This is a genomic window from Xanthomonas sp. NCPPB 3570 (assembly GCF_056725115.1).
Genome location: NZ_CM161513.1, coordinates 2,614,234 through 2,670,340 on the forward strand (window position 1 = coordinate 2,614,234; position 56,107 = coordinate 2,670,340).

The 56,107-nt window shown below is 69.9% G+C and carries 52 protein-coding genes (1 of these 52 cut by a window edge); 23 read left to right on the plus strand and 29 right to left on the minus strand.

The annotated features are described in order from the left end of the window. Window positions 1-179 precede the first annotated feature (179 nt). Window positions 180-899, minus strand: coding sequence for a DUF8198 family protein (locus AC1PLR_RS11410; protein WP_371181896.1), 720 nt, complete (start codon window positions 897-899; stop codon window positions 180-182). Window positions 900-986: 87 nt separating this feature from the next. Between AC1PLR_RS11410 and AC1PLR_RS11415 the strand changes: the two genes are divergently transcribed. From AC1PLR_RS11415 to AC1PLR_RS11425, 3 genes are all read left to right on the plus strand, one after another. After that, a complete protein-coding gene (locus tag AC1PLR_RS11415; RefSeq protein ID WP_010342559.1) occupies window positions 987-2,252 on the plus strand; it encodes a patatin-like phospholipase family protein in 1,266 nt (421 codons plus the stop codon). A gap of 125 nt (window positions 2,253-2,377) precedes the next feature. Further along, a complete protein-coding gene (locus AC1PLR_RS11420; RefSeq protein WP_481101053.1) occupies window positions 2,378-3,028 on the plus strand; it encodes a phasin family protein in 651 nt (216 codons plus the stop codon). 226 nt (window positions 3,029-3,254) lie between these two features. Continuing rightward, window positions 3,255-4,229 (plus strand): restriction endonuclease, encoded by a 975-nt coding sequence (locus tag AC1PLR_RS11425; RefSeq protein WP_481101054.1) that lies wholly within the window; start codon window positions 3,255-3,257, stop codon window positions 4,227-4,229. Between the two features lie 104 nt (window positions 4,230-4,333). On the opposite strand, the gene AC1PLR_RS11430 is transcribed toward AC1PLR_RS11425, so the two are convergent. The 3 genes from AC1PLR_RS11430 to AC1PLR_RS11440 form a co-directional block, all read right to left on the minus strand. Then, window positions 4,334-6,322 (minus strand): SDR family oxidoreductase, encoded by a 1,989-nt coding sequence (locus AC1PLR_RS11430; RefSeq protein ID WP_481101055.1) that lies wholly within the window; start codon window positions 6,320-6,322, stop codon window positions 4,334-4,336. A 311-nt stretch (window positions 6,323-6,633) separates the two neighbouring features. Beyond that, on the minus strand, window positions 6,634-7,365 hold the full coding sequence (hutC, locus tag AC1PLR_RS11435) for a histidine utilization repressor (RefSeq protein WP_481101056.1): 732 nt from the start codon (window positions 7,363-7,365) through the stop codon (window positions 6,634-6,636). Window positions 7,366-7,414: 49 nt separating this feature from the next. Next, window positions 7,415-8,812: a formimidoylglutamate deiminase gene (locus tag AC1PLR_RS11440; protein WP_481101057.1), complete on the minus strand. Its 1,398-nt coding sequence runs from the start codon at window positions 8,810-8,812 to the stop codon at window positions 7,415-7,417. Window positions 8,813-8,875: 63 nt separating this feature from the next. Here AC1PLR_RS11440 and hutI point away from each other — a divergent pair, with 63 nt between their 5' ends. From hutI to AC1PLR_RS11480, 8 genes are all read left to right on the plus strand, one after another. Continuing rightward, window positions 8,876-10,078 (plus strand): imidazolonepropionase, encoded by a 1,203-nt coding sequence (gene hutI / locus AC1PLR_RS11445; protein ID WP_481103582.1) that lies wholly within the window; start codon window positions 8,876-8,878, stop codon window positions 10,076-10,078. Beyond that, window positions 10,075-11,613, plus strand: a complete 1,539-nt coding sequence (gene hutH / locus AC1PLR_RS11450) for a histidine ammonia-lyase (RefSeq protein WP_481101058.1) — start codon at window positions 10,075-10,077, stop codon at window positions 11,611-11,613. Before hutI ends, hutH begins: the two co-directional genes overlap by 4 nt. A gap of 339 nt (window positions 11,614-11,952) precedes the next feature. Further along, on the plus strand, window positions 11,953-12,924 hold the full coding sequence (locus tag AC1PLR_RS11455; protein WP_481101059.1) for an IS110 family RNA-guided transposase: 972 nt from the start codon (window positions 11,953-11,955) through the stop codon (window positions 12,922-12,924). Window positions 12,925-12,968: 44 nt separating this feature from the next. Further along, window positions 12,969-13,832 carry an N-formylglutamate deformylase gene (gene hutG / locus AC1PLR_RS11460; protein ID WP_481101060.1) on the plus strand — a complete coding sequence of 288 codons (864 nt, stop codon included), beginning with the start codon at window positions 12,969-12,971 and terminating at the stop codon, window positions 13,830-13,832. 48 nt (window positions 13,833-13,880) lie between these two features. Next, complete coding sequence (hutU, locus tag AC1PLR_RS11465; protein ID WP_481101061.1) at window positions 13,881-15,548, plus strand: urocanate hydratase; 1,668 nt, start codon at window positions 13,881-13,883, stop codon at window positions 15,546-15,548. A gap of 140 nt (window positions 15,549-15,688) precedes the next feature. Beyond that, entirely contained in the window at window positions 15,689-16,507 is an 819-nt protein-coding gene (locus AC1PLR_RS11470; protein ID WP_481101062.1) for a hypothetical protein, read from the plus strand. Between the two features lie 93 nt (window positions 16,508-16,600). Continuing rightward, window positions 16,601-16,858 (plus strand): acyl-CoA-binding protein, encoded by a 258-nt coding sequence (locus AC1PLR_RS11475; RefSeq protein WP_010342548.1) that lies wholly within the window; start codon window positions 16,601-16,603, stop codon window positions 16,856-16,858. Next, window positions 16,858-17,484 (plus strand): TetR/AcrR family transcriptional regulator, encoded by a 627-nt coding sequence (locus AC1PLR_RS11480; RefSeq protein WP_481101063.1) that lies wholly within the window; start codon window positions 16,858-16,860, stop codon window positions 17,482-17,484. The genes AC1PLR_RS11475 and AC1PLR_RS11480 overlap by 1 nt, the downstream gene beginning before the upstream one ends. A gap of 21 nt (window positions 17,485-17,505) precedes the next feature. Here the strand turns inward: AC1PLR_RS11480 and AC1PLR_RS11485 are convergent, their stop codons facing one another. The 3 genes from AC1PLR_RS11485 to AC1PLR_RS11495 form a co-directional block, all read right to left on the minus strand. Next, window positions 17,506-18,003 (minus strand): N-acetyltransferase family protein, encoded by a 498-nt coding sequence (locus tag AC1PLR_RS11485; protein ID WP_481101064.1) that lies wholly within the window; start codon window positions 18,001-18,003, stop codon window positions 17,506-17,508. A 144-nt stretch (window positions 18,004-18,147) separates the two neighbouring features. Continuing rightward, window positions 18,148-18,846, minus strand: a complete 699-nt coding sequence (locus AC1PLR_RS11490; RefSeq protein WP_481101065.1) for an SGNH/GDSL hydrolase family protein — start codon at window positions 18,844-18,846, stop codon at window positions 18,148-18,150. A gap of 160 nt (window positions 18,847-19,006) precedes the next feature. Next, window positions 19,007-19,423: a hypothetical protein gene (locus AC1PLR_RS11495; protein WP_481101066.1), complete on the minus strand. Its 417-nt coding sequence runs from the start codon at window positions 19,421-19,423 to the stop codon at window positions 19,007-19,009. A gap of 160 nt (window positions 19,424-19,583) precedes the next feature. Here AC1PLR_RS11495 and AC1PLR_RS11500 point away from each other — a divergent pair, with 160 nt between their 5' ends. Beyond that, window positions 19,584-20,438, plus strand: a complete 855-nt coding sequence (locus AC1PLR_RS11500; RefSeq protein ID WP_481101067.1) for a hypothetical protein — start codon at window positions 19,584-19,586, stop codon at window positions 20,436-20,438. A 241-nt stretch (window positions 20,439-20,679) separates the two neighbouring features. Here the strand turns inward: AC1PLR_RS11500 and AC1PLR_RS11505 are convergent, their stop codons facing one another. The 7 genes from AC1PLR_RS11505 to ligA form a co-directional block, all read right to left on the minus strand. Next, window positions 20,680-23,109: a membrane-bound PQQ-dependent dehydrogenase, glucose/quinate/shikimate family gene (locus AC1PLR_RS11505; protein ID WP_481101068.1), complete on the minus strand. Its 2,430-nt coding sequence runs from the start codon at window positions 23,107-23,109 to the stop codon at window positions 20,680-20,682. 362 nt (window positions 23,110-23,471) lie between these two features. After that, window positions 23,472-26,288 carry a DNA gyrase subunit A gene (gyrA, locus tag AC1PLR_RS11510; RefSeq protein WP_481101069.1) on the minus strand — a complete coding sequence of 939 codons (2,817 nt, stop codon included), beginning with the start codon at window positions 26,286-26,288 and terminating at the stop codon, window positions 23,472-23,474. Window positions 26,289-26,496: 208 nt separating this feature from the next. After that, window positions 26,497-27,561, minus strand: coding sequence for an S-methyl-5-thioribose-1-phosphate isomerase (gene mtnA / locus AC1PLR_RS11515; protein WP_481101070.1), 1,065 nt, complete (start codon window positions 27,559-27,561; stop codon window positions 26,497-26,499). Window positions 27,562-27,622: 61 nt separating this feature from the next. Then, a complete protein-coding gene (locus AC1PLR_RS11520) occupies window positions 27,623-28,330 on the minus strand; it encodes a DUF3011 domain-containing protein (protein WP_481101071.1) in 708 nt (235 codons plus the stop codon). A gap of 136 nt (window positions 28,331-28,466) precedes the next feature. After that, window positions 28,467-29,417, minus strand: coding sequence for an EF-P lysine aminoacylase EpmA (gene epmA, locus AC1PLR_RS11525; RefSeq protein WP_481101072.1), 951 nt, complete (start codon window positions 29,415-29,417; stop codon window positions 28,467-28,469). Then, entirely contained in the window at window positions 29,417-29,902 is a 486-nt protein-coding gene (locus AC1PLR_RS11530; RefSeq protein ID WP_481101073.1) for an N-acetyltransferase family protein, read from the minus strand. The genes epmA and AC1PLR_RS11530 overlap by 1 nt, the downstream gene beginning before the upstream one ends. Next, a complete protein-coding gene (gene ligA / locus AC1PLR_RS11535; RefSeq protein WP_481101074.1) occupies window positions 29,899-32,415 on the minus strand; it encodes an NAD-dependent DNA ligase LigA in 2,517 nt (838 codons plus the stop codon). Before ligA ends, AC1PLR_RS11530 begins: the two co-directional genes overlap by 4 nt. Window positions 32,416-32,910: 495 nt before the next feature. On the opposite strand from ligA, the gene AC1PLR_RS11540 reads away from it, so the two are divergent. Beyond that, the gene (locus AC1PLR_RS11540) at window positions 32,911-34,041 is read left to right on the plus strand and encodes a pyridoxal phosphate-dependent aminotransferase (RefSeq protein ID WP_481101075.1); all 1,131 of its coding nucleotides are present in this window, start codon (window positions 32,911-32,913) and stop codon (window positions 34,039-34,041) included. A gap of 307 nt (window positions 34,042-34,348) precedes the next feature. Here the strand turns inward: AC1PLR_RS11540 and zipA are convergent, their stop codons facing one another. The 6 genes from zipA to AC1PLR_RS11570 form a co-directional block, all read right to left on the minus strand. Continuing rightward, window positions 34,349-35,086, minus strand: a complete 738-nt coding sequence (gene zipA / locus AC1PLR_RS11545) for a cell division protein ZipA (protein ID WP_481101076.1) — start codon at window positions 35,084-35,086, stop codon at window positions 34,349-34,351. Window positions 35,087-35,197: 111 nt separating this feature from the next. After that, complete coding sequence (gene smc, locus AC1PLR_RS11550; protein ID WP_481101077.1) at window positions 35,198-38,701, minus strand: chromosome segregation protein SMC; 3,504 nt, start codon at window positions 38,699-38,701, stop codon at window positions 35,198-35,200. Window positions 38,702-39,010: 309 nt separating this feature from the next. Further along, a complete protein-coding gene (rplI, locus tag AC1PLR_RS11555) occupies window positions 39,011-39,460 on the minus strand; it encodes a 50S ribosomal protein L9 (protein WP_010342531.1) in 450 nt (149 codons plus the stop codon). Window positions 39,461-39,650: 190 nt separating this feature from the next. Further along, complete coding sequence (gene rpsR / locus AC1PLR_RS11560; protein WP_002804494.1) at window positions 39,651-39,881, minus strand: 30S ribosomal protein S18; 231 nt, start codon at window positions 39,879-39,881, stop codon at window positions 39,651-39,653. Between the two features lie 11 nt (window positions 39,882-39,892). After that, window positions 39,893-40,327: a 30S ribosomal protein S6 gene (gene rpsF / locus AC1PLR_RS11565; RefSeq protein WP_010342529.1), complete on the minus strand. Its 435-nt coding sequence runs from the start codon at window positions 40,325-40,327 to the stop codon at window positions 39,893-39,895. Window positions 40,328-40,822: 495 nt separating this feature from the next. Next, window positions 40,823-41,170, minus strand: coding sequence for a HesB/IscA family protein (locus tag AC1PLR_RS11570; protein ID WP_481101078.1), 348 nt, complete (start codon window positions 41,168-41,170; stop codon window positions 40,823-40,825). Between the two features lie 133 nt (window positions 41,171-41,303). On the opposite strand from AC1PLR_RS11570, the gene asnS reads away from it, so the two are divergent. From asnS to AC1PLR_RS11590, 4 genes are read left to right on the plus strand one after another with little or no spacing between them, the layout of a single operon-like run. Further along, complete coding sequence (gene asnS / locus AC1PLR_RS11575; RefSeq protein WP_481101079.1) at window positions 41,304-42,698, plus strand: asparagine--tRNA ligase; 1,395 nt, start codon at window positions 41,304-41,306, stop codon at window positions 42,696-42,698. A 22-nt stretch (window positions 42,699-42,720) separates the two neighbouring features. Further along, the gene (locus AC1PLR_RS11580; protein ID WP_017907180.1) at window positions 42,721-43,026 is read left to right on the plus strand and encodes a hypothetical protein; all 306 of its coding nucleotides are present in this window, start codon (window positions 42,721-42,723) and stop codon (window positions 43,024-43,026) included. After that, window positions 43,023-43,337, plus strand: coding sequence for a hypothetical protein (locus tag AC1PLR_RS11585; protein WP_010342525.1), 315 nt, complete (start codon window positions 43,023-43,025; stop codon window positions 43,335-43,337). The genes AC1PLR_RS11580 and AC1PLR_RS11585 overlap by 4 nt, the downstream gene beginning before the upstream one ends. Before the next feature lie 7 nt (window positions 43,338-43,344). Beyond that, window positions 43,345-43,965: an FMN-binding negative transcriptional regulator gene (locus tag AC1PLR_RS11590; RefSeq protein ID WP_481101080.1), complete on the plus strand. Its 621-nt coding sequence runs from the start codon at window positions 43,345-43,347 to the stop codon at window positions 43,963-43,965. A 72-nt stretch (window positions 43,966-44,037) separates the two neighbouring features. Here the strand turns inward: AC1PLR_RS11590 and AC1PLR_RS11595 are convergent, their stop codons facing one another. Further along, window positions 44,038-44,748 carry a response regulator gene (locus tag AC1PLR_RS11595; protein WP_010342523.1) on the minus strand — a complete coding sequence of 237 codons (711 nt, stop codon included), beginning with the start codon at window positions 44,746-44,748 and terminating at the stop codon, window positions 44,038-44,040. Here AC1PLR_RS11595 and AC1PLR_RS11600 point away from each other — a divergent pair. Continuing rightward, a complete protein-coding gene (locus tag AC1PLR_RS11600) occupies window positions 44,741-44,941 on the plus strand; it encodes a hypothetical protein (protein WP_481101081.1) in 201 nt (66 codons plus the stop codon). The two genes, AC1PLR_RS11595 and AC1PLR_RS11600, sit on opposite strands and share 8 nt — an antisense overlap. Window positions 44,942-45,242: 301 nt before the next feature. On the opposite strand, the gene AC1PLR_RS11605 is transcribed toward AC1PLR_RS11600, so the two are convergent. From AC1PLR_RS11605 to AC1PLR_RS11640, 8 genes are all read right to left on the minus strand, one after another. Then, window positions 45,243-46,160 carry a hypothetical protein gene (locus AC1PLR_RS11605; RefSeq protein ID WP_371182864.1) on the minus strand — a complete coding sequence of 306 codons (918 nt, stop codon included), beginning with the start codon at window positions 46,158-46,160 and terminating at the stop codon, window positions 45,243-45,245. 171 nt (window positions 46,161-46,331) lie between these two features. Next, the gene (locus tag AC1PLR_RS11610; protein ID WP_481101082.1) at window positions 46,332-47,129 is read right to left on the minus strand and encodes a hypothetical protein; all 798 of its coding nucleotides are present in this window, start codon (window positions 47,127-47,129) and stop codon (window positions 46,332-46,334) included. 43 nt (window positions 47,130-47,172) lie between these two features. Next, window positions 47,173-47,361 carry a hypothetical protein gene (locus AC1PLR_RS11615; protein ID WP_481101083.1) on the minus strand — a complete coding sequence of 63 codons (189 nt, stop codon included), beginning with the start codon at window positions 47,359-47,361 and terminating at the stop codon, window positions 47,173-47,175. Further along, window positions 47,354-47,812 carry a hypothetical protein gene (locus tag AC1PLR_RS11620; RefSeq protein WP_481101084.1) on the minus strand — a complete coding sequence of 153 codons (459 nt, stop codon included), beginning with the start codon at window positions 47,810-47,812 and terminating at the stop codon, window positions 47,354-47,356. The genes AC1PLR_RS11615 and AC1PLR_RS11620 overlap by 8 nt, the downstream gene beginning before the upstream one ends. Continuing rightward, the gene (locus AC1PLR_RS11625; protein ID WP_019800580.1) at window positions 47,812-48,072 is read right to left on the minus strand and encodes a hypothetical protein; all 261 of its coding nucleotides are present in this window, start codon (window positions 48,070-48,072) and stop codon (window positions 47,812-47,814) included. The genes AC1PLR_RS11620 and AC1PLR_RS11625 overlap by 1 nt, the downstream gene beginning before the upstream one ends. Before the next feature lie 180 nt (window positions 48,073-48,252). Next, a complete protein-coding gene (locus AC1PLR_RS11630; RefSeq protein ID WP_481101085.1) occupies window positions 48,253-48,879 on the minus strand; it encodes a DUF2589 domain-containing protein in 627 nt (208 codons plus the stop codon). Between the two features lie 12 nt (window positions 48,880-48,891). Beyond that, entirely contained in the window at window positions 48,892-49,470 is a 579-nt protein-coding gene (locus tag AC1PLR_RS11635; RefSeq protein ID WP_209230850.1) for a DUF2589 domain-containing protein, read from the minus strand. A 112-nt stretch (window positions 49,471-49,582) separates the two neighbouring features. Next, window positions 49,583-50,122 (minus strand): glycoside hydrolase family 108 protein, encoded by a 540-nt coding sequence (locus AC1PLR_RS11640; RefSeq protein WP_481101086.1) that lies wholly within the window; start codon window positions 50,120-50,122, stop codon window positions 49,583-49,585. Between the two features lie 193 nt (window positions 50,123-50,315). Here AC1PLR_RS11640 and can point away from each other — a divergent pair, with 193 nt between their 5' ends. The 5 genes from can to AC1PLR_RS11665 all read left to right on the plus strand — a co-directional run. Next, window positions 50,316-50,978, plus strand: a complete 663-nt coding sequence (can, locus tag AC1PLR_RS11645) for a carbonate dehydratase (protein ID WP_010342513.1) — start codon at window positions 50,316-50,318, stop codon at window positions 50,976-50,978. 38 nt (window positions 50,979-51,016) lie between these two features. Beyond that, window positions 51,017-51,538: a 3-hydroxyanthranilate 3,4-dioxygenase gene (locus AC1PLR_RS11650; protein ID WP_010342512.1), complete on the plus strand. Its 522-nt coding sequence runs from the start codon at window positions 51,017-51,019 to the stop codon at window positions 51,536-51,538. Between the two features lie 31 nt (window positions 51,539-51,569). After that, on the plus strand, window positions 51,570-53,714 hold the full coding sequence (locus AC1PLR_RS11655; protein ID WP_481101087.1) for an FUSC family protein: 2,145 nt from the start codon (window positions 51,570-51,572) through the stop codon (window positions 53,712-53,714). Between the two features lie 124 nt (window positions 53,715-53,838). After that, window positions 53,839-55,110: a kynureninase gene (gene kynU / locus AC1PLR_RS11660; protein WP_481101088.1), complete on the plus strand. Its 1,272-nt coding sequence runs from the start codon at window positions 53,839-53,841 to the stop codon at window positions 55,108-55,110. 46 nt (window positions 55,111-55,156) lie between these two features. Then, window positions 55,157-56,107, plus strand: the 5' portion of a protein-coding gene (locus AC1PLR_RS11665; RefSeq protein WP_481101089.1) for an FAD-dependent oxidoreductase. It continues 414 nt past the right edge of the window; 951 of the gene's 1,365 nt are visible here — the first part of the coding sequence; the start codon lies at window positions 55,157-55,159; its stop codon lies beyond the right edge, outside the window.

A 56,107-nucleotide genomic window follows, 5' to 3' on the forward strand; every position in this document is an offset into this window, starting at 1 on the left:
CACCGGGAGAGGGGTTGGGGTGAGGGTGCGGTATCAAGTGTTGACGCAGTCGAGCTGCACGAGGCTTCGCTCGTACCCTCATCCGCCCCTTCGGGGCACCTTCTCCCGGTGGGAGAAGGGAGAAGCCAAAGCCCCTCTCCCACCGGGAGAGGGGTTGGGGTGAGGGTCCGGCCGCTGACTCACTCCAACGCGAACGGATCCGGATCGCCCGCGAACAATCGTTTCGACACGGCGCGCTCGGTGGTCTCGATATCGCCGATGAACCCCTCGGCGTCGCCCAGCTTGGAGAACGCGTCGAAACCCCGCTCCAGGAATCCCTGCAGTTCCGACAGCCCCGCCGCCTTGGCCGGGCCGCGGGCGAAGCGCAGCAGCATGCGCACGCCCGGGGTATGCACCGCCTTGGCCAGGCCCAGGCCGACGCGCGCGATCAGGTCGATCTGGCGCTGGCGCAGCCGGGGGAGCCCGGTCTGCCGATAGGCTTCGGCATACAACGCTTCGTCCAGGCGCTTGCGCCGCGGTGCCAGGCCCTGCAACGCCTCGGCCATGCGCAGATCCAGGGCATGCGTGAGCGCGCCCAGTTCGATGCCGTCGGCCACGGTGTCCAGCAGCGACGCCGGCATCAGCCGCTGCATCATCGGCAACACCTTGACGATATCGGCATCACGGCGGCTGAAATCGCGGTCGCCATAGACGTCGGTCAGGAAGAACATCGCCGCCGGACGCCGCTGCGGGTCCTCCAGGAAATGCTCGAAGCTGCGCTCCAGCCGCTCCGATTGCCAGCGCCGCAGTTCCTGCAGCCAGCGTAGCGCATTGCGCGGTTCGCGCACGGGGTCGTGCAGCGCCTGGTGCCACGCCAGGCGGCGGCCGAGTCGTTCCAGGACGGGAGTGCTGCGCGCCATGGCCGCCGATGATGGTCGCAGCCCGGCACGACCGCAAGCGTCACGGCGCTCGGCTACACTCGCGCCACTGCCTCCTGCGGACCGCGCATGCTTTCCCTCCACAGCGCCTCGCCCCGTCCCCATTCCAACGGCCGCATCGGCCTGGCCATCGCCGGCGGCGGCCCGATCGGCGGCATGTACGGCCTCGGCGCGCTGCGCGCCCTGGACGAGGCGCTGGACGGACTGGACCTGACCCGCCTGGATTGCTACGTCGGGGTCAGCTCCGGCGCCTTCCTCACCGCCGGGCTGGCCAACCGGGTCAGCAGCGCCGAGATCTGCCGGATCTTCGTCACCGGCAACAGCGACGATGCGCACTTCCGCCCGGAAGACTTCCTGCGGCCCAACGTCTACGAATACCTGCGCCGCGCCGCAACGCTGCCGCGGCTGGCCTACGGCTGGTGGCACGACCTGCTCACCGAACCGCGCAAGACCCGCTGGTCGGACCTGATCACCCGCTTCGGCGGGCTGGTGCCGAGCGGCCTGTTCGACAACGCCGGGGTCGAGCGCTTCCTGCAGGACGTGTTCAGCCGCCGCGGCCGCAGCAACGATTTCCGCGAACTGGGCACCAATCTGTTCGTGGTCGCGGTGGACCTGGACAGTGGCCGCACGGTGCGCTTCGGCGAGCCGGGCATGGACCACGTGCCGATCTCGCTGGCGATCCAGGCCAGCGCGGCACTGCCGGGGCTGTACCCGCCAGTGCAGATCGACGGCCACCATTACGTGGACGGCGCGCTGCGCCGCACCATGCATGCCTCCACCCTGCTGGAGCGCGGTATCGACCTGATGATCGGGATCAACCCGCTGGTGCCCTACGACGCCACCCACGCGCCGCGACGCAATGGCCACGTCGACCGCGCACGGCTGCTCGCCGGTGGCCTGCCGGCGGTGCTGTCGCAGACCTTCCGCACCCTGCTGCAGTCGCGCATGCAGGTGGGGCTGGAGAAATACGCGCGGCAGTATCCGCAGGTGGACCAACTGGTGTTCGAGCCCAACGCCGACAACGGCGAGCTGTTCTTTACCAATCTCTTCAGCTACGCCGCGCGCCACCGCGTCTGCCAGCTCGCCTACCGCAACACCCTGTCGGACCTGCGCCGCAACGCGCAAACGCTGGAGCCGCTGCTGGCCGCGCACGGCATCGCGCTGCGCCACGACATCCTCAACGACCGCAAGCGCACCTTCCTCGATGGCGTGGACGTGCAGCCGCGGCGCATGACCGAGACCACCGCGCGCCTGCGGCGTGCGCTGGACGATGTCGACCAGGTCATCGCCAACCGCCGCGCCAAGCGCCGTACCCGGCGTTCGCCGGAGGCGTAGCGTGCAGCGCCGGCCGCCGTCGCCATCGCTCCCCGCGCACGTCCTGCGCGCGCTGGTGTGATTACTCTAGTCACAGTCCCGAGTCTCGAATCCCGCCACTCACCCGCCGAAGGAACCGCACCGTCATGGCCACTCTGAAGAAATCCGCGCGCAAGAAGCGCAGCACCGCCGCTGCCGACGACACCCTGCAGGCGCAGGCGGAGAAGCTGTCCAAGCGCCTGGGCGAATCGGCGCAGCAGGTCTGGCTGGCCGGAGTCGGCGCGTTCGGCCGTGCGCAGGCCGAAGGCGGCAAGCTGTTCGAGACCCTGGTGAAGGAAGGGCTGAACCTCGAGCAAAGCACGCGCAAGCTGGCCGGCGGCGGCGTCGACGCGGTGCGCGATGCGGTGGAGAACCGCGTCGGCCAGGCCCGCGAGCGCGCCGCCGACACCTGGGACCGCCTGGAGAAGGTGTTCGAGGACCGCGTGCAGCGTGCCCTGCGCCGCCTGGAAGTGCCCAGCCGCGAAGACCTGGGCGCGCTGATCGAACGCGTGGACGCGCTCAATGGCGAACTGCGGCATCTGCGCGGCGGCCGTGCAACGCCGGCGGCGGGCAAGGCGCCGGCGGCGAAGAAGGCCGCCAGGAAGACCGCCGCGTCGCCCGCGGGCGCCGCAAAGCGCGCAGCACCGGCACGCCGACCTGCCGGCCCGGTGGTCGCCAAGGTCGCGCCGGCCAAGCGTGCGGCCGCGCCCAAGCGCGCCAGCCGCAAGCGCAGCGAGGCCCCGACCCCGGCCGAGTAACGGAATTGTTGCAAAGCAACACGTTTTTCCAGACAATCGAAACGGACCCGCCAGTCCATCAGAAGACCGTTTGCTCCCCTCCCCTCTCGGCTTCGGACTGGCGGGTCTTTTCTGTCCGCCGTTCCCCGCTGTCGCCTTGCCGGCGCCGTGACACGCTGGCGATACACTGACTTCTTTCGGCGCGTGTGCGGGTGCGAGCATGTTTTCCTGGATAGCGGCAACGGTCTTGGCAGTCGCGGCATGGCTGGCGGCCAGTGGCTACCTATGGCTGGTGCGGCGCCGCGAGAACGAGACCAGCGCCGGGCTGCATGCGCTGGCCGGCCTGCACTGGCGCGATTTCTCCTACATGGTGCGGCGCGCGATGCGCGAACAGCGCGACCTGCAGGACGCCACCGTCGACGAGCACGCGAGCCAGGAACCGCAGAGCGACTTCGTGATGACCCGCGGCGACGCGCGCTGGCTGCTGTCGTGCAAACACGGCCGCGCCTACCGGATCGGCTCGGCCGCGGTCAACGAACTGGGTGCGGCGGCGCGACTGATGGGCGCGCAGGGCGGCATCCTGATCACCGAAGGCAAGGTGCAGCGCGACGGCATCGCCGCGGCCGAGAAGCAGGCGGTGGAAATCCTCGACGGCCGGCGCATCTGGCCCATGCTCAAGCCCTACCTGCCCAGCGAACTGGAAGACGGCGTGATCGGCGCCAGCCGTCGCCGCGCGCAACGCCACATCGCCATCGCCGGCCTGGCGTCGCTGGCCTTGGGCGTGGTGGTCGGCGTCGGTGCGCTGGCGTTGCAGCAACCGGAAGCGCGGCCTGCAGCCGTGGCCGCGACGGCGCCAGCGCCTACGCCCACCGCCGCAGCCGCCCCTGCGCAGGCCGCAACCACGCCAACCAGCCCCCCCGCTGCCGTGCCTCCGCCGACGCTCGACGACGCCGGCGACCTGGCCGAACCCGACCCCGCCACCGAACAACGCCACCGCCAGGATCTCTCCAAGACCCTGGCCAGCACCCCGGGCGTGATCCGCGGCATCTGGCAGACGCAGATGACCCTGGTGGTCGACCGCAGCGGCGACGACGCCCAGGTGTGGCCGCGCATCTGCAAGGAAGTGGAACGCTACCCGTCCCTGCGCACCGTCCGCATCCAGCTCAACCCGCGCCCCGGCCACGAGGAACCGGTGCGGTGGCGGCAATGTAGGACGTTTTGATCAGCCGGGATTGGGGAATCGGGATTGGGGATTGGTAAAAGCGGATCAGAGCGCCGGATGCGCTTTTGCGAATCCCCAATCCCGACTCCCCAATCCCCGCCCCATCACCAATGGACCCCCCGCATCAACGCCGCAAACGCGATCTGCTCCTGGCTGGGCTTGGTCTCGCGTAGCGCCTTGCGGTCGCCCTTGGCCGCGGCCGAGTCGGGGAACAGTTCGAAGGCGGTGTTCATCACCACTTCGTAGGCCTTCGGCGCCACCGCATTGACCAGGGCGGCGAAGATGCCCAGGCGGGTGGCCACGCGGCTGGGGCGTTCGATGATGGCCTTGACCATCAGGTCGGCGGCCTCGTCCACGCTCAGCGTCGGCACGCTGTCGTACATCTTGGTGGGCGCGATCATCGGGGTCTTCACCAGCGGCATGTTGACCGTGGTGAAACTGATGCCCTTGCCCGAGAGTTCGCCCTGCGCGCAGCGGCTCCAGGCGTCCAGCGCCGCCTTGGAGGCGACGTAGGCGGAGAAGCGCGGCGAGTTGGCCAGCACGCCGATCGAGCTGACGTTGATGATGTGGCCCTTGCGCCGCGCGGTCATGCCCGGCAGCACGCCCATGATCAGGCGCAGGCTGCCGAAGTAGTTCAGTTGCATGGTGCGCTCGAAATCGTGGAAGCGGTCGTAGCTCAGTTCGATCGAGCGGCGGATCGAGCGGCCGGCGTTGTTGATCAGCACGTCGACGTGGCCGTGCGCGTCCAGCACGGTCTTGAGCAGGCGGTCGCAGTCGGCCAGGTCCGACAGGTCGGCGGTGTAGGCGAAGACCTTGCCGCCCTTGGCGTTCATCGCATCGCGCGCGGCATGCAGCTCCTGCTCGCCGCGGGCGACGATGACGGTGATGGCGCCGGCCTCGGCGACGCGCTGCGCGGTGGCCAGGCCGATACCCGAGGAACCGCCGGTGATCAGCACCACCTTGCCGCGGACCTTGCCCTTGAGCGAACGGTCGACGAACAGGTCCGGGTCCAGGTGCCGTTCCCAGTGGTCCCACAGGCGCCAGGCGTAGTCTTCCAGCCGCGGCACGGCAATGCCGCTGCCCTTGAGCGCGCGCTCGGTCTCGCGGCTGTCGAAGCGCGTGGGATAGGTGATGAACTTCAGCACCTCGCGCGGGATGCGGAAGTCGCGCAGCAGCATGCCGGTGAAGCGGCGGATCGGCGGCAGGCTGCCGACCGCGGCGCGGATGCTGGAGGGCACGAACGCGAACATGCGCGCGTCCACCCGCAAGGTCATCTCCGGCGCGTGGCCGGCGCGGCAGAACACATTGAGCACCTCGCCCACGCGCAGCGGCTCGGGATCGGTGAGATGGAAGGTGTGGCCGTCGAGCTTGGGCTTGTGCGCGATGTGGTCCATCGCATCGGCGACGAAATCCACCGGCACCAGGTTGATCCGCCCGCCCTCGATGCCCAGCATCGGCGCCCACGGCGGCAGCAGTTGGCGCAGCTTCTTGATCAGAGGGAAGAAGTAGTACGGGCCGTCGATCTTGTCGATGGCGCCGGTGCGCGAATCGCCCACCACCATCGCCGGGCGGTAGATGCGCCACTTGACCCGGGTCTCGGCGCGCACCAGCGCCTCGGCGTCGTGCTTGGTGCGCAGGTAGGGATCGTCCAGTCCCTCGGCTTCCTCGAACATGTCCTCGCGAAAGATGCCCGGGTACAGCCCGGCCACCGCGATCGAACTGGTGTGGTGGAAGATGCCGGCGCCGATCTGCGCGGCCAGTTCCAGCGCATTGCGGGTGCCGTCGAGGTTGGCGACGCGCTGGTCATCGGCCTTGGCGGTGAGGTCGTACAGCGCGGCCAGGTGGAAGAAATGCTTGACCTTGCCCTGCAGCGCCTTGCGCTGCGCCGTGGACAGCCCGCAGTACGCCGCACCGACGTCGCCGTGCAGCACCACCAGGCGCTTGGGATCCCAGCCCTGCTCGCGCACCAGCGCATCGAACTTGCGCTGCGACTCCTTGCGCAGCAGGACATGCACGACGCCCTTGCGCCGCATCAGCTTGGCCATCAGGTAACGGCCGATGAAACCGGTGGCGCCTGTCACGAAATACGTCATGCCGAACCATCCCTCGTTCCGCGGCCACGGCCCCTCGCCCGGCCCTGGCGCTAACTTGCCAGAGTGCGGCGGGCAGGACAAACGCACGCCGGCGTATGGCGAACGTGCGGCATCGCAGCATCGTGAATCGCGCATCGCCGAGGCGACTGCCGGTGCCCGTCATCGCCTGCACTCGTCGCGCGTCGTGTCGTCCCGGAAAACGGCGTCAGCCGCAACGGCCTTCCACGGACAACGTCGTCGCGGCTGAAGCCGCTCCTGCACGATGCTTCCGGGCGTACGTGAGTTGCCTGCAGTCGCCGTGCGCGCCAGGCTCAGCGCGCCCCTGGCGAGAACCGCGCGACCAGGTCGTAGGTGTCGCCGAGGAACACCTGGCGCACGAAGGTCACCGCCTGCTCGCCGCGCCAGGTGCGGCGGTCGATCAGTAGACACGCGGTGCCGGCCGGCACCTGCAGGCGCGCCGCCTGTGCGGCACTGGCCCCGACCGCGCTGATGCGGTGCTCGGCGCGGGTCCAGGGCACGTGCTGCAGCAGCCAGCTGCCGGGCACCGTGATTGTGAAGTCCATCTGCAAGGCCTCCGGCACCGCCACCGGATTGATCACCCGCTCTTCCAGCGCGAACGGACGGCCGTCTGCGTAGTGCAGGCACTGCAGCGCCAGCAGGCTGCCGCCCGCGGCGACCTCGGCCTCCTGCGGCAGCGCCGCGCGCGGGGCGCGCTGCTGCCGCTCCAGCAGTTCGAAGCGATAGGCATGGCCACGCGCCGCGACCTCGACCGGGATGTCCGGGATCTCCAGCGCCACCTGCTCCATGTGCGGATGCGGCCGCGCCACGAACGAACCGGCGCGGCGCCGGCGCTCGATCATGCCGGCGTCGGCGAGCAGCGCCAGCACCTTGTTGACGGTCATCCGCGAGCAGCCGTACTGCGCCATCAGTTCGTGCTCGAACGGAATGCGGTGGCCAGGCGGCCACGCGCCGCTGCGGATGTGCGCCTCGATGTCGCGGCGGATGCGCTGGCTGAGCGGCAGCGTCGGCGCGGCCGGGGTCATCGGCAGTCCGTGCCACGGCAGGCAGCGCACAGCACGCGCGGGTCGCGGCTCATGCGTGCAGCAGCCGGGTCAGCGCACGCGCGTAGCGGGCGGCCACGCCCTCGCGCTGCAGGTGGCGGCCCTCGCGTACCAGCGCACGCCCATGGCGCCAGACCGAACGCACCGTGCCGCCGCGCGCGGCGAACAGCCAGCTGTCGAGCCAGGCGTCGCCGTCGCGCGCCTGCAAGGCCGGATGCGTGGCGTCCAGTTCGACCAGATCGGCCGACGCGCCCTCGCACAGGCCCTGGACGACGCCGAGCGCCTGCGCCGCGCCCTGTGCGGCGGACTGGAACAGGAAGCGGCCGCTGGACAGCGCGGTGTCGCCGGTGAGCACGTTGCGCCCGCGCAGACTCAGGCGCTGGCCGTACTCGAGCAGGCGCAGCTCTTCGGCCGCGTCGATCAGCACGTTGGAGTCCGACCCCACGCCGAAACGGCCGCCGGCGCGCAGGAAGTCCTGCATCGGGAACAGGCCGTCGCCGAGGTTGGCCTCGGTGATCGGGCACAGCCCGACCACCGCGCCGCTGGCGGCGATGCCCTGCACTTCAGCGGCGTCGACATGGGTGGCGTGCACCAGGCACCAGCGCGCATCCACCGGCGCGTGCGCCAGCAGCCACTGCACCGGCCGCTGCCCGCTCCAGGCCAGGCAGGCGTCGACTTCGCGGGTCTGCTCGGCGATATGGATGTGCACCGGGCCGTCGCACAGCGGCAGCAACGCCGCCAGTTCGTCCGGGGTGACCGCGCGCAGGCTGTGCGGGGCCAGGCCCAGCACCGCGTCGTCCAGCCCCTGCAGGGCGCGGCGGCTGCCGTCCAGCAGTGCGGCGAACCCGTCGACGTCGTGCAGCAGGCGCTGTTGCGCCGGGTTCGGCGCGGCGCCGCCGAAGTCGGCATGCGCGTAGAACACCGGCAGCAGGGTCATGCCGATCCCGCTGGTCTGCGCCGCGGCAGCCAGGCGCTGCGCCATCTCGGCGCGGTCGGCATAGGGCCGGCCGTCGGCGGCGTGATGCACATAATGGAATTCGCCGACCCGGGTGAAGCCGGCCTCAAGCATCTCCACGTAGGCCTGCTCGGCGATGGCCTGCAGATCGTCGGGGCTCAGCCGCTGCAGGAAGCGGTACATCAGTTCGCGCCAGCTCCAGAAGCTGTCGCCGCTGCGCCCGCCGATCTCGGTCAGGCCGGCCATACCACGCTGGAAGGCGTGGCTGTGCAGATTGCCCAGCCCGGGCACCACGATGTCCAGGCGCTGATCGCCCAGGGCTGCGGCCACGCCGCGCTCCACCGTGGCGATACGGCCGCCGCGCACGCCGATGCGCACGTCGCGCGCCCAGCCCTGCGGCAGCAGCGCGTGCGCGCACCAGAAATCGCCAGATCCCGCGTTGCCGTTGGCCTGCTGCTGCGCCTGGGTCTGCACTGGACACCCTCCATCGACCGCAATATTGTATATACAAAATAACCGACGAGCCTGCCCGTGACCATGCCCTGCGACACGCTCTGGCACAACGCGCACTTGATGACGCTGGACGCCGAGGACGGCGGATTGGGCCTGATCCACGACGGCGTGGTGGCCTGCCGCGACGGCCGCATCGTCTACGCCGGCGCCGCCGCGCAGTTGCCCGGCCCGCTGTCGGCGCAGCGCAGCATCGATTGCGGCGGGCGCTGGATCGGCCCCGGCCTGATCGATTGCCACACCCACCTGGTCTATGCCGGCAACCGCGCCGGCGAGTTCGAGCAGCGCCTGCTCGGCGCCAGCTATGCCGACATCGCCCGCGCCGGCGGCGGCATCGTCTCCACGGTGCGCGCCACCCGCGCCGCCGACGAGGACGCCCTGCTCGCCGCCAGCCTGCCGCGGCTGGACGCACTGCTGGCCGAGGGCGTGACCACCGTGGAGATCAAGTCCGGCTACGGCCTGACCCTGGACGACGAACTGCGCCTGTTGCGCGTGGCGCGGCGCCTGGGCGAGCTGCGCCCGGTGGCGGTGTCGCCGACCTTCCTCGGCGCGCACGCGGTGCCGCCCGGCGGCGAGGCCCAGGCCTACATCGACGAGGTCTGCGAACGCATGATCCCTGCCGTCGCCGCGCAGGGCCTGGCCGAGGCGGTGGACGTGTTCTGCGAGCACCTGGCGTTCACCCCGGAGCAGACCGAGCAGGTGTTCCAGGCCGCGCAACGCCATGGGCTGGCGCTGAAGATCCACGCCGAGCAGCTGTCCAACCAGGGCGGCGCGGCGCTGGCCGCACGCTACGGTGCGCGCTCGGCCGACCATGTCGAATACCTGGATGACGCCGGCGTCGCCGCGATGGCCGCCGCCGGCACCGTCGCGGTGCTGCTGCCGGGCGCGTTCTATTTCACCCGCGACACCCAGTTGCCGCCGATCGCCGCGCTGCGCGCCGCCGGCGTGCCGCGCGCGCTGGCCACCGACTGCAACCCCGGCACCTCGCCGCTGACCAGCCCGCTGCTGGCGATGAACCTGGCGGCGACGCTGTTCCGGCTGACCGTGGCCGAGTGCATCGCCGGCTTCACCCGCGAGGCGGCGCGCGCGCTCGGGCGCCAGGACCAGGTCGGCCGGCTGCGCGCCGGGCTGGCCTGCGACCTGGCGATCTGGGACATCGCCGAACCGGCCGAATTGGTCTATCGCATGGGCTTCAACCCGCTGCATGCGCGTATCTGGAGAGGACAATGAGCGACGACGAGATCCTGCTGCGCCCCGGCGCGGTCAGCCTGGCGCAGTGGCGCGCCGTGTACCGCGGCGCCAGCTTGCGCCTGGACCCGGCCTGCGCCGACGCGGTGCTGCGCAGCGCGCGCACCGTGGAGGCGATCGTCGCCACCGGCGCGCCGGTGTACGGCATCAACACCGGCTTCGGCAAGCTGGCCAGCGTGCGCATCGAGCGCGAGGACCTGGAGGCCCTGCAGCGCAACATCGTGCTGTCGCACGCGGCCGGGGTCGGCGCGCCGATGCCGGTGCCGGTGGTGCGGCTGATGATGGCGCTGAAGCTGGCCAGCCTCGCCCAGGGCGCCTCCGGTGTACGCCCGGACACCTTGTCGATGCTGGAAGCGCTGCTGCGCCACGAGGTGATCCCGGTGGTGCCGTGCCAGGGCTCGGTCGGCGCCTCCGGCGATCTGGCGCCGCTGGCGCACCTGGCCACGGTGATGCTCGGCGTCGGCGAGGCCTTCGTCGGCGACGCGCGCCTGCCGGCGGCGCAGGCGCTGGCCCAGGCCGGGCTGCAGCCGCTGACGCTGGGCGCCAAGGAGGGCCTGGCCCTGCTCAACGGCACCCAGTTCTCCACCGCCTACGCGCTGGCCGGCCTGTTCGAGATCGAGCGCGTGTTCCATGCCGCGCTGGTCGCCGGCGCACTATCCACCGAGGCCGCGAAGGGCTCGGACACCCCGTTCGATCCGCGCATCCATGCGCTGCGCGGCCAGCCCGGGCAGATCGCCACCGCCGGGGCGCTGCGCGCCCTGATGCACGACTCGGCGATCCGCGATTCGCACCGCGACAACGACGTGCGCGTGCAGGATCCGTACTGCCTGCGCTGCCAGCCGCAGGTGATGGGCGCGGCGCTGGACGTGATGCGCCAGGCCGCCACCACGCTGGCCACCGAGGCCAACGGCGTGTCGGACAATCCGCTGGTGTTCAGCGACACCGGCGAGGCATTGTCCGGCGGCAACTTCCACGCCGAGCCGGTGGCCTTCGCCGCCGACATGCTGGCGCTGGCGGTGTGCGAGATCGGCTCGATCAGCGAACGCCGCGTCGCCATGCTGGTGGACCCGGCGCTGTCCGGGTTGCCGGCGTTCCTGACGCCTAAGCCCGGCCTCAACTCCGGCTTCATGATCCCGCAGGTGACCGCCGCGGCGCTGGTGTCGGAGAACAAGCAGCGCGCGTATCCGGCCAGCGTCGATTCGATCCCGACCTCGGCCAACCAGGAAGACCACGTGTCGATGGCGGCGCACGGCGCGCGCCGCCTGCTGGCGATGGCCGAGAACGCGGCCAACGTGGTCGGCATCGAACTGCTGGCAGCCGCACAGGGCTGCGACTTCCACGCGCCGCTGCGCTCCAGCGCCGCGCTGGAAGCGGCGCGCGCACTGCTGCGCGCCCGCGTGCCGGCGCTGCAGGACGATCGCTACTTCCACCCGGACATGCTGGCTGCGACCGCGCTGGTGCGCGATGGCGCGCTGGCTGCGGCGGTGCGAATGCATTTGCCCGAGGCCAGTGTCTGATCTGAAGAACCCGTCGTAGGAGCGGCTCTTGTCCCCTTTTTGGGATCAGACGCGACGGGGCGTTACCGGGTAATGCCCCTCGCGGCTAAAGCCGCTCCTTGTATCTGGACATGAGGCCCCCGCGGCGTTATGTCTTCCGACTGATCATCGGAGCAGTGCGGGAAGCCCAGTCGCTCCTAAAGCCACGAGCTTGCATTGTAGATTGGCTCCCGCATTGCGCATGCTGGCCCATCGGTGTCCGTACGGTATCCAGAGTCCGCCGCTGGCGTGAACTCGCATCCACAAGGCAGGACCGGGCGCAGCGGTGATCGTGTTCACCCTACGATGGAGGAATTCCCCATGTCCCCAGTCGTCGGTATCGACGTCGCCAAACACAGTTTCGATCTGGCCATCGATCTGGCCAACGGCAAGTACCGCACCAAAGCCAAGCTTGCGAACGATCCCACGGGGTTCCAGACCCTACGCACGTGGCTGCAGACCCACGCGCAGGCGGACAGCTGGATCGTGATGGAAGCCACCGGCACCTACCACGAGGCGCTGGCCGAGTTCGTGCACGCCTTGGGCTACCGGGTGTGTGTCCTCAACCCGGCGCAGACGGCGCTGTATGCGCGCAGCCAGCTGACTCGGGTCAAGACCGACCGGAGCGACGCCAAGCTGATCGCCAGCTATGGCCTGCGCCATGCGTCGCAATTGCGGCCGTGGCAGCCCGATCCGCCGGCCCTCAAGCATCTCAAGGCGCTGGTGCGCCGCCGGGACGACCTGCTGCAGATGCTGCAGATGGAGCGCAATCGCCTGGATGTCGCCGCGCCGGTGGTGCGCGACTCGCTGCTGGAGATCATCAGCCAGCTCCAGGCGAGCATCGCCCAGATCGAACGGGCCATTGACGACCAAATCGACCAGGATCCGACCCTGCGCGGGCAGCGCGAGCTGCTGGTCAGCATCGACGGGATTGCCCACAGGAGCGCAGCGTTGTTGCTGGCGGAGCTTGGCAACGTGGAGCGCTTCTCTCACGCCTCGGCGGTGACTGCCTTTGCCGGGTTGAATCCACGGCTGCAGGAGTCGGGTAAGCGCCAGGGCCAGGTCTGCATCTCCCGCACCGGCTCCCCACGCCTGCGCGCCGGCCTGTTCCTGCCGGCCTTGGTCGCCATGACCCACAACCCGGTCGTGCGCGCGCTCAAACAACGCCTGCGCGAACGCGGCAAGGCCAACAAGCAGATCATCTGCGCCGCCATGCGCAAGCTGCTGCATATCGCCTACGGCGTGCTCAAATCCCGCACGCCCTTCCTCCCTCAAAAGGCCCTTGCCTGTTAGAGGGGAAGACGGTATCTACAACACCGCACAACCCGCGAGGCCGTATGACATCCCTGCCCGACTGGCTCACTGTGCACCGCGGCGATGCGCCGCTGATCCTCAGCTTCCCGCATACCGGCACCGAGCTGCCGGAGGCGCTGGCCGACCGCTTCGTCTCGCCGTGGCTGGCGCAGCGCGATGCCGACTGGTGGGTGCACCTGCTGTACGACTTCGCCGAAACGCTCGGCGCGACCACCGTGCGCACCGCGATCTCGCGCTCGGTGATCGACGTCAACCGCGACCCGGCCGGGGTGTCGCTGTATCCCGGGCAGAACACCACCGGGTTGTGCCCGCTCACCACCTTCGACGCGCAGCCGCTTTACCGGCCCGGCGCCGAACCCGACGCGGCCGAGATCGACGCGCGCCGCACGCGCTGGTTCGCGCCCTACCACGCTGCACTGGACGCGGAGATCGCGCGCCTGCGCGCCCTGCACCCGGCCATCGTGGTGTACGACGCGCATTCGATCCGCTCGCGCATCCCGCACCTGTTCGACGGCGAGTTGCCGCAGTTCAACATCGGCAGCGCCGGTGCCTCCGGCGCGGTGGACAGCAGTTGCGCGGCGGCGCTGACCGATGCGGTCGAACGCGTCTGCGCCGGCAGCGGCTTCAGCCACGTGCGCAACGGCCGCTTCAAGGGCGGCTGGAGCACCCGCCACCACGGCGCGCCGGCCGAAGGCGTGCACGCGATCCAGATGGAACTGGCCTGCCGCGGCTACATGCACGAGCCCGACACGGTCGACCCCAGCAACTGGCCCTCATCGTGGCAACCCGAATACGCCGCGCCGCTGCGCGCGGTGCTGCAGCAGGTGCTGCAGGCCTGTCTCGATTTCGCCCGCCGCCCTGCCGCATCCGGCCGCGCCGCCGACTGACGCGCACGCCGTGTTCCGCCTTCCGCGCATCCACCTGAGGATTCCCGCATGACCCGCCTCGACGCCACCCGCACCATCCAAGCGCCCACCGGCAGCACCCTCACCGCCAAGAGCTGGCTGACCGAGGCGCCGCTGCGCATGCTGATGAACAACCTGCATCCGGACGTGGCCGAGCGTCCGCAGGAACTGGTGGTGTACGGCGGCATCGGCCGCGCCGCGCGCGACTGGGAGAGCTTCGACGCCATCGTCGAGACGCTCAAGCGGCTGGACGACGACCAGACCCTGCTGGTGCAGTCGGGCAAGCCGGTCGGCGTGTTCCGCACCCATGCCGACGCGCCTCGGGTGCTGATCGCCAACTCCAACCTGGTGCCGCGCTGGGCCAACTGGGACCACTTCAACGAGTTGGACAAGAAGGGCCTGGCCATGTACGGGCAGATGACCGCCGGCAGCTGGATCTACATCGGCGCGCAGGGCATCGTGCAGGGCACCTACGAGACCTTCGTGGAAATGGGCCGGCAGCACTACGGCGGCGACCTGAGCGGCAAATGGCTGTTCACCGGCGGCCTCGGCGGCATGGGCGGCGCGCAGCCGCTGGCCGCGGTGATGGCCGGCGCCTCGTGCCTGGCGGTGGAGTGCCGCAAGAGCAGCATCGACATGCGCCTGCGCACCGGCTACCTCGATACCTGGACCGATAATCTGGACGAGGCGCTGCGCCTGATCGCCGAATCGTGCACGGCGAAGACACCGCGGTCGGTCGGCCTGCTCGGCAATGTCGCCGACGTGCTCGCCGAGCTGCTGGCACGCGGCGTCAAGCCGGACCTGCTGACCGACCAGACCTCTGCGCACGACCCGGTCAACGGCTACCTGCCGCAGGGCTGGACGGTCGAGCAGTGGGACGCAAAGCGCATCTCCGCACCGAAGGAGGTGGAACAGGCCGCGCGCGCCTCGATGGCCAACCACATCCGCGCCATGCTCGGCTTCCACGCCCTGGGCGTGCCGACCGTGGACTACGGCAACAACCTGCGGCAGATGGCGCTGGAGGAAGGCGTGGCCAATGCCTTCGATTTCCCGGGCTTCGTGCCGGCCTACATCCGTCCGCTGTTCTGCCGTGGCGTCGGCCCGTTCCGCTGGGCCGCGCTGAGCGGCGACCCGGAGGACATCGCCAGGACCGACGCCAAGGTCAAGGAGCTGATTCCCGACAACCCGCACCTGCACCGCTGGCTGGACATGGCCGCCGAGAAGATCCAGTTCCAGGGCCTGCCGGCCCGGATCTGCTGGGTCGGCCTGGGCGATCGCGACCGCCTCGGACTGGCGTTCAACGAGATGGTCGCCAACGGCGAACTGAAGGCGCCAGTGGTGATCGGCCGCGACCACCTGGACAGCGGCAGCGTCGCCTCGCCCAACCGCGAGACCGAGGCCATGGCCGATGGCTCCGACGCGGTCTCCGACTGGCCGCTGCTCAACGCCCTGCTCAATACCGCCAGCGGCGCCACCTGGGTCTCGCTGCATCACGGCGGCGGCGTCGGCATGGGCTTCTCGCAGCACGCCGGCATGGTCATCGTCTGCGACGGCACCGAGGCGGCGGCCAAGCGCATCGCGCGGGTGTTGTGGAACGATCCGGCCACCGGGGTGATGCGTCATGCCGACGCGGGCTATCCGATCGCCCTGGCCTGCGCCCGCGACAAGCACCTGGACCTGCCCGGCATCCTGCGCTGAGGCCGACGCGGCGTCCGTCGCCTGGCGGCGGCGGGCGGCCCGCGAGGCGCCAAACCGGAACTGCGTCACCGCTCGCACGATGCACCCTCAAGATCGGCCGAGATGCGCCGACAAGGGATGCATCGTTTCAAGGAGCCTGCATGGGCATCCTGATCTACCTCACTCCTGCCGTGGCGCTGTGGGCTGCCGTTGCCACAGCGTTCGCGCATGGCTTGTTCCAGCGTCTGGGGCACGCCTATCGGCGCGACGCGACTGCGAAGGAGACCATCGCGCGGTATCAGGCGGCGCTGAGCCAACTGAAGGCGCAGGCCGCCGCCAGCGCGCAGGAACTGGAAACGCTGCGCCAGGACCACGAGCGCCTGCGTGCGACCCTCGAATACGAGGCGGCGCCCGCTGCAGCGGCGTCCGCCACCGCCGCGCCTACCAATGCCCCTTCGACGGCAGCGTCGAAGGCGGCGCCCGCCCCGACCCCGGCTGCGCCGCCCTCGACCATCGCCCTGGCGCAGATCGACATCGCCGACGAGGTCGGCACCCTGCTCGCGCACGTCGCGCGGGTGGCGCGCAGCATCCGCCGCTACAGCGCCTACAGCCGCGGCCACAACGGCCCGGAGCCGGCCAGCGCGCGTTACGACCTGCACTGGCTGTCCGACTGCCTGCACAACCTGGACCAGGTTGGCCACGCACTGGCCCGCAACAACATGGAAACCCTCACCGCCGCCTGCACCGAGCTGCTGACCATGTACGAGCAGTACCTGCGTGACGGTTCGGGCTACAACAGCCGCGACACCTTCCAGCGGCTGAGCACCCAGGTGCCGCTGGCCGAGGTCACCGATGCGATCCGTTCCATCGCGGCCAAGGCCTCGCTGGCGCGGCAGGCGCAGGCCGCGCACGAACAGGCCGCGCATGCGCACGAACGCATCGCCGACAGCCGCCAGGCCGACGCACTGTCGATGCTGTGACGGCGCCGTCCGCCCCGGCCGACGGCCGCGCCCCGCGTTGACCGGGCCCCGCGCCCGTGCTGTGATGCCTGCCGGTCAGGGCGGAGCGGGATCATGGCAGACAGCAAGGCGGCCTTCGAGAAAGCGGTCCAGGACATCAAGCAACGGGCCGAGCGCCCCGACAACGACACGCTGTTGCGGCTCTATGCGCTGTACAAGCAAGGCTCGGAGGGCGACGTCAGCGGCGCCAAGCCGGGCTTCTTCGACTTCGTCGGCACCGCCAAGTACGAGGCCTGGGCCAAGCTCAAGGGCATGCCGCAGGCGGACGCGCAGAAGAAGTACGTGGACCTGGTGAAGAAGCTGCTGGCCTGATGGCCCGCGACACCCGGCGGCGCATCCTCGAGACCGCCCTGGCGATGTTCAACGCGCAGGGCGAGCCGCACGTCACCACCAACCACATCGCCGACGAGCTGGAGATCAGCCCCGGCAACCTGTACTACCACTTCCGCAACAAGGACGACATCATCGAGCACCTGTTCGCGCGCTACGAGGAGCGCATGGACGCGGCGCTGGCGCTGCCGAGCGCGCGCCTGCCGGGGCTGGAGGATATCTGGCTGCAGTTGCACCTGGTGTTCGAGTGCATCTGGGACTACCGCTTCCTGTACCGCGACCTGGTCGAGATCCTCAGCCGCAGCCGGCGCCTGCGCCTGCGCTTCGCGCGCATCCTGCGCCGCGCCGACGCCAGCGTGCAGGCGGTGTTCGAGGGCCTGGCGCAGACCGGGGCGATGCGCGCCAGCGCCCAGGAAAGAAGCGGCGTGGCCACCAACGTGCTGGTGGTGGCTACGTTCTGGCTCAACTACGCGGCCGCGCGCGGCGAGAAGGACGAGCAAGTGGCGATCCGCCACGGCATCGTGCAGGTGATGCAATTGATCGCCCCGTTCCTGCGCGATGCCGAACGCGCGCACCTGGCCGCGCTGATGGACGCCTACCTGGATTGAGGCGCCCAACCCTGCGCAGCGTCAGAGGCTCGCCCCGGTGGCGCTGTCGGCGGCTGCGCCGTCGAGCACGTAGACCTTGCACACCAGGCCCGGCGGCGTGCGGTAGGTGCGAAAGCCGATCGCCTCGTAGTACGCCTGCCCGAGCGCATTGTCGGCGGCGATGCTTGCGTCGATCCGGGTCAACTCGGCGCTGCGCGCCGCCGCGCAGGTGGCCCGGAACAGCGCGCTGCCGACGCCACGGCGCGCCGCGCGCGGGTCGACATGGGTGCCGATGATGCCCCAGCCCTCGGCGACGTCGTAGGCATTGCCGGGACGTGCGATGCGCAGCGACTGGAAACCGAGGACGCGCCCGTCGGACGCCTCGGCCAGCACGCACTGCAGGCGATCGGGATGCTGCAGATAGGTCGCGCGCACCGTCGCCGGATCGGTCGGTGCCTTGCGCAGGCCCGCGGCGAAGATCGCGTTCTGCACCGCGACCATCGCCTCGGCGTCGTCGAGCGTCGCAGGCCGGATCTGCATGGTGTCGGCATCTTGGGAACGGCCCGCGAGTATGCCCGAACGCGGCGTTCCGCCGCCAACGGCGAACCACCTCGCTCGCAATGCTGCCGGACGACCCGGACGCGGACGGCGTCGCACGCGCGTCGCCCTGCCGCTGCACACCGCTTACTTGAACAGTTCGACCAACCTGTCCGCGATGAGCTGATGCCCCTTTGCATTGGGATGGTTCGACTGCGCCATCAGGTCCTGTCGATTTCCCTTGTAGGCCGCAAAGGCCGCGTACGAATCGCCCAACGAGACGCCTTGGGTCTTCGCAAGCCTGCGAATCATGTCGACCTGTTCGAGCAGGGTCGACTTGGATGCGGGCGGATCGCCTTTCAGATCGATGCTCGGCGTCATCAACACCACGCACGCGTTCGCCGATCGTGCCTCGCGGATCATCTCCGTGAGGTTGGCGCGCGACTGCGCGACCGTCAGATTGCGGTCGTTGAGGCCGTAATCGATGGTGATCACTTTCGGCCGATGTCCCAGGCCTTCCGCGGCGAACCTGCCCAGCCCCTGACTGGAATTCTCGCCGCCGACCGCCGAGGTGATCACGTTGATGACCGCGGTCGGATAAAGCTGCTCCAGCGCATCGGCGACACGCTGTGGGTACGCCTCCTTGCTGCGCACCTCCGGAACGACGAAATAGCCGGCTGGCACGCTGTGCCCGAAGGTCACGATATTGATCGTGTGATTCTGCGGCCAGGCCAGTCTGAGTTCCTGCTTGACGGCTCCAAGGCAGGTTCCGCGACCGGCCGAGTCGGCGGCGTGCGCAAGGAACGGGACGGCGGCCAGACAGCCAAGCAACAAAATCGTTTTCATTCCTTATTGTGATCAATAGGAACTGTCTTGGCGAGCGTGAAATCGCTCCCCGCACCGTACACGCAGGCCGAAGGCAGTCCCGGCATGCAATGCGCCGCCCGTAGCGCCGCGCCACCGCGGCAGGCAGGCGGCTGGCATGGCAGCGTCTGCGCCCGGGTTTTTATCGAGCGCCTGCACTGCGCTTGCTGGCGGCACCTGGGCGCCGCGCGGCCGCACGCTTCCTGGCGGCGGGCTTGGCGCGCTCGGGCGCGGCCGGGCGTTTGCGCGCGGCGGAGCGCGGCGCGGCTTTCAGCCCCAGCTTGACCAGCACCGGCTGCAGGCGCGCCTCGACCTCGGCGCTCAACGGCTGCACCTGGCCGCGCAGCGCCGCGGCGCCCTCGCGCACGCTGCTTTCGGCCTCGTCGGCCAGTTGCGTGGCCAGCGCCTTGAGCGTCGCCGCGCCCTGCGCAGCATCGGCGGCGGCGGCCAGCGCGCGCTTGCGGGTCAGCGCGACCACGCCCAGCCCAGCCAACCACAGGTGCCGCGGGTTCAGCCGATCCGGCCGCAGCGCGGAAGTGGAACGCTTCTTGGTCGCCATCGCACGATCTCCAGAAGGGCCGGCAGTGGCCCCGATGCGTGCCATGCTGGCGCCGGTGGCTTGAGCAAACACACTATCCACGACCACCCTTGCCACGCGCCGGCGCCCGCGCCATGCTCGGCGCGGACGCCGTGGCCCGGCGCCGCACAGGGAGATCCGCATGGCAGCAAAATCGGGCGCGTGGGCGCCGTTTCCTTACGATGCCAAGGCCTACGCCTACGCAGGCGATGCGTTGAAGAAGGCCTGGCCCAAGCTGCACGCCGGCGACAGGGAACCCTACCCGGATCCGGCACGCGCGCAGGCGCTGCTGGATGCCGTCGGCAAGGCCGACAAGGGCCACGACGCGCAGACCCTCTCGGCCGCGCTGATCGAGGCCTGGCGGGCCTTCCACCACGGGCAGTTCCAGCAGGCCTACGAGGCCGGCAAGGCGCTGGGCGCGTTCGGCGCCTCGGTCGCGGTCAAGGCGATCGGCATCCATGCCGGCTATCTGGTCGACGACGAAAAAGAGCAGTTGCAGCGGCTGCAGCAGGCCGCGGCGCTGGCCGAGGCGGCGATCGCCGCGCTGCCGGACGAGGCCAACAGCCACTACCGCCACGCCTTCGCGCTGGGCCGCTACAGCCAGGGATTGAGCATCGTCAAGGCGCTCAAGCAGGGCATCGCCAGCAAGGTGCGCACGTCGCTGGAAGCGGCGCTGGAGCTGGAGCCCAAGCATGCCGAGGCGCACATGGCGCTAGCGCTGTACCACGCCGAGATCATCGGCAAGGTCGGCGCGATGATCGGCGGCCTCACCTACGGGGCCAAGGCGGCCACCGCCGAACAGCACATCCAGCAGGCGCTGAAACTGGTGCCGGACGCGCCGATCGCACACATCGAACACGCCAACGTGCTGCTGTTGCTGCATGGGGACAAGCGCGAGGACGCTGCCGCCGCGGCCTTCGAGAAAGCCGCCAAGCTCAAGCCGCGCGATGCGATGGAAGCGCTGGACGCGGCGTTCGCCCGGGATCAGTTGGAGTAGGCGCTGGCGCAAGCTGAGCGTATCTCACCCCTACCCTGTAGGAGCGGCTTCAGCCGCGACAAGCCTTCACGGGAATGCCTGTCGCGGCTGAAGCCGCTCCTACGACGCATCGCACACCCGTCGTTGGACGCACGCAACGCGACGGGCGTGAGCGGCGGCAGGAGGGCAATCACGCCCTTCTCGCCTCCACCACGCCCCGCCGCCGCGAAGCCGCATCGCGACCCCGCAGCGGCAGACCGCATCAGCCTGCCGGCGGCAGCGCGTAGGCGATCACATAGTCGCCGCGCTTGGTCTCCATGAAGTGATGGCCGGCAGCGACGATGACCAGATACTCGCGACCATCGACCGCGTACACCATCGGCGTGGCCTGGCCGCCGGCGGGCAGCTTGGCCTGCCACAGGGTCTTGCCGCTGGCCAAATCGATCGCGCGGATCATGTCGTCGGTGGCCGCGGCGATGAAGATCAGGCCGCTGGCACTGACCACGGCGCCGCCGTTGTTGGGCGTGCCGATCTCGATCGGCAATCCGGAGTGGATGCCGAACGGGCCGTTGCCGCGCGCACTGCCGAACGGACGGTCCCACAGGGTCTTGCCGCTGGCCAGGTCGATCGCACGGATGCCACCGTACGGCGGCTGCTTGCACAGCAGCCCGGTGAACGGCAGGCGCCAGCCGGCGTTGACGTTGATCGCGTACGGCGTGCCGGCCTGCGGATCGCCGGCACCCTCGGCGCCACCGCTGTCGCCGCGCACCTGGTCGCGCGGCGCCCAGCCCAGCTTGTCGGCCTTGGCCCGCGGCACCAGCAGGTTGTAGTTGGGCATGTCGTTGTAGTTGGCGACGATCACCCCCCGCCGCGGATCCACCGCCACGCTGCCCCAGTCCGAGCCGCCGTTGTAGCCGGGGTACTCGATCGAATGGCGTTCGGCTTCCGGCGGCGTGTAGATGCCCTTGTAGCTGGCACTGCGGAACTGGATGCGGCACACCAGTTGGTCGATCGGGGTCATGCCCCACATGTCGCGCTCGGTCAGGTCGCGCTTGCGCAGCGAGTGGTACAGCGAGAACGGCTGGGTCTTGGCGCGGCGCTGCGGCTCCACGCCGCCGCCCGGCACCGCGCGTTCCTCGACCCCGACCAGCGGCTTGCCGGTGCGCCGGTCGAGCACGTACAACTCGCCCTGCTTGCTCGGCAGCAGCACCGCCGGCACGGTGGTGCCGTCGTGCGGGAAATCCAGCAGGGTCGGTTGCGACCCCAGGTCGTAGTCCCACACGTCGATGTGAGTGGTCTGGAAGTTCCACACCGGCTTGCCGGTGGTGACGTCCAGCGCGACCAGCGAGGTCGCATAGCGGTCTTCCTGCGGAGTGCGCGAACTGCTCCAGTAGTCGGCCGAGGAATTGCCCATCGGCAGGTACACGTAGCCGAGTTGCTCGTCGCCGGCGGCGCTGGTCCACATGTTGGGCGTACCACGGGTCCAGGTCTGCCCCGGCGGCGGCGCGCCGGTCCAGTCCGGATGGGTCATGTCCCAGGCCCAGCGCAGCGCGCCGGTCACCGCATCGAAGCCCTGGATCACGCCGGACGGCTCGTAGCGCTTCTGTCCGTCCAGCACCTGGTGGCCGGTGACGACGACCCCGCGCACGATGGTCGGCGGCGAATTGATCGAGACGTAGCCCGGCGGCGTGGAGCCCATGCCGACGGTGATGTCGACCTGGCCGTGCTGGCCGAAGTCTTCGCAGGGCTTGCCGTCGGCCGCATCGACCGCGATCAGGCGCCCGTCCAGGGTGCCTTCGATGATGCGCTGGCGGCAGGCCGTCGACGCCGTTGCCTGGGCGTCGGGCACCGCGTAATAGCTGACGCCGCGGCAGGCGGCGGTATACGGGATCGCCTTGTCCGCCACCTTGGGATCGTAGCGCCAGCGTTCGCGGCCACTGCGCGCATCCAGCGCGATCATCTGATTGCGTGCGCTGCACAGATACAGGCTGTCGCCGATCTTCAGCGGCGTGGTTTCCGCGCCCCAGCGCTTGTCCGGCAGGTCGCCGGTGCGGAAGGTCCAGGCGGTGCGCAACTGCGCCACGTTGTCCGGGGCGATCTGCCGCAACGGCGTGTAGCGGCTGCCGGCGTTGTCGCGGCCGTAGGCGGCCCAGTCGGCATCGGCAGGCGCGTCGGCCGGCTGCGCGCCGGTGCGCGGGCTTGCCAGCGCACCGTCCATGCCCGCCGCATGCGCCAGCGTGCCGTCGGCCTCGGTCACCCCGTACGGCAGGAACGCCAGCGCGAACGCGCCGACGAACACCAGCGCCAGCACCGCGGCGAGCGAGCGCGACAGCGTGCGCGAGAACGGCCGGTCCAGCCGCGGCAGCAGCAACGCCAGCAGCAGCGCCAGGAACACCATCAGGCCCATGCGCGGCACCCAGCGCCAATAGTCGGTGCCCGACTCCCATGCCGCCCACAGCAGCGACAGCAGGAAGGTCGCGGCGAACCACAACGCGCCGCTGCGCCGCCCGCGCCACAGCTGCACGCCGGAAATCGCCAGGCAGAGGCCGGCGACCAGGTAGTACCAGGAGCCGCCCAGCGCCAGCAGCCAGGTGCCGCCAATCGTCAGCACTGCGCCGATCAGCGCGCAGACACCGCCGAGCAACCGCAGCGGCCAGCCGCCACGACGCTCGGTTCGTTCGAATTCGTTCATTGCCACTCCTCGCAGGACACGGCCACGCGGAACATCCGCCATGGCAGCGGCGCGTGCGCACCGCCTCGCGTTTATCCCAGGCTGCAAGTGAACATCACGCGTTTCCAGGCGACACACAGTGACACGCAATCTTGCGGTCTTCGTGATCCAGCGCCGACCCGGGCATCACACGGCATGTGCCGTCGAGGACAACGATTGCCCGACGGCATGGCGGCAGGCGATGTGGCGCAGCGACACAACGCGCGACGGTCGTGGCGCCGCCGCCGGCGTGCTCGCGCAGCAGGTCGCCCGCATCGTCAATGGTCATTCCGAAAACGACGACGCCGGCACGAGGCCGGCGTCGTCGTTCGCTCAGGCGTGGATCACGCCTGCGGCGGTGCTACCTCGCCAGCGCCTTCGGCGGCGTCCTCCTCGCCCGGCAACCCGTCTTCCTCGACCAGCGAGCCGTCCAGGCGTTCCACCGCCTGCAGCTTCTCGCCCTTGGACAGACGGATCAGGGTCACGCCCTGGGTGTTGCGGCCGACGCGGGAGATTTCCGAGGCGCGGGTCCGCACCAGGGTGCCGCCGTCGGAGATCAGCAGCACTTCGTCGCGGGTGCTCAGCAGCACCGCACCGACCAGCTTGCCGTTGCGCTCGCTGGTCTGGATGCCGATGACGCCCTGAGTACCGCGGCCCTTGCGCGGATACTCGCCCAGCGGGGTGCGCTTGCCGTAGCCGTTCTCGGTCGCGGTGAGGATGTAGGCATCGGCCTCGTCGCCGTTGCGCGCCTCGGCATCGACCTCGGTGTCCGCCGCGGCGTCGACGTCCTCGGCGTCCTCGTCCTGACCCACGGCCGGCTCGGCCACGATCAGGCTGACCACGTACTCGCTCTTGGCCAGGCGGATGCCGCGCACGCCGCGGCTGCTGCGCCCGGTCGGCTTGACCCCGCCGCGGCTCTTGCGCCGCGCGCCGCGGGCGTCGTCGCCCTCCTCGCCCGCGGCCTCGTCGTCGGCCACGGCGCTGTCGTCGGCAGCGGCCTCGTCGATGGCGGCATCATCGGCCTCGTCGTCCTTGGGCCGCTCGGAGAAGCGCACGGTCTTGCCGTTGGAGGCGAACAGCAGCACGTCGCGCTCGCCGTCGGTGAGTGCCACGCCGACCAGGGCATCGCCCTCGTCGAGGTTGATCGCGATCTTGCCGATCTTGCGCTGGAACGCGAACTCGCTCAGCGGGGTCTTCTTGACCATGCCGTTGCGGGTGGCGAAGAACACGTAGCGGCCTTCGGCGTACTCGCGCACCGGCAGCACCGCCTGCACGCGCTCGCCGTTCTCCAGCGGAATCCAGTTGACGATCGGGCGGCCGCGCGCATTCGGCCCGGCCTCCGGCAACTGGTGCACGGGCAGCCAGAACACCTTGCCGCTGCTGGTGAAGGTCAGCAGCGTGTCGTGGGTGTTGACCAGCCACAGCTGGTCGATGAAATCCTCTTCCTTGGTCGCCGCCGCGCTGCGGCCGCGGCCGCCACGCCGCTGCGCGCGGTAGGCGCTGACCGGCTGGCGCTTGGCGTAGCCGGCGTGCGACAGCGTCACCACCACGTCTTCCGGCGCGATCAGGTCGAGGATGTCCAGGTCCTCTTCGCTGTGGCGGATCTCGGTGCGGCGCGCGTCGCCGTATTCCTCGCGGATGTTGACCAGTTCCTCGCGGATCACCTGCAGCAGCACGTCCGGGTTTTCCAGGATGCGGATCAGCCCGGCGATGGCCTCCAGCAGCTGCTTGTATTCCTCGGTCAGGCGCTCCTGCTCCAGGCCGGTCAGGCGGTGCAGGCGCATTTCCAGGATCTGCGTGGCCTGCACTTCGGTCAGTTGGTAGCCGCCGCCGACCAGACCGACGCCGCTGGGCAGGTCTTCCGGGCGCGAGGCCTCGGCGCCGGCCGCATTGAGCAGCGCGCCGACCAGGCCCGACTGCCAGGTCTTGGCCAGCATCCGCTCGCGCGCTTCGTTCGGGTTCGCCGAGGTCTTGATCAGCTCGATCATCTCGTCGATGTTGGCGAGCGCGACGGTCAGGCCTTCGAGGATGTGCGCACGCGCGCGCGCCTTGCGCAGTTCGAAGATGGTACGGCGGGTCACCACTTCGCGACGGTGGCGGACGAACGCCTCCAGCATCTGCTTGAGGTTCAGCAGCTGCGGACGGCCGTCGACCAGCGCCACCATGTTGATGCCGAACACCGACTCCATCTGGGTCTGCTGGTACAGGTTATTCAGCACCACGTCGGCGGCTTCGCCGCGCTTGACCTCGATGTAGATGCGCATGCCGTCCTTGTCGGACTCGTCGCGCAGCTCGCTGATGCCCTCGAGCTTCTTTTCCTTGACCAGCTCGGCGATCTTCTCGATCAGCCGCGCCTTGTTGACCTGGTACGGGATCTCGGTGACCACGATCGCTTCGCGGCCGTTGTCCTGGATCTCGATCTCGGCCTTGGCGCGCATGCGCACGCGGCCGCGGCCGGTGCGGTAGCCGGCGACGATGCCGGTGGTGCCGTTGACGATGCCCGCGGTCGGGAAATCCGGGCCGGGGATGTGTTCCATCAGCCCGTCGACGTCGATCTGCGGGTTGTCGATCAGCGCCAGGCAGGCATTGATCGACTCGGTCAGGTTGTGCGGCGGGATGTTGGTGGCCATGCCCACCGCGATACCGGCCGAGCCGTTGACCAGCAGGCTCGGGAAGCGCGTCGGCATCACCGACGGTTCCTGTTCCTTCTCGTCGTAATTGGGCTGGAAATCGACGGTTTCCTTGTCGATGTCGGCCATCATCTCGTGCGCGAGCCGCGACATGCGCGCCTCGGTGTAACGCATCGCCGCCGCGGAATCGCCGTCGACCGAGCCGAAGTTACCCTGCCCGTCCACCATCATGTAGCGCAGCGAGAACGGCTGCGCCATGCGCACCAGGGTGTCGTACACCGACTGGTCGCCGTGCGGGTGGTACTTACCGATGACGTCGCCGACGATACGCGCCGACTTGTAGTAGGGCTTGTTGCTGTGCGCGCCCAACTCGTTCATCGCGAACAACACGCGGCGATGCACCGGCTTGAGGCCGTCGCGCGCATCCGGGAGGGCACGCCCCACGATCACGCTCATGGCGTAATCGAGGTAGCTCTTGCGCATCTCGTCTTCCAGGTTGACCTGGATGATTTCCTTGGCGGATTCTGCCATTCGGGTTCCGTAAGTCTGGTGGCGGATCGACCACGACGCCGGCCCGCGACAGGCGGGCCCGCCGCGGCCGCACGCCTAGGGCGCACGGCGGTCGATCGAACCGCCGGATTCTATCATGACGGGCGCCCGATTGCCCGGTTTTGCCGGCGCGAACAAGCACTTGCGCGCCTTCGGTGGCGCCCGCCGGGCGCCGCCGCAGTGCCCCGGCTCAGCCGCCGAAGGCGGCGCGCATGCGCGGCAGGTCCGGGCGCTCGATGACCCCGCGCTCGGTGACGATGGCGTCGATCAGGTCCGCCGGGGTCACGTCGAACACCGGATTCCAGGCGGCGATGCCGTCGGCCACGGTGCGGGTGCCGCCGACGCCGAACAGCTCGCCCGGATCGCGCTGCTCGATCTCGATCTGCGCGCCGTCGGCGGTGTCCATGTCCACCGTGGACGACGGCGCCACCACCATGAACCTGACGCCGTGGTGGCGCGCGGCGATCGCCAGCTGGTAGGTGCCGATCTTGTTGGCGGTGTCGCCGTTGGCGCAGATGCGGTCGGCGCCGACGATCACCCACTGCACCGCGCCGGTCTTCATCAGGTGTGAGGCGGCCGAATCGGCGATCAGGGTGGCATCGATGCCATCCTGCTGCAGTTCCCACACGGTGAGCCGCGCGCCCTGCAGCCAGGGCCGGGTCTCGCCAGCGAACACCTTGGCGATGCGCTGCTGGGCGACGCCGGCGCGGATCACGCCCAACGCGGTGCCGAAGCCGGCGGTGGCCAGCGAGCCGGTGTTGCAATGGGTCAGCACGCCGCTGCCGGGCGCGATCAGGCCGGCGCCGAGCGCGCCCATGTGCCGGTTGGCGGCCAGATCCTCTTCGGCGATCGCCTGCGCCTCGCGCTCCAGCACGGCCTGCCAGTCGCTGCCGGCCGCACCCAGTGCGGTACGCATGCGCGCCAGCGCCCAGGCCAGGTTGACCGCGGTCGGCCGCGCGGCATTGAGCCGCTGCAAGGCCGGCTCCAGCTTCAGCAGCGCTTCGGCGCCGGTCTCGGCCTGCACCTCGCGTGCGGCCAGCACGGTGCCCCAGCCGGCGGCGATGCCGATCGCGGGCGCGCCGCGCACGGCCAGGGCGTGGATCGCCGCGGCGACCTGGTCGCTGTCGCTGCAGCGCACGTGTTCCACCGCGAACGGCAGCTTGCGCTGGTCCAGCAGTTCCAGCGCATCGCCGGTCCACAGGATCGGGCGGATATGGTCGTAGCGGGCGTAATCGATATCGAGGGCGGCGTTCATCGCCCCATTGTAAACGCCGGCGATTGCGGATTGAGGACGCCGCGGCGCTTCGGCACTGCGCTCAGTTGACGCTGAACTCGGCGCGACATCCCTTGTCGACCCAGATGCCGTCGCGGTCCCAGCCCCAGCTGTCGTTCTGCACGCAAGGCGCGCCGGACAACTGCCGGCGCAGTTGCACATGGTCCTGGACACTGACGCCACAGCGGCGCCGCGCCTTGCCCTTGGATTCGCACAACACCGGCCGCGAGCCGGCGGGAAACCCGGAGCCGTCGGCGGCGCCGATCTCGAACTCGCCGCGGCAACCGCGCGCGACCCAGATCTCGTTGCGGCGCACGCCCCAGCTGCGCTCCTCGCGGCACGGCACCGACGACAACTGCCGCATCAACCGCACCGGCGCCCCGCGCAGCATCACCGGGCAACTCTCGAGGCGACCATCGGACTCGCAGCGCAACACGCGGCGCATCGCGCTGCGCGGCGCTTCCACCGGATTGGGACGGAATTCGGCGCGACAGCCGAGGGTGACCCACACGCCGGTGGCGTCAGACCCCCACTCGCTGCCACGGATGCAGTCGTTGTCTGAGAGTTGCCGCACCAATTGCACGCCCTGGTCGGTGGACATCGGACAGTGCACCCAGGTCATGTCGCGCGACTCGCAGCGCACCACAGCGGCATCGTAGGCATCGGTGTCCTGCGCCGGCGACGGCATCGGCCACACGCTTGCCGCCAACCCCAGCCAACACCAGCCACCGAGCCCGTACGCCCACTTCATGCTTGGCTCTGCCCCTATGCCTAGAACCTGAACAACGAAGACCTGCTGGCGCGCGGCGTGCGCATGCCGTGCCCGATCAAACCATCATCGGTGTGGACAACGCAACAAGACGCCGCGAAAACACGTGACGGCCGGTTCAGGCATGCGCGAAATCGTAGGCGAGCACGTCGCCGATCTGCGCGGTGCCGCGCATCGCCATCAGCAGCCGGTCCACGCCCACCGCCACGCCGGCGCAATCGGGCAAGGCCGGCAACGCCTGCAGCAGGCGCTCGTCCAGCGGCGGCAGCACCGCGCCGCGCGCCTTGCGCAGCGCGTGGTCGCGCAGGAAACGCCGGCGCTGCTCGGCGGCATCGTTGAGCTCGTGGTAGCCGTTGGCCAGTTCATAGCTGCCCAGGTACAGCTCGAAACGCTCGGCCACCGGCGGGTCGCCGTCGCGCACGCGCGCCAGTGCGCACTGGCTGGCCGGCCAGTCGTGGACCACGGTCAGGCGGTCGGCGGGGAACGCCGGCTGCAGGCGGTGGGTCATCAGCAGGTCCAGCCAGTCGTCGCGTCCCAGACCGTCGGCATCAATGCGGATATCGCGCAAGGGCTGCTGCAGCGCCTCCAACGGCGCTGTGAATGGATCCAGGTCCAGCCCCTGCAGGAACAGGTCGCGATAGCTGAGCACCTGCAGCGTGGCGCTGCGCCCGACCAGCGCCAACGCCGTGCGCACCAGCTCCACGGTCTCCTCGATCAACTGCCGGTGATCCCAGCCGACCCGGTACCACTCGAGCATGGTGAACTCGGGATTGTGGCGGCCGCCGGCCTCGCCGTTGCGGAACACCCGCCCCAGTTCGTAGCAGTCGCCGATGCCCGCGGCGAGCAGCCGCTTCAGCGGATACTCCGGCGAGGTGCGCAGCCAGCGCAGCGCCGGACCGGCGTCGACATGGCCGCTGAAGCGGGTCTGGAAGCTGTCAATGTTCGGCTCGGTGTTGCCGGCCGCCGACAGCATCGGGGTTTCCACTTCCAACACGCCGCGCGCGGCGAAGAAGCCGCGGATGGCGGCATTGAGCCGGGCACGCAATTGCAGGACGGACAGCAGGTCCATCAGGGCGCCGTGTCGAGCCGGCGGCTCAGTTGGTCGCGCGCGTCGTCGCGGTAGCCCAGGCCCAGGTACAGGCGCTTGGCGGCGGCGTTGTGGTGGTTGACCTCCATCCGCAGCACATCCACGCCCAGCGCGCGGGCGCGCGCCTCGACCAGCGCCACCGCGCGCCGTCCCCAGCCGCGGCCGCGCGCGGCCGGACCCAGGTACAGCTCGTCGAGCAGCAGATAGCGCCCACCCAGTTCGACGCTGAAGCACGCGGTGACCAGCGCATAGCCGACGACCGCGTCGTCCGGCGCCAGCCACAGCAGCGCCTCGCCCAGCGCCGGCTGCGCCAGCAGCGCCCGCAGGCCACGCGTCACCCGCTCGGCGTCGAACGCGATGCCGTCCTCGGCGTAGAACGCCTGCAGCATCGCCAGCAAGACTGGCTCATCGGCCACGCCGGCAGTGCGCCAGCGCAGCTCGTCCTGCAGCGTGCCGGGCGCACTCATGCGCCCTGCTCCTGCGCTTGCAGGAACGCCAGCAACTGCGCCTCGTCCCACACCGCCACGCCCAGTTCCTGCGCCTTGTCGAGCTTGGAACCGGCGGCCTCGCCGGCGACCACGAACGCGGTCTTCTTCGACACGCTGCCGGCCACCTTGGCACCCAGCGCCTCCAGTTGCGCCTTGGCCTCGTCGCGGGTCAGTGCGGTCAGCGTGCCGGTCAGCACCACGGTCTGCCCGTCCAGCGGGCCGGCGCGGCGCTGCGTCTGCGCCGGGGCGGCATCGAGCAGGCGTTGCATTGCCGCCTCGGCCCCCAACAGCGCCTGCTTCTGCACCGGATCGGCCAGGTACGCGGCCAGGTTGGCAGCGCCGGCCGTGGACAGTCCGGCGCCGGTCCAGCCGCTTTCGTTGGCGCCCAGCAACGCGTGCAACGTGCCGTAGGTGGCGGCCAGACGCTGCGCGCTCTTGCCGCCGAGCTTGTCCACCGGCAGCGTGCCGAGCAGATGCGCCAGGTCCAGGCGCTCGCGCAATTCCGCCGGCGGCGTGCCCTCGTCGGAAAAGCGAATGCCGGCGGCGATCAGCGCATCGACCACCGCGGCATTGCCGGGCTGCTCGAAGAACGTGGCGATCGAGCGCGCCACCTCGCCGCCGATGTCCGGCAAGGCCTGCAGCAGCACCGCCGGGGTGCTGCGCACGAACGCCAGCGACCCCAGCCAATACGCCAGTGCCTTGGCCGTGGTCTCGCCCAGGTGCGGAATGCCCAGCGCGAACAGGAAGCGCGGCAACGTGGTGGCGCGGCTGGCGTCGATGCCGGCGACCAGGTTTTCCGCCCACTTGCTCGCCAGCTTGCCGCCCAGGTCCACCGTGAGATGCGCGCGCAGGAAGTCGGCGCGCCGCCACGGCATGGCCGCGTCCTCGAGTGCGGCGCGGCCGGCCGCATCCAGCGCCAACGCGCCCTTGCTGTCCTCCAGCGCCTGCAGCAGGTCGGCGGCGGTGACCGTGTCCAGCGCGGTCTTCATCCGCACCAGATCCTCCACGCTCAAGGCGTACAGGTCGGCGAGCGACTGCACGAAGCCGAACTCGACCAGGGCATCGGCCTGGCGCTCGCCCAGGCCTTCGATGTCCATGGCGCGGCGCGAGGCGAAGTGCCGCACGGCCTCCTTGCGCTGCGCCGCACAGGCCAGGCCGCCGCTGCAGCGCCAGGCCACTGCGTCCTCTTCCTTGACCAGCTCGGAGCCACACACCGGGCAGGTCGCCGGCATCGTCCACGGCGCGGTGCCCGGCGGACGCCGTTCCTCGATCACCCGCACCACTTCCGGGATCACGTCGCCGGCACGGCGCACGATCACCGTGTCGCCCTCGCGGACATCCAGCCGCGCGATCTGGTCGGCGTTGTGCAAGGTGGCATTGGTGACGGTGACCCCGGCGACCTGCACCGGCTCCAGCCGCGCCACCGGGGTGACCGCACCGGTGCGGCCGATCTGCACCTCGATCGCCCGCAGCACGGTGGATTGTTCCTGCGCCGGGAACTTGTGCGCCAGCGCCCAGCGCGGCGCGCGCGAGACGAAACCCATCGCCTGTTGCTGGTCGTAGTCGTCGAGCTTGTAGACCACGCCGTCGATGTCGTACGGCAAGGTGTCGCGGGCGGCGCCGATGCGGCGGAAATAGGCGATCAGGCCATCGAAGCCGGTGGCGGTGTCCGCCTCCGGGGCGACGGGGAAGCCGTAGTCGCGCAGCAGTTGCAGGGTCTGCGAGTGGGTTTCGGGCAGTTCCAGGCCACGCACCTCGCCCACCGAGTAGGCGAAGAACGCCAGCGGCCGGCGCCGGGTGACCGCCGGATCGAGCTGGCGCAGCGAGCCGGCGGCGCCGTTGCGCGGATTGGCCAGCAGCTTCTCGTTGCGCTCCAGCGCCTGCGCGTTCCAGGCGGCAAAGGCGGCGCGCGGCATGTAGATCTCGCCGCGCACTTCCAGCACCGCCGGCGGCGGCACGCCGAGGTCGCGCAGCTTCAGCGGCACCGAACGCACCTGGCGCAGGTTGGTGGTGACGTCCTCGCCGGTGCTGCCGTCGCCGCGGGTAGCGCCCTGCACGAACACGCCGTCCTCGTAGCGCAAGCTGATCGCCAGGCCATCGAGCTTCGGCTCCACCGAGAACACGGGCGCGGCAAGTTCGAGTTCGCGTTCGATGCGGCGCTCGAAGTCGGCGACTTCGGCGAAGCGCGTGCGGTCGTCGGCGTCCTCGGCCAAGCCCGGGGTTTCGAAGGCATTGGCCAGCGAGAGCATCGGGATGGCGTGGCGCACCTCGGGAAAGCCGCCGTCCGGCCGCGCACCGACCTTGCGCGTCGGCGAATCCGCGCTGGCCAGCTCCGGGTGCGTGGCTTCCAGCGCCTCCAACTCGCGCATCAGCGCGTCGTACTCGGCATCGGGAATCGACGCGTCGTCGAGCACGTAGTAGCGATGGTTGGCGTCGTCGATGCGCTGACGCAAGTCGGCGACACGCTGCTGGGGATCGGGAGTGACGGTCATGCGCAGCGAAAAGGCGGGTAACGGAGAGGGGGCGATAGTAGCTGGAAGGCGGGGATCGGGGAGTCGGCTTGGCGGCCGGACGGCCGGGATTGGGGATTTGGGATTGGGGATTCGCTTGACGCCCGGGATTGGGGATTGGGATTGGGGATTCGCAAGAGCCCGCGCTCAGACTTCTGGTGTCGGCGGCGGTCGGACCCTCATCCGCCCCTGCGGGGCACCTTCCCCCAAGAAGGGGGCCATGGTCCCGAGGGGAGAAGGGAGAGGCCGAAGCCCCTCTCCCACCGGGAGAGGGGTTGGGGTGAGGGTACGGGGCGCGCAGCGCCATCGACGCCACCACCCCGGCTTTTGCCAATCCCCAATCCCGAATCCCGAATCCCGAATCCCAGCCTCAAGCCCATCCCGAAATCCCAAATCCCGAATCCCGGCCCCTCATTCCCTTGCCCCACCATTAACACCCCGTTAACGTGACCTCCCCCGCCCGCTCTGGAGAGCCACGTGTCGCTACCGGTCTCGCGCCGTTCCTTCCTGTCCCTGGCCACTTCCGGTCTGGCGCTCGGCGCCGTCGGCCTGGCCCCTGTTGCCGAGGCGGCGCGACGCAAGGCAGCGGCCGCCGTAGCCGCGACACCCGGCGTGGCGCCGGCCGCCGGCACGGTCTACCTCAATTTCAACGAATGCCCCCTGGGCCCCTCGCCCGCCGCGTTGGCAGCCGCACAGGCGATCCTGCCGCGCAGCGGACGCTACCTGTTCGAGCTGTCGGACGAACTGATCGCCGCCTTCGTCGGCCAGCAGCGCCTGCCGGCCGACCACGTGGCGGTGTATCCCGGCTCCAGCGAGCCGCTGGCGCGCGCCGCGCGCGCCTTCACCACGCCGCGCGCCGGCGTGGTGGTGGCCGATCCGACCTTCGAGGCGGTCGCCGACGTGGCCGCCGCGCACGGCGCGCCGGTGCGGCGGGTACCGCTGCGCGCCGACGGCGCGCACGACGTCAAGGCCATGGCCAGCGTCGATCCGAATGCCGGCCTGATCTACCTGTGCAATCCGAACAACCCGACCGGTTCGATCACCAAGCGCGCCGACATCGAATGGCTGCTGGCCAACAAGCCCGCCTCCAGCGTGCTGCTGGTCGACGAGGCCTACCTGCACTACAGCGAGGAGCCGTCGGTGATCGACCTGATCGGCCAGCGCCAGGACCTGCTGGTGCTGCGCACCTTCTCCAAGCTGTACGGCATGGCCGGGCTACGCCTGGGCCTGGCGGTGGCCGCGCCGGGGCTGCAGACCAAGCTGGCCGCGTTCGGCCAGAATCCGGTGTCGGTGCCTGCGCTTGCCGCCGGCATCGCCAGCCTGCAGGACCTGCAACTGGTGCCGACCCGCCGCGCCGAGAACGCGCGCATTCGCGACGCCACCATCGCCTGGCTGCAGAGCAAGGGCTACAAGTGCCTGCCGTCGCAGGCCAACTGCTTCATGGTCGACGTCAAGCGCGACGGCGCCGCCTTCGCCGCGGCGATGGCCAAGCAAGGCGTGATCGTCGGCCGCAGCTGGCCGATCTGGCCGAAGCTGGTGCGCGTGACCGTGGGCACCGAAGCGGAGATGCTGCGGTTTCGGGAGGCGTTTGGGAAGGCGCGCAAATAGCGCGCCTGGGATTGGGGATTCGGGATTGGGGATTCGTAAAAGCGGGGCTGCGGCGTTGGTGAGGCGTGGCTGGTTTTGCCTTGGTGCATCCCATTCACGATGCACAATTCGCTAGCTCCGGGCGTGGCGCACGAGAGCCAATGCCAGGGCTTCTGGCCTCGGCGGCGGTCGTACCCTCATCCGCCCCTTCGGGGCACCTTCTCCCGAGGGGAGAAGGGAAAAGCTCGCATCGCGGTCAGCACTAGGGAAATCGCTCTTACGAATCCCCAATCCCGACTCCCCAATCCCCGCGCCGCTGGCGCGGCGCTTACCAACGCGGCGCCTTCGTCAACGGCGGCGCCTGGTGCTGGCGGTCGTAGGCGCGCAGGTCGTCGCGGATGTGGGCGATGCGCTGGCGGCCCAGGGCGTTGCGGCTGTCGTCCAGGACCACGCCGTCGAGCAGTTCGCCCATGCGCTGCACGGTCGGCAGCATCTTCTCCCAGGCGTCGAGCGCGGTCATCGGCGCCGGCAGGGTCAGGAAGAAGGCGATCGCCGGGGTCTCCATCTCGCGGATGTGCGCCATGTCGAAGCTGCCCGGCTTCATGATGCTGGCCATGCTGAAGATCGGGCCGCGCTCGGGATGCCCCTCGACCAGGCGGTGGAACACGTTCATGTGGCCGAAGGTCAGGCCGGTCTTCTCCGCGGCCACCACGATGTCCTCGCCGCGCAGCACCTGCCCGGCGCGGGCGGCGACGTACAGCGAGACGATCTTGTCGAAATCCTGGCTCGGGCGCTTGCCGAGTTCGGCGCCCGGCGCCTCCGCGGCGGGCAGGCCCAGGTCGGGCTGGCGCGCGTCGCCGTCAGCACCATCGGCGGCCAGCGCGTCATCGCCGACCGCCGGGGCGGCGTCGCCCAGCGAGGGTTCGCGGCGCGGCGCGGCCGGATCGGCCGGCTCCACGCGCCGGCCCTGGCTCGGTTTCTTGGGGCGGCCGAACAGGAAGATCGCCGCAATCAACAGCAAGCCGGCGGCGAGGATGCCGATGCGTAGCATTGCCATGTCGGACATTCAGGGGTTACTCCGGCAAGGGTACACAGGGGGAACGTAGCTGCTTGCACACGACGTCTGTCCCTACAGCGACAGCGCCTCGACGCGCATCACGCCCTTTAGCATGTCACGTCAGGCCGCGCCCGCCAAACGCGCGGCCTCCTCGAGGTCCACGCTGACCAGGCGGCTGACGCCCGGTTCGCGCATGGTGACGCCGCTGAGCTGGTGCGCCGCCTCCATCGTCGCCTTGTTGTGGCTGACGAACAGGAACTGCACTTTCTCGCTCATTTCCTTGACCATCGCCGCCAAGCGGCCGACGTTGGCCTCGTCCAGCGGCGCGTCCACCTCGTCGAGCAGGCAGAACGGCGCCGGGTTGAGCTGGAAGATCGCGAACACCAGCGCCACCGCGGTCATCGCCTTCTCGCCGCCGGACAGCAACGAGATGCTCGACACGCGCTTGCCCGGTGGCCGCGCCATGATCGCCACGCCGGTGTCCAGTAGGTCCTCGCCGGTCAGCTCCAGGTAGGCGTGGCCGCCGCCGAACAGGCGCGGATACAGCGCCTGCACGCCGGAGTTGACCCGGTCGAAGGTGTCCTTGAAGCGGCCGCGGGTCTCGCGGTCGATCTTGCGGATGGCGTCTTCCAGGGTCTCCAGCGCGGTGTTCAGGTCGACGTCCTGCGCTTCCAGGTACTCGGCGCGCTGCGCGGCCTCGCCGTACTCGCTGATCGCCGCGAGGTTGACCGGCTCCAGCCGGCGCATGCGCGCGTCGATCTGCTGCACCGCCTGCTCCCACTCGGCCGGGTCGGCGTGCTCGGGCAGGCCGTTGATCACGTCCTCGAGCACGAAGCCGGCCTTGACCACCGCCGCCGACAGCTGCTCGGCGCTGAGCACCAGCGCCTGCTGGTCGAGCCGGCGCTGAGCGATGCGTTCGCGCTGCGCCAGCGCCTGCTCGTCGCGCTGCTGGCGGGTCTGCTCCAGCGCGCGCAGTTCGTTGTCGATGCCGTCCAGCAGCGCGCGCGCCTCGCCGAGGGCGCGGTCGGTACGCACGCGCTCGCTGAGCGCGGCCTGGTGCTCGGCCTCCAGCGCCAGCACCGGCGAATCGCCCTCGTTCAACTGCGCGCTGAGTTCGCCCAGGCGCGCGTCCAGTTGCCCGCGCTGGTTGCCCATGCGCTCCAGCGCCTGGCTCAGCGAGGCGATCTGGGTGCGCTGCGACTCCAGGGTCAGGGCCAGCGCATGCGAGGCTTCGCGCACCCGCCGCGCGGCATCGCGGGCCAGGTCGCGCGCCTCGGTGAGCTGGCGGCGCTCGCTTTCCAGCGCGTGCCGCACCGACTCCAGGTCGCCCATGCTGGTGACCGCGTCTTCCAGCTTGGAACGCGCCTCGCGCGCCTGCTCGCGGCTGCTGTCCAGGGTCTCCAGCAGTTGCGCGACCTCCAGCTCGATGCGTTCGATGCGGGTGCGCGCGGCGTCGACCTTGCCTTGCTGGCTCTGCAACTGTCCGGCCAGTTCGGAGGCGCTGCGGTGCGCCTGGTACAACTGGCGCTGCGCGTCCTCGCGCTGCTGCTCGCCGGCCAGCAACTGCGCGCGCATCTCGCCGAGGCGGTGCTCGAGGTCGGCCTCGCGCTCCTGCAGCGTCTCGATCTGGCCGCGCAGGCTCTGGATCTCGCGCTCGCGCAGCAGCGCGCCCTGCTTGGCCGCGCCGGAGCGCGCCACGCGCAGCCAGCCTTGGCCCAGGCGCGCGCCGTCGCGGGTGACGATGGAATCGCCCTCGCCCAGTTGCGGCAGCAGCGCCCGCGCTGCGCTCAAATCCTCGGCCGCGTGCAGCCGCGCCAACAGCCGGCGGATCGCGATCGGACCCTGCACCTTGGCCGCCAGCGAGGTCGGCGCGAAGGTCTCGGCCGCCTCCTCGCCGCTGACCAGGGCGATGCGGCCTTCGCCGAGTTCGCCCAGCGCATCGACCAGTTGTTCCGGCGCCTCCACCAGCACGCCTTCGATCAACTGCCCGAGCGCGCCTTCGACCGCGTTCTCCCAGCCGCTCTCGACGTTGAGCCGTTCGCCGACGCGCGCCGCCGAATCCAGCCCGCGCGCCTGCAGCCAGGCCACCGCCGCGCCCTGCTCCTGGCCGAGTGCGGCCTGCTGCAGGGTTTCCAGCGACGACAGCCGCCCGCGGGCGGCCTGCGCCTGCTTGCGCACGTCGGCCAGTTCGGCCTGCGCGGTGCGCTGCTGGTCCTGCAGCGCCGCCACCGCCTGCTTGCGCGCCTCGACCTGCTCGGTCAGGCCGTCCAGCGCGGCGCGCTGGGTCTCGTGCTGCAGTTCCAGTTGCGCGAAGGCCTCGGCCAGCGCGTCCAGGTCCAGCCCGGCGCGCTCGGCCAGCAGCGCCTCGCGGCGGCGCTCGGCCTCCAGCGACTGCCGGTCCAGGTAATCGACGCGGGTGCGCTCCACTTCGCCGGCACGCGAGGCTTCGGCGGTGTTGCGCTGATGCGATTCCCAGCGCTGCTGCCAGTCGGCCAGGCGCGCCTCGGCCTCGCGCAGCGCTTCCTGCTTGTATTCGTTGTCTTCCTGCAACTGCTCCAACTGCGGGCCGGCCACGTCCACCGATTCGCGCAGCAGCGCCAGCTTGGCCTCGTCGGTGCCGATGTGCTGGCCGAGTTCGGCCAGCGCCGTTTGCGTCTCGTCGCGCGCCTTGTGCAAGCGCTGCGACAGGTCGCGCTGGTGCTGGATCTGCTGTTCGATCCGGGCCAGGGTGCTGCCGACCTTGTAGACCTCGGCCTGCGCGGTGCTCAGCGCTTCGGCGGCCTCCTCGCGGCGCACGCGGCCGGTCTCGATGCGCGCTTCGGCATCGCGCTGTTCGGCGATCAGCTGCTGCAGGCGCGTCTCTTCCTGGCCCAGCGCCTCGCGCAGGCCCTGCAGGCGCCCGTCCAGGCCGCGGTATTCCAGCGCCTTCCACTGCGCGTCCTTGATCCGCCGTTCTTCCTGCAGCGACTGGTACTGCTCGGCCTGGCGCGCCTGGCGCTTGAGGTGCTCGAGCTGCTTGCCGATCTCCTCGCGCAAATCGCCCAGGCGCTCCAGGTTCTCGCGGGTGTGGCGGATGCGGGTCTCGGTCTCCTTGCGCCGCTCCTTGTACTTGGAGATGCCGGCGGCCTCCTCCAGGTACACGCGCAGGTCTTCCGGGCGCGCCTCGATGATCTGGCTGATCATGCCCTGCTCGATGATCGAGTAGCTGCGCGGGCCCAGGCCGGTGCCCAGGAACAGGTCGGTGATGTCGCGGCGCCGGCACTTGGTGCCGTTGAGGTAGTAGCTGCTGCTGCCGTCGCGGCTGACCTGGCGCTTGACCGAGATCTCGTTGAACGAGGCGTACTCGCCGGCGATGGTGTGGTCAGTGTTGTCGAAGATCAGTTCCACCGTGGCCTGCGATACCGGCTTGCGCGCCGAGGAACCGGAGAAGATCACGTCCGTCAGCGAATCGCCGCGCAACCGGCTGGCCGAGCTTTCGCCCATCACCCAGCGCACCGCGTCGATGATGTTCGACTTGCCGCAGCCGTTCGGACCGACGATGCCGGTCATGTTGGTCGGCAGGTGCAGCGTGGTCGGATCGACGAAGGACTTGAAGCCGGACAGCTTGATGGTCGACAGGCGCATGGTGCGGGCAATCCATGGCAGACGCCGCCGGCATTCCGAGCTGCGCTGCCGCTAGTGAAGATCCAGGTGAGGTCCTGCGTCCAACCCATTGATGCGGCTACACCGCCGGGCCGACATCGGACACGAGTCGCTGAGTATAGCGGCCCCTGCGCGGCACTGGGGCGGCCGGCGCCGATGCGACGGCGGTCGCATACGCGGGCGACCGCGACCCACGCGCCAGGGCCGCGTGGCGCACCGAAGGTGGGCAGGTCGGCAAAAACGACACGGGCACCTTGCGGTGCCCGTGTCGGTACAGCGATGACGCAGGGATCAGGCGTCGGCTTCGACCACGACCTTGACCGTGGTTTCCACGTCGGCGTGCAGGCGCACCAGCACCTCGTACTCGCCGATGTTGCGGAACGCGCCTTCGCCCAGCACCACTTCGCCCTTCTCCAGCGGCATGCCGGCGGCGGTGAAGGCCTCGGCGATGTCGCGCGGGCCGACCGAACCGTACAGCTTGCCTTCGGTGGAGGCGTTGGCCTTGACGGTCACGCTGGCGCCTTCCAGCTTGGCGGCGCGGGCTTCGGCGTCATCGTGGATCGACTTGGCCTTGGCTTCGTACTCGGCGCGCTTGGCTTCGAACTCGGCGATGTTGGCGGCGGTGGCCGGCACGGCCTTGCCCTGCGGCACCAGGTAGTTGCGGCCATAGCCCGGCTTGACGTCGACCTTGTCGCCGAGGCCGCCCAGGTTGGTCACTTTCTGCAGAAGAATCAGTTGCATGGTCTTGCTCCGTTATTCGTTAGCGTCGGCACGTGGCCGCCGCAACGGGTGCTGTCCGAATAGGAGAAGCCGGGATTGGGGATTGGGGAGTCGGGATTGCGCCCGACGGCACCGCACTTTTCTAATCGCCAGACTTCGCTTGAATGCCCGCACCGGAGGGTGCGGGCCGTATCGCTCCGGGGGCCCGGAATTAAACGTCGTGGTTGTCCGTGTACGGGATCAGCGCCAGGAAACGCGCGCGCTTGACCGCCGTGGCCAGCTGACGCTGGTACTTGGACTTGGTGCCGGTCACGCGGCTCGGCACGATCTTGCCGTTCTCGGTGAGGTACTGGCGCAGGGTGTTGAGATCCTTGTAGTCGATCTCCTTGACGCCCTCGGCGGTGAACTTGCAGAACTTGCGACGACGGAAGAACTTGGACATGAGCGTGCTCCTTAGGCGGCTTCGGCGGCGTCGCCGTCGGTTTCGGTGGCGGCGGCGGGCGCATCGCCCTCTTCGTCGTCGCGACGACGGCGCTCACCGCGCTCGGGCTTGTCGGCCTTCTCGTCCTTGCTCTTCATGATCAGCGACTGCTCGGTGTCGGCGCCGTCGCGCTTGATCACCAGGTGGCGCAGCACCGCGTCGTTGAAGCGGAAGCTCTCGACCAGCTCGCTCAGCACGGCCTGGTCCACTTCGATGTTCAGCATGACGTAGTGGGCCTTCACCAGATTCTGGATCGGGTACGCCAGCTGGCGGCGGCCCCAGTCTTCCAGACGGTGGATGGTGCCCTTGCCGTTCTCGACCAGCGACTTGTAGCGCTCGATCATGGCCGGGACCTGCTCGCTCTGATCCGGGTGGACCAGGAACACGATTTCGTAATGACGACTCATGGTGTGTACCTTTCGGATGTGGCCTTGCGGCCGGACAGCCCCCCGCGGTGTGACGGCGGTGGGGCAAGGACTCCTGCCGGGAAGGCAGGAAGCCGCATATTATGACCGAGATGCCCGGTCACCGACAAGCCAGCCGTTCCCGGCGCTGGACAGGGACGCCACTGCAGCGGACGAAATCAATCGAATCAACGGCTTGGATCACCCCATATCCACATACGGGCAATGCTGGCCGCACTGCAGGCAACGGAACAGGCACGCGACCGTCGCAATACACCCGGGACACAAAGACTGCGGGGCGACGCCAGCGCAGTAGAACGGCCCCTGGTAGCCTCATGCGCGGGTTTCGCCGCAGCAGTCGCAGACGCCGCCTTCCTGCGCGAAGCACGGGGCATAGGCGTCGGGGTGATGGAGGAACTCAGGCAGTTGCGTGCGAAAAACCGGGCCGCCCTGCCCCGCCGCCTCCACGAGGAGGCCACGCAGCCGCAGCGGTGACGCTCAGGGCGCGTCGGCGTGTGCGGCGTCGGTGGTGAAGCTCTCGCCGCAGCCGCACTCGGCGGTGGCGTTCGGGTTGCGGAACACGAAGGTCTCGCCCAGGCCCTGCTTGGCGAAGTCGATCTCGGTGCCGTCGACCAGCGGCAGGCTGGTCGCATCGACGTAGATGCGCACGCCGTCCTGCTCGAACACCGCATCGTCCGCACGCGCCTCGTGTGCCAGGTCGGTGACGTGCCCCCAGCCGGAACAACCGGTGCGTTCGACGCCGAAGCGCAAGCCCAGGGCCCCGGGCGTCTGCGCGACGAAGCGCTGCACGCGGGCGTGGGCGACGGGGGTGAGACGGATGGCCATGACGAACTCCGGCGACTGCGAACGGACATTATAGGAAGGACGGCGGCCGATCGCCGCATGCCTCGCAAGCGCTGCGCTCCAGCCAGTACACTTGCCCCTTCCATATCGAGTCGCTGCGGCGAGGATTCAAGTCATGACGGTGGTGAGCGTTGCACATGCGCTGGCCGGGAAGATCCCGGAAGGCGGTGAAGTCACGGTGCGGGGATGGGTGCGCACGCTGCGCGGATCTGCCGGACTGGCTTTCATCAACGTGTCCGACGGCTCCTGCTTCGCCCCGATCCAGGTGGTGGCGACCGATGCCCTGCCCAACTTCGACGAGGTCAAGCGGCTCACCGGCAGCTGCTCGCTGATCGCCAAGGGCGTGCTGGTGAAGTCGCAGGGCAAGGGCCAGTCGTACGAGATCCAGGCCAGCGCAGTCGAGGTGGTGGGCTGGGTTGAAGACCCGCTGACCTATCCGATCCAGCCCAAGCCGATGTCGCCGGAGTTCCTGCGCGAGGTCGCGCACCTGCGCCCGCGCACCAACCTGTTCGGCGCGGTGACGCGCATCCGCAACTGCCTGGCGCAGGCGGTGCACCGCTATTTCCACAGCAACGGCTATTCCTGGATCAGCACGCCGATCATCACCACCTCCGACGCCGAAGGCGCCGGACAGATGTTCCGCGTCTCCACCCTGGACCTAGCCAACCTGCCGCGCGACGCGCAGGGCCAGGTCGACTTCGGCCGCGACTTCTTCGGAAAGGAGACCTTCCTGACCGTGTCCGGCCAGCTCAACGTCGAGGCCTACTGCCTGGCGCTGAGCAAGGTCTACACCTTCGGCCCGACCTTCCGCGCCGAGAACAGCCATACCACCCGTCACCTGGCCGAGTTCTGGATGATCGAGCCGGAGATCGCCTTCGCCGACCTGGCCGAAGACGCGCGCGTGGCCGAGGACTTCCTCAAGTACCTGTTCCGCGCGGTGCTGGAGGAGCGCGCCGACGACCTGGCGTTCATCGCCGAGCGCGTGGACAAGACCGCGATCAGCAAGCTGGAGACCTTCATCAACTCGCCGTTCGAGCGCATCGAGTACGGCGACGCGATCAGCCTGCTGCAGAAGTCCGGGCAGAAGTTCGAGTTCCCGGTGGAATGGGGCCTGGACCTGCAGACCGAGCACGAGCGCTGGCTGACCGAGCAGCACGTCGGCCGCCCGGTGGTGGTGACCAACTACCCCGAGCACATCAAGGCCTTCTACATGCGCCTGAACGACGACGGCAAGACCGTCGCGGCGATGGACGTGCTGGCCCCGGGCATCGGCGAGATCATCGGCGGCAGCCAGCGCGAGGAACGCCTGGACGTGCTGGACGCGCGCATGCTGCAGTTCGGCCTGGATCCGCAGCACTACGGCTGGTACCGCGACTTCCGCCGCTATGGCACGGTGCCGCACGCCGGCTTCGGCCTGGGCTTCGAGCGCCTGGTGGTGTACGTGTGCGGGCTGAGCAACATCCGCGACGCCATCCCCTACCCGCGCGCGCCGGGCAGCGCCGAGTTTTGAGGCGAGCCGGGGAGCGCACGCCATGATCCTGTTCTTCGCGCTGTGCTTCGTCGGCGTGGCGATCGCCGGCGCCAGCGCGTTCCTGATCTTCTGGCCGCTGACCCTGGTGCACATCCGCGACCGCCATCCGCCGCTGGTGGCGGCGTTCGGGCCGGGCGCCTTCCTCAAGCCGGTCGCGCTTGGCTGGCTGCTGGCGCGGCGCTACCGTCCGCTCGGCGACCGCGGGCTGTCCGGCCTGGCGACGCCGGCCTGGCTATCGCTGATGACCATCTTCTTCGGCCTGGGCATGGCCGCCCTGCTCTGGCTGCTTTCCCTGGTGATTCCATGACTTCAGATTCTCCCGCCCACGATCAGTGGTACCTGGCCAGCCTCGGCCGCCTGCTGGTATGGGCGCGCCTGCGCGTGCGCGCCGCCGGCACCGCCGAGGTGCTGGACAGCGACGGCAACACCCTCAGCTACGACAGCGAGGACACCGCCCGCGCGGCCCTGTTCGACGCCGAGTTCGTCGCCTTCGATGGCCTGGACGAGGACGATGCGCGGGCGCGCGGCTTCTCGCTGGGCGAGGTGTCGCCGCCGCAGGCCGACGACGATGCCGGCCTGCGCGGGCGCATGACCCAGACCCTGGGCGCGCGCGCCTGATCCGGCGATGCACGTTCCGCCCGCCTTCGCCGAAAGCGACCTGGGCGCCCTTGATGCGCTGATCGCCGACAACCCGTTCGCCACCCTGGTCACCGTCGCCGGCGGCCTGCCCTGCGCCACGCCGTTGCCGGTGCTATACCGGCGCGACGGCGAACGCATCCTGGTCGAAGGCCATTGGTCGCGCGCCAACCCGCAGGCGCGGCACGCCGGGCCGGCCTTGCTGATCGTGCACGGCCCGCACGCCTACGTCTCGCCAAGCTGGTACCCGGACAAGGAGGCGATGGCGCGGGTGCCGACCTGGAACTACGCCACCGCGCACCTGCACGGGCAGTTGCACCCTAGCGACGACGAAGCACTGCTGGCCGATGTGGTGGCGCGGCTGAGCGAACGCCACGAGCGTGCGCTGGGCAGCGATTGGCGCTACGAGCCGGACAACGACGCGCACCGGCGCCAGTTGCGCGGCATCGTCGGTTTCCGTTTCCAGGTCGAGCGGGTCGAGCTGAAGTTCAAGCTCAGCCAGAACCATCCGCCGGCGAACCAGGCTGCGGTGCGCGAGGCGCTGGCGACCCAGGCCGACGCCGGAGCGCAGGCGGTCGCGGCGCTGATGCGCGCGCGACGCCAGGACTGACCACGCCGCCACGCAGCACGGCCGACGGGAACTGGCGCGATCGCCGGCTACGCCGCCGTGGCGTTCGCCGCGTCACCCGCAACGGCTGGCCGGCCCCTGGCGGTCGCGCTCGGCACGACGCGCACTGGCCCTGCCGCCTTCCAGCGGCGACAGACCTTCGCGGATCGCATAGCGCGTCAATTGCGCGATGCTCTGCATGCCCAGCTTGAGCATGATGTGCTCGCGATGGGTGCCGATGGTCTTGACGCTGATGTGCAGGCGCGCGGCGATCTCCTTGGTCGACAGCCCCTCGGACAGCAACTGCACGATCTCGCGTTCGCGCGAGGTCAGCAGCGTGTAGGCCGAGACCGCGTCGCCGGGCGGACAGCGGTACTCGCTGACCAGCGACTGCGACAGTTGCGGACTGATGTACAGCTGGTCGTTGCCGACCTGCTGGATCGCGCGCAGCAATTCGTGGAAGGTGCTGTTGCGCGCCAGATAGCCCTTGGCACCGGCATCGATGACCGCGCGCACGTTGGCCGCGGCGTCGGAGGCGGCGATGCAGATCGCCTTGCTACGCGGGCTGCGCTGCAGCAGCCGGCGGGTGGCCTCGATACCGTTGAGGCCCGGCAGCATCACGTCCATCAGCACGACGTCCGGCTGCCGTCGGGTCACCAGTTGCACGCACTCCAATCCGTCGACCGCGTGGCCGACCACTTCAATGCCCGACGTGTTGTTCAACAGGGCGACCATGCCCTCCAGCACGATGCTGCGTTCGGCGGCAATCACGATACGTGTGTTCATTCTCTACCTGTGTTCGCAATGGATCTCCAACGCGCGACCGCGCGGTAACCCGCGTCCCATGCAGCGCGACGCGCCCCTTTTCTTCAACCGATGCGACAGCGCTGAACCCGCGCTTGCGTTGCGCCCCCAGCTTGTCACGCTGCGCGATGGCAGCCATCGGGTTCAGGCTGATATGGGCGAGGAGGACGGCTGAAATTGTGCGAATTACCGCATTCGTCCAGTTTCGTAGACAGAATCTCGTGCTAGCGCGCTCGGCCTGTGACGCAGACCGAAGTCCTGCGCCGCGATCGATGCTGAGGGCGCGTGCGGTGCGGACGCCACGCGAGTGCCATCCGGGCACGTCCAACGCCCGGCTTCGCCGCGCGACACGCGGTCTTGTGGAGCGGCGCGCGTCCCGTTCTGCGGGATCCGCCGCGATGGAGCTTCCCGGCCACGCCGGTCGCAGCCTCACGCCGTTCCTGCGTGCGGGTCCTGCTGGCGAGGAGAGGCGCGCCTCAGTCGGAAGACGCTGATGGGGGCGGCAGCCGCGCGGCTTCCACCTGCAGCATCGCGCGGGCGAACTCGGCGAGACGTTGCTGGACCGCCGCTGGCGGCGTGCCCGCCTCGATCGACTGTTGCAGCGCCATCAGTTGCGCGGCCAGTTCGCCCTGCCAGCGCATGCGCTCGGTGTCGTTGCTGGCACGCTGTACCTCGAGCGAGGCCTGCGCCTGCGCCGAGGTGTCGCCGCGCACCAGCGTTTCCATGGCATCGACCAGGCGTTGCAGCAGGCGGTACACCGCGGTGGCGGAAAAGCCGCCCAGCATCGCCAGGGTCGGCTTGCCGAAGCTGCGCATGCCGCCGGTCTCGAACAGGTCCGGCGGCAGCACTTCGACCAGGATCAGGCCGGCGATCAGGCCCAGGATCATGCGCGCGCCATAGGAGGCGTCGTACTTGGGGTCGTAGCTGGCGTCGGCGACGTAGCGGTGCACCTGGAACAGCGAGGAGAACGATGCGCCCAGGCCGGCGCAGAACAGCAGGAACAGCGCGTTCCACAGCAGCACGCTGCCGGACGAATCCAGGAATCCCAGGCGCACGTTGTCCGCACTGACCTTGCTGGACAACGCCGTCGCCACCACCAGGAACAGGAACATGAGCGAGGTGGCAGTGAGCGCGCGCACCAGCGGCAGCGGGCCGAGGAAGATCGCCCAGTGCGGGCGGCGGCGCTCGGCATCAAGCAGGAACACCGCCTGCGGTGTCGCCGGGCGGATCAGTTGCGCCAGCCGTCGATGGGTCACCGCCAGTTCGTGCGCGCGCGGCTCGATGTCGCTGTCGCCGGCCGCGCCCTCCGCTGAACCGACACTCACCAGCACCGACAGGCGCGCGATCAGTTCCGGCGGCACCGCCAAGCCGTGCTCCAGCGCATAGCGCGCCATCGCTTCGCACTCGGCGAGCAACTGCGGCAGGATGCCCGGCGGCGGCAGCCGCGGCACGCCACTGTGGGCCGCGGTCAGCCGGCGCCGCAACGCGCCGGCCAGCGTCTTGATCCAGACGTTCATTGCGCCACTCCTGGACGGAAACGACGGCCGGCGCGCATGCGCCACGGATTACCGGCTGGCGGACACGCGCTTCAGCGGCACGACGCGTGGGGACTTCCCGGCCTTGCCGGCGATCTGGAGACTGACGCCCCCGCCCGGCGTTGCACGCAAGACCAGACGGCCGTCGCTCAGTTCCGCGCAGTGCCCCTGGTCGTTCATATCCAGCGAATACACCGCCGCATCCGCGCGCATGCCAACGTAGCGCGCCTGCACCTTGCAGCCCCAGGGCGTGCCGTAGTGCAGTTCCACCGTGGGACTGCCTGGCGCCTGCGGGCTGGACGAGACCGTCACCTCCAGGGTCGGCTTTTCGAGGATCTTTCCGCCGGAGTCCAGCCCCTGCCATGTACCCGTCAGCGGACTGGGCCGACCAGGATCGGTGTGCAGCACCACCAGCAGGGCATTGCCGTCGACGAACAGCCGCAGGTCGTCGCCACTGCGCTGCACGCGCAGCGGCTTGCCCATCAACTTGTCGCAGTAGGCTCCCCCGTTGATCGAGTCCAGAACGAAGCCGCCAGCCCTCTGCGACTTGACCAGCGCGTTGCAGTTCAGCGGCGAGCCGAAGGCGAGCCTTGCCTGGCCGCTGTCCTGGACCAGGCGCAGCGCGACCAGATTCTCCGCACCGGGCGGTTGTGCCTCCAGCGTCAGGGTGCCGCTCCACTGGCCAGCCGGCAGCGCCTCGGCGTTGGCCGCCGCGCCCGGCTTGGCCGCAGTGCCCGCCTGCGGCGCGGCGTCGGCAGCGGATGGCAAGGCCAGGCACAGCGCCAGCCAAAGCGGGAAATGTGCAACACCACGCGAACGGATACGCATGCGACTCTCCTCTGGAAATACGAAAGGGAAACGAACGGTGCGGTCAGTGCAGGCCGAACCAGACCAGCGCCACCACGGCCGCCCCCAGCAACATGGCCGCAAGCAGCCACAGCGCCAGCCGTCGACGCCGGCGCAAGCGCTGCGCGCGGGCCAGCGAGCGCAGGTCGATGTGCAGCTCTCGGCACCACAGGTCGGTGTCGTGCCGCGACAGCAGAAAGCCGTGTCTACGCATGTGCCGTCTCCTGGTCGGGGTCGTGAGGGGTGGCCGGTTCGGACAGGTGCCAGAGCTTCAGTTGCTGCCCGTCGAACAGCACCTCGCCGACCGGGGTATGGGTGCCGCGGAACAGGATCTGCAGGCGGTGGCCGGGCCGGCGCGGCCTTCGCGGCGACACCTGCAGCAGCAGGCGCGGCGCCTCGTCCGGCATCTCCACCACCTCCAGTTCCACATCGAAGGACAGGGCCAGTTCGCCGATCTGCGGCAGTTGCCATGCACGCAGTTCCCACAGTGGGATCTGCAACGCCGGCGGCTCGGCCTCCTCCGTCACCACCTGCACGGTCTCGGCGGCGCCGAAGCATGCGCGCAGTGCCCGCGCGTGGCGGGCCCGGCAGCGCCGCTGCGCCTCCAGCAAGGCCGCCGACAATCCCTGCAACAGCAGGTCGAAATCGCAACGCAGCCTGGCCATCAGTCGTCCTTCAGCCAGCCGGGCTTGCGCGGGAAGCCCACGTGGTAGCACAGCCACTGCATCACCACCTGGTGCTCGCCGATCTGCAGCACGGCGAAATTCTTCTCGGTGCCGATGATCGCGCCCTTGGGCGAATCGCTCAGACACCGGTTGAGCAGGGCCCGCGCGGCTTCGATCTGCTCGGGCGTTTGCATCTGCGTCGGGTTGTCGCTACCGACAACGACCCGCTTGACGAACTTGACTTCAGTGAGGTCGAACATCGTTGATCCTTCCTTCGGCACATTGCTTCATCCGGCGGCGACGGCCGGCGCTGATGCGATCGGCGCGTCGCGCCGGAAGGGCGCGGCCGGCGCCGGAACCGGCTGTGCGCGAAGGCACAGGCGATATCCCGACACCGGCCGCGCCTGCCTGCGGCGTCGCGGTCGTCTCGACCGCGACGATCAGGTCACCGGCACCGGCTTGCCGACCTTGCGCGGCGCCACCGAGCTCTGCAGGATGTCCAACACCCGCGCCAGACCTTCCGGCGGGCCCTTGTCCGCGGCATGCACCGAGACCTGGTACTTGGCCGAGTTGTCGGAACTGCGTGTGTTCTCCTTGGCAGTGGAGACCGAGCCCTGGATGTTCACCTTGGCCTTGAACATGCCCCAGCCGAACTGCATGTCCGCCGACATCGACGCCTGGGCATTGGTCTTTTCCGTCGCGGTGAAGGACGACTTCACTTCCATGTTGAAGGTGACGTCCACGGTCTGGATGCTCAGGCTGGGCACATTGACGATGGCCAGCAACGGCACTTCCAGTTCGACCTCCTCCTCGGCGATGCCGCCTGCCGTTTCCGGGTCGTCGACCGGCCGCTTGAAGCGGAAGCTGGCGGTGCGGGTACCGCCGGTGCCCTGTGGATCCTTGGCGGGATCGGGCGGCGGCAGGAAGCCGATGACGCGGATGAAATCGGCGGTGGCGCGGGCCAGCTTGACCTGCGCGTCGCAGGCCGCATCGAGCGGGCCGCCGATCAGGTCGCCCATCGGCAGACCCTTGAATTGACTTGATATGTTGACGAGTTCGTCAGCCATTGCAGTGACTCCTTAGTTGGTGGGATTGGTTACATCGTCCGTGCCCGCGACGTCCGGCTTGTCGGCCATGACCGTCTTGAACACGCCCTGCGTCTGCGCCAGATGGTTGAGCAATCTGGCCGCTCCGTCAGTCGGTTCGGTGCCTTCCACGCGCAATACGACGTGGACGGCACTCTGGCGCTGGCTCCGCGCGCTGGCGCTGGTATCCACGCGCACGCTGGAACGGGTGGCGGTGCGCTTGGCCTGCCAGGCCGCCTGCGGGCCTGGCGGTTCCGGCGCGAAGAAGCCGTCGGCGGACTGCAGGCCGCCGAGGTCACCGAGCTGCGCATCGAAGCTGATCTCCACGTCCTTGATCCGCAGCACGTTGGTCGAGACCAGCGGCAGCAGCGGCGCGCGGTAGTAGTCCTCGTCGCCCTCGGCCGCCTGCGGGTGCTGCGACGGCAGGCGGATGATCACGCTCTTGGGCCGGTGGAACTCGTCGAAGTAGTCGCCGAGGTTGGCCATCTGGTGCTGCTCGATGCGGTCCTGCGCCTCGATCACCGCGCCAGCCAGCGCTTCGATCAGGTCGTTCAATGCGGTCGGTCCAGCCATGGTCGCTCCGGGAGAAAGAAGGCCACCGTCGGCGACGGCGGCGGATCGGCGGCGCGCGCCACGCGCGCTCGCTCAACTCAGGTCAGCTCAGGTCAGCTCAGGTCAGCTCAGGTCAGGTCAGGTCAGGAAAGGAGTCGGTGCGCGCCAGCCAGCCCTTGAGGAACTTGCCCAGCGGCGGCTTGGCCGCGACCAGGCGCTGGTAGTAGTCGCGCCGGCCCTGCTTGTAGCGTGCGTACAGATCGCGCTGGTCGGCGGCCTTCAGCGCCGCCAGGGTGGCCGGACCGAACTTGCCGTCCTCCGGCAGCTTCAGCGCCGGCGTCTGCGCGTTGAGCACGCGCTGCAGCAGCTTGATGGCGTTGTTGCCGGCGTTGACCTGGAAGTCGAACAGGATGTTGGCCAGCGGCTGCAGCGCGATCTCGTCGCCATGCACCGCATTCCAGTAGCAGGTCTTGTAGATCACCCCGGCCTGCGCGTCGGTGAGCGCACGCAGATTGTCCAGGGTCGGCTCCAGTTGCAGCAGGCTCTTGGCGTACAGGCGGAACGTGGCCATGGTGACGCCCTTGTTGGTGGCACCGCCCGGGTCCACCGGATCGTTGACGAAGCCGCCCTCGTGCTTGAGCAGGGTCGGAAAGAACGCGTTGAAGTCGGCCATGGGATCCTCCGCTGATGCCCGGTGTGGGCGTGGAGGAAGTCTGCGCAGCGGCCCGCGTCGGCGGGATCGGCAAAAGCCCGATCCGGCGGCGCCTGCACACTGAGCCGCCGCGCGCATCCGCGCGTCGGGCATGCAGGCGCTGCATGGGCGCGGGCCGCGCGCGGGCCGCGGGCTTCTGGGATAATGGCCGGCAATGAGCAAAATCGCCGAACTCCTGCGCAACAATCGCGCCTGGTCCGATCGCATCAGTCGCGAAGACCCGGATTTCTTCAGCCGCCTGTCCAAACAGCAGACGCCGGAGTACCTGTGGATCGGCTGCTCCGATTCGCGGGTGCCGGCGAACCAGATCATCGACATGGCACCGGGCGAGGTGTTCGTCCACCGCAACATCGCCAACGTGGTCGTGCACACCGACCTCAACTGCCTGTCGGTGATCCAGTTCGCGGTCGAGGTGCTGAAGGTGCGGCACATCCTGGTCGTGGGCCACTACGGCTGCGGCGGCGTGCACGCGGGCCTGACCCGCGCGCGGCTGGGCCTGGTCGACAACTGGATCCGCCACGTCACCGACGTGGCCGAGAAGCACGAGCAGTGCCTGCAGCAGGCCGGCGACCTCAACGTGCAGCATGCGCGCCTGTGCGAGCTCAACGTGCTCGAGCAGGTGGTCAACGTCAGCCGGACCTCGATCGTGCTCGACGCCTGGGCGCGCGGCCAGGAACTGACCGTGCACGGCTGGGTCTACAGCCTGCGCGACGGCCGCGTGCACGACCTGGGCATGGAACTTGACCGCATCGAGGACCTGGTCCCGCGCTACGACGCCGCCCTGGCGCGGATCGGCCAGGACCGCGAGGACCGCTGAGCGGTCCGCCGCTCCGCCCCTTTCCGCAAGGAACCCGCATGCTCCCCGGCCCACTCAACCTGCACGCCTGGATCGACGCCCACCGCCACCTGCTCAAGCCGCCGGTGGGCAACAAGTGCCTGTATGCCGGCGACTTCATCGTCATGGTGGTCGGCGGGCCGAACGCGCGCAGCGACTACCACTACGACGAAGGCCCGGAGTGGTTCTACCAACTCGAAGGCGAGATGGTGCTGAAGATCCAGGAAGACGGCGCGGTGCGCGAGATCCCGATCCGTGCCGGCGAGACCTTCCTGCTGCCGCCCAAGGTGCCGCACTCGCCGCAGCGCGGACCCGACTCGGTCGGTCTGGTGATCGAGCGGCGACGCCTGCCGCACGAGCAGGACGGCCTGCTGTGGTTCTGCGAGCGCTGCAACCACCTGCTGCACGAAGCCTACTTCCCGCTGCAGGACATCGAGACCGACTTCCCGCCGGTGTTCGCGCGCTTCTATGCCTCCGAAGCGCTGCGCACCTGCGCCCGCTGCGGCCACGTGCATCCGCTGCCGGCGGCCGCCGCGCCGTGATCGCCTGGCGCCCGCGCCATTCGGGACCGCAATGCTGCGCAGCCTGATCGCGCTCAAGCCGCGCGACGTGCCGGTGCGCGTGGCCCTGCGCAACACCGCCGCGGTGGTCGCGCCGCTGGCGCTGGGCGTGGCCGCCGGCCATGCCGAGCTGGGCCTGGCGGTGTCCACCGGCGCGCTCAACACCATGTTCTCCGACCAGCCCGGCCCGTACCGGGCGCGGATGCAGCGCATGCTGATGGCCGCGCTGGCGGCCGGGGTCGCCGCGCTGCTCGGCATGCTGATCGGCGCGCATACCGTGGCGCTGGCACTGAGCGCGCTGCTGCTCGGCCTCGGCGGCGGCCTGCTGGTGGCGTTGGGCCCGGTGGCGGCGCGGGTCGGGCTGACCAGCATGATCCTGCTGGTGGTCAGCGCCGACGTGCGCTTGCCGGCGCTGCAGAGCGTGGGCGTGGCCACGCTGATCTTCGCCGGCGGCGTGCTGCAGATGCTGATGGCGCTGGCGGCCTGGCCGCTGCAGCGCTACCGCCCGGAGCGCTTCGCCCTGGCCGACCTGATGCGGCAGCTGGCCGGCATTGCCCGCCAGCGGCCGAGCGCGACCGCGGCGCCGCCGGCCACCGAGGCGGTGCTGGAGGCGATGGTGATGCTGCACGGCGAACACCGCTCGCGTGGGCGTGCGGTGCAGGCGTTCCGGGTCATCGCCGAATTGTGCGAACGCGCGCGGCTGGAACTACTGACCCTGGCCGACCTGCACGGACGCCTGGAGCCGGCATCGCCGGCGCGGCTGCCGATCGAACGCGTGCTCGAGCGCAGCGCGGTGGTGCTGGACCAGCTCGCGCACGCACTGGACAGCGCCGAGGACCCAGACGCGGCCACTGCGTCGATGACCGGATTCGACGATCTGGTGGACGCGCTGGCGCAGGTGCAGGCGCAGGCCGAGGACACCCGCGAACGCCGCCTGCTGCGCATCGCGGTGGCGCGCGCACAGGGCCTGGGCGGCCAGTTGCGCGCGCTGGCACGCAACGGCCGCTGGGCCAGCAGCCGCGGCGAGATCCAGGCCGAACTGGCCGAAGCGCAGTTGCCGGCGGCACTGCGCCCGCTGGCGCCGCTGCAGACCTTGCGGGCGAACCTGAATCTGTCCTCGGTGGCGTTCCGCCACGCGTTGCGCTGCGGGGTGTGCCTGGCGCTGGCGGTGCTGTTCGCGCGCTGGCAGGCGATCCCGCACGGCTACTGGATCCCGATGACCACGGCGATCGTGCTCAAGCCGGATTTCGGCGGCACCCTCAGCTTCGGTGCGCTGCGCGTGGCCGGCACCTTCGCCGGGCTGCTGCTGGCCACCGTGCTGGCCCACTTCGTGATGGACGGGGCGGTGGTGCGGCTGCTGTTGCTGACCGTGTTCTGCCTGGGATTCCGCCTGCTGACCCAGGTCAACTACGGGCTCGGCGTGGCGTCGCTGACCGGCATGCTGGTGCTGTTGCTGTCGTTCGAGGGCATGGCCCCGGGCGAGGCGATCGGCGAGCGCATTCAGGCCACCGTGCTCGGCAGCGCGCTGGCGCTGGCCGCCTACGCGCTGTGGCCGACCTGGGAACGCAAGCACATCCGCGCGATCCTGGCGCAGTTGCTGCTCGCCTACCGCGACCATCTCGACGCGGTGCTGGAAGGCCGCCTGCAGGCGCTGCCGGAGACCCGCGCGGCCTCGCGCACCGCGCGCACCAACGCGCAGGCCTCCATCGAACGCCTGCGCGGCGAGCCGCGACGCAAGCGCAACCTGCGCGAACTGACCCTGGCCGAGTCGGTGCTGGCCAACGGCAACCGGCTGATCCGCGCCTCGCTGGCGCTGGAGGCGGTGCTGCGCGATGCGCCGCCACCGCCGCCGCTGCCGGAACTGCAGCACTTCCGGCAGCAGGCGCATGCCGCGCTGACCGAACTGGCCGAGGGCCTGCGCAGCGGCACGCCACCGCCGCAGGCCAGCCTGCGCGCGGACGAGCGGCGCCTGGCCGAGGCGCTGGCCGCGCAGCCGCAGGACGGCAGCGACGGCGGCGCCCTGTCCGCACTGGGCGACACCAGCGACCGTGTCGCCGACAGCATCGGCACCCTCACCCATCTGGTCCGCAGTGCGCTGCTGCCGGCGACCGCGGCCACCAAGGAACATCCACCGGCGACCGCGCACCGCAGCGGGTGAACACCGCCGCGGCCTGCGCGCTCGGCAAGGCCCGCGCCGCAGCGCCCGCCCACGCCGCCCGGCAGTCACCTCACATCGTCCCGCACGCTCTAGACTCTCGCCCTGCTTCCCGGAACCAATGCCGATGAACGAGATCCTGTCCCGCCAGCACGCCATCGCCCTCGACGCCGCCGATCCGCTGCGCGCCCTGCGCCAGGAATTCCTGTTCCCGCAGCACCAAGGTGCCGACCAGGCCTATTTCGTCGGCAACTCGCTGGGCCTGCAGCCGCGCGGCGCGCGCGCCGCGGTGCAGGAGGTGCTGGACAAGTGGTCATCGCTGGCGGTGGAAGGCCATTTCAACGGCGATACCCAGTGGATGACCTACCACGAACTGCTGGCCGCGCCGCTGGCGCGGCTGGTCGGTGCGCATCCGCACGAAGTGGTGGCGATGAACACGTTGACGGTGAACCTGCACCTGCTGATGGTCAGCTTCTACCGGCCCACCCGCGAGCGCCCGGCGATCCTGATCGAGGCCGGCGCGTTTCCCTCCGACCAGCACGCGGTGGCCTCGCAGATCCGCTTCCACGGCTTCGACCCCGCCACCGACCTGATCGAAGTGCAGCCCGACGGCGCCGACGGCACCGTGTCGCTGGCGGCGATCGAACGCGCCATCGCCGAGCACGGCCCGCGCCTGGCGCTGGTGCTGTGGCCGGGCGTGCAGTATCGCACCGGCCAGGCCTTCGACCTGGCCGCGGTGGCGCGGCTGGCACGTGCGGCCGGCGCCGCGGTCGGCTTCGACCTGGCCCACGCCATCGGCAACGTGCCGCTGCAGCTGCACGATGCCGCCCCGGACTTCGCGGTGTGGTGCCACTACAAGTACCTCAACGCCGGGCCCGGCGCGGTCGCCGGCGCCTTCGTGCACGCGCGCCATGGCCACGGCGACACCCCGCGCTTCGCCGGCTGGTGGGGCCACGACAAGCGCACCCGCTTCCGCATGGCGCCCGAGTTCGTCGCCGCGCCCGGCGCCGACGGCTGGCAGCTGAGCAATCCGCCGATCCTGAGCATGGCGCCGCTGCGCGCCTCGCTGGACCTGTTCGAGCGCGCCGGGGCGGACGCGCTGCGGCAGAAGTCGCAGCAGCTCACCGGCTACCTGGAGACGCTGATCCGCGCCCGCCTGGCCGATACCCTGCAGATCATCACCCCGTCCGACCCGGCACAACGCGGCTGCCAGCTGTCGCTGCGCGTGGCCGGCGGCCGCGAGCGCGGCCGCGCCCTGTTCGAGTACCTGCAATCGGTCGGTGTGCTCGGCGACTGGCGCGAGCCGGACGTGATCCGGATCAGTCCGGTGCCGCTGTACAACCGCTACCGCGACGTCTACCGCTTCGTCGAGGAAGTGGAAACCTGGGCCGGCGTCTGAGCCGCCTTCTTCGCGCGGCCAGCGGCCGCGTCTTCCGGACACCGCATTGAACGCATCCCCCCGCAACATCACCCTGATCGGCGCCGGCCTGGCCGGCTCCCTGCTCGCCATCCTGCTCTCGCGCCAGGGCTGGCAGGTCACCGTCTACGAGCGCCGCGGCGACCCGCGCGTGCACGATTACGAGCGCGGCCGCTCGATCAACCTGGCCCTGGCCGAACGCGGCCTGCACGTGCTGCGCCAGGCCGGCGCCGATGCCGCGGTGATGGCCAAGGCGGTGATGATGCGCGGGCGCATGGTGCATTTCGCCGACGGCCAGCAGCAGTTGCAGCGCTATGGCCGCGACGACAGCGAGGTGATCTGGTCGGTGCACCGCAACGACCTCAACATCACCCTGCTGCAGCTGGCCGAGCAGGCCGGCGCACGCATCCACTTCTACCGGCGCCTGCACACCGTGGATTTCGACGCCGGCTATGCGCGTTTCATCGACGACCGCGACGACCAGCCGCACGACATCCGCTTCGACAGCATGATCGGCGCCGACGGCGCCGGCTCGGCGCTGCGCGCGGCGATGCAGCGCAAGGCGCCGATGGCCGAGCACATCGAGTTTCTCGACCACTCGTACAAGGAACTGGAGATCCCGCCCGGCGCCGACGGCGGCTTCCGCATCGAACCCAACGCCCTGCACATCTGGCCGCGCGGGCACTACATGTGCATCGCCCTGCCCAACCACGAAGGCACCTTCACCGTCACCCTGTTCCTGCCCAACAAGGGCGAGCCCAGCTTCGCCACCGTGCGCAACGGCGAGGAAGCGCTGGCGCTGTTCGCGCGCGATTTCGCCGATGCGCTGCCGCTGATGCCGCAACTGGCCGAGCACTGGGAGCAGCACCCACCGGGCCTGCTCGGCACCCTGCGCCTGGAGCGCTGGCACCTGGGCGGCCGCGCGGTGCTGCTGGGCGACGCCGCGCACGCGATGGTGCCGTTCCACGGGCAAGGCATG

Bases quoted from the DNA above. Each gene is read 5' to 3' on its own strand.
- AC1PLR_RS11410 (WP_371181896.1), bottom strand. From the start codon at position 899: ATGGCGCGCAGCACTCCCGTCCTGGAACGACTCGGCCGCCGCCTGGCG.
- AC1PLR_RS11415 (WP_010342559.1), top strand. From the start codon at position 987: ATGCTTTCCCTCCACAGCGCCTCGCCCCGTCCCCATTCCAACGGCCGC.
- AC1PLR_RS11420 (WP_481101053.1), top strand. From the start codon at position 2,378: ATGGCCACTCTGAAGAAATCCGCGCGCAAGAAGCGCAGCACCGCCGCT.
- AC1PLR_RS11430 (WP_481101055.1), bottom strand. From the start codon at position 6,322: ATGACGTATTTCGTGACAGGCGCCACCGGTTTCATCGGCCGTTACCTG.
- hutC (WP_481101056.1), bottom strand. From the start codon at position 7,365: ATGACCCCGGCCGCGCCGACGCTGCCGCTCAGCCAGCGCATCCGCCGC.
- hutI (WP_481103582.1), top strand. From the start codon at position 8,876: ATGCCCTGCGACACGCTCTGGCACAACGCGCACTTGATGACGCTGGAC.
- hutH (WP_481101058.1), top strand. From the start codon at position 10,075: ATGAGCGACGACGAGATCCTGCTGCGCCCCGGCGCGGTCAGCCTGGCG.
- AC1PLR_RS11455 (WP_481101059.1), top strand. From the start codon at position 11,953: ATGTCCCCAGTCGTCGGTATCGACGTCGCCAAACACAGTTTCGATCTG.
- hutG (WP_481101060.1), top strand. From the start codon at position 12,969: ATGACATCCCTGCCCGACTGGCTCACTGTGCACCGCGGCGATGCGCCG.
- hutU (WP_481101061.1), top strand. From the start codon at position 13,881: ATGACCCGCCTCGACGCCACCCGCACCATCCAAGCGCCCACCGGCAGC.
- AC1PLR_RS11470 (WP_481101062.1), top strand. From the start codon at position 15,689: ATGGGCATCCTGATCTACCTCACTCCTGCCGTGGCGCTGTGGGCTGCC.
- AC1PLR_RS11475 (WP_010342548.1), top strand. From the start codon at position 16,601: ATGGCAGACAGCAAGGCGGCCTTCGAGAAAGCGGTCCAGGACATCAAG.
- AC1PLR_RS11480 (WP_481101063.1), top strand. From the start codon at position 16,858: ATGGCCCGCGACACCCGGCGGCGCATCCTCGAGACCGCCCTGGCGATG.
- AC1PLR_RS11485 (WP_481101064.1), bottom strand. From the start codon at position 18,003: ATGCAGATCCGGCCTGCGACGCTCGACGACGCCGAGGCGATGGTCGCG.
- AC1PLR_RS11490 (WP_481101065.1), bottom strand. From the start codon at position 18,846: ATGAAAACGATTTTGTTGCTTGGCTGTCTGGCCGCCGTCCCGTTCCTT.
- AC1PLR_RS11495 (WP_481101066.1), bottom strand. From the start codon at position 19,423: ATGGCGACCAAGAAGCGTTCCACTTCCGCGCTGCGGCCGGATCGGCTG.
- AC1PLR_RS11500 (WP_481101067.1), top strand. From the start codon at position 19,584: ATGGCAGCAAAATCGGGCGCGTGGGCGCCGTTTCCTTACGATGCCAAG.
- AC1PLR_RS11505 (WP_481101068.1), bottom strand. From the start codon at position 23,109: ATGAACGAATTCGAACGAACCGAGCGTCGTGGCGGCTGGCCGCTGCGG.
- gyrA (WP_481101069.1), bottom strand. From the start codon at position 26,288: ATGGCAGAATCCGCCAAGGAAATCATCCAGGTCAACCTGGAAGACGAG.
- mtnA (WP_481101070.1), bottom strand. From the start codon at position 27,561: ATGAACGCCGCCCTCGATATCGATTACGCCCGCTACGACCATATCCGC.
- AC1PLR_RS11520 (WP_481101071.1), bottom strand. From the start codon at position 28,330: ATGAAGTGGGCGTACGGGCTCGGTGGCTGGTGTTGGCTGGGGTTGGCG.
- epmA (WP_481101072.1), bottom strand. From the start codon at position 29,417: ATGGACCTGCTGTCCGTCCTGCAATTGCGTGCCCGGCTCAATGCCGCC.
- AC1PLR_RS11530 (WP_481101073.1), bottom strand. From the start codon at position 29,902: ATGAGTGCGCCCGGCACGCTGCAGGACGAGCTGCGCTGGCGCACTGCC.
- ligA (WP_481101074.1), bottom strand. From the start codon at position 32,415: ATGACCGTCACTCCCGATCCCCAGCAGCGTGTCGCCGACTTGCGTCAG.
- zipA (WP_481101076.1), bottom strand. From the start codon at position 35,086: ATGTCCGACATGGCAATGCTACGCATCGGCATCCTCGCCGCCGGCTTG.
- smc (WP_481101077.1), bottom strand. From the start codon at position 38,701: ATGCGCCTGTCGACCATCAAGCTGTCCGGCTTCAAGTCCTTCGTCGAT.
- rplI (WP_010342531.1), bottom strand. From the start codon at position 39,460: ATGCAACTGATTCTTCTGCAGAAAGTGACCAACCTGGGCGGCCTCGGC.
- rpsR (WP_002804494.1), bottom strand. From the start codon at position 39,881: ATGTCCAAGTTCTTCCGTCGTCGCAAGTTCTGCAAGTTCACCGCCGAG.
- rpsF (WP_010342529.1), bottom strand. From the start codon at position 40,327: ATGAGTCGTCATTACGAAATCGTGTTCCTGGTCCACCCGGATCAGAGC.
- AC1PLR_RS11570 (WP_481101078.1), bottom strand. From the start codon at position 41,170: ATGGCCATCCGTCTCACCCCCGTCGCCCACGCCCGCGTGCAGCGCTTC.
- asnS (WP_481101079.1), top strand. From the start codon at position 41,304: ATGACGGTGGTGAGCGTTGCACATGCGCTGGCCGGGAAGATCCCGGAA.
- AC1PLR_RS11580 (WP_017907180.1), top strand. From the start codon at position 42,721: ATGATCCTGTTCTTCGCGCTGTGCTTCGTCGGCGTGGCGATCGCCGGC.
- AC1PLR_RS11585 (WP_010342525.1), top strand. From the start codon at position 43,023: ATGACTTCAGATTCTCCCGCCCACGATCAGTGGTACCTGGCCAGCCTC.
- AC1PLR_RS11590 (WP_481101080.1), top strand. From the start codon at position 43,345: ATGCACGTTCCGCCCGCCTTCGCCGAAAGCGACCTGGGCGCCCTTGAT.
- AC1PLR_RS11595 (WP_010342523.1), bottom strand. From the start codon at position 44,748: ATGAACACACGTATCGTGATTGCCGCCGAACGCAGCATCGTGCTGGAG.
- AC1PLR_RS11605 (WP_371182864.1), bottom strand. From the start codon at position 46,160: ATGGCGCGCTATGCGCTGGAGCACGGCTTGGCGGTGCCGCCGGAACTG.
- AC1PLR_RS11610 (WP_481101082.1), bottom strand. From the start codon at position 47,129: ATGCGTATCCGTTCGCGTGGTGTTGCACATTTCCCGCTTTGGCTGGCG.
- AC1PLR_RS11615 (WP_481101083.1), bottom strand. From the start codon at position 47,361: ATGCGTAGACACGGCTTTCTGCTGTCGCGGCACGACACCGACCTGTGG.
- AC1PLR_RS11620 (WP_481101084.1), bottom strand. From the start codon at position 47,812: ATGGCCAGGCTGCGTTGCGATTTCGACCTGCTGTTGCAGGGATTGTCG.
- AC1PLR_RS11625 (WP_019800580.1), bottom strand. From the start codon at position 48,072: ATGTTCGACCTCACTGAAGTCAAGTTCGTCAAGCGGGTCGTTGTCGGT.
- AC1PLR_RS11630 (WP_481101085.1), bottom strand. From the start codon at position 48,879: ATGGCTGACGAACTCGTCAACATATCAAGTCAATTCAAGGGTCTGCCG.
- AC1PLR_RS11635 (WP_209230850.1), bottom strand. From the start codon at position 49,470: ATGGCTGGACCGACCGCATTGAACGACCTGATCGAAGCGCTGGCTGGC.
- AC1PLR_RS11640 (WP_481101086.1), bottom strand. From the start codon at position 50,122: ATGGCCGACTTCAACGCGTTCTTTCCGACCCTGCTCAAGCACGAGGGC.
- can (WP_010342513.1), top strand. From the start codon at position 50,316: ATGAGCAAAATCGCCGAACTCCTGCGCAACAATCGCGCCTGGTCCGAT.
- AC1PLR_RS11650 (WP_010342512.1), top strand. From the start codon at position 51,017: ATGCTCCCCGGCCCACTCAACCTGCACGCCTGGATCGACGCCCACCGC.
- AC1PLR_RS11655 (WP_481101087.1), top strand. From the start codon at position 51,570: ATGCTGCGCAGCCTGATCGCGCTCAAGCCGCGCGACGTGCCGGTGCGC.
- kynU (WP_481101088.1), top strand. From the start codon at position 53,839: ATGAACGAGATCCTGTCCCGCCAGCACGCCATCGCCCTCGACGCCGCC.